At 25.0% G+C, this 57671-nt stretch carries 50 protein-coding genes, 1 tRNA gene and 1 pseudogene (1 of these 52 only partly in view); 27 read left to right on the top strand and 25 right to left on the bottom strand.

What is annotated here, in order from left to right; all coding sequences use genetic code 11:
* From ychF to lolB, 5 genes are all read right to left on the bottom strand, one after another.
* Positions 1-1089, bottom strand: a complete 1089-nt coding sequence (gene ychF, locus Bfest607_RS01745) for a redox-regulated ATPase YchF (RefSeq protein ID WP_500838041.1) — start codon at positions 1087-1089, stop codon at positions 1-3.
* 118 nt (positions 1090-1207) lie between these two features.
* A complete protein-coding gene (gene pth / locus Bfest607_RS01750; RefSeq protein WP_500838042.1) occupies positions 1208-1801 on the bottom strand; it encodes an aminoacyl-tRNA hydrolase in 594 nt (197 codons plus the stop codon).
* A 170-nt stretch (positions 1802-1971) separates the two neighbouring features.
* On the bottom strand, positions 1972-2910 hold the full coding sequence (locus tag Bfest607_RS01755) for a ribose-phosphate pyrophosphokinase (protein ID WP_500838043.1): 939 nt from the start codon (positions 2908-2910) through the stop codon (positions 1972-1974).
* A gap of 79 nt (positions 2911-2989) precedes the next feature.
* The gene (gene ispE, locus Bfest607_RS01760; RefSeq protein WP_500838044.1) at positions 2990-3862 is read right to left on the bottom strand and encodes a 4-(cytidine 5'-diphospho)-2-C-methyl-D-erythritol kinase; all 873 of its coding nucleotides are present in this window, start codon (positions 3860-3862) and stop codon (positions 2990-2992) included.
* 2 nt (positions 3863-3864) lie between these two features.
* Positions 3865-4473: a lipoprotein insertase outer membrane protein LolB gene (gene lolB / locus Bfest607_RS01765; RefSeq protein ID WP_500838045.1), complete on the bottom strand. Its 609-nt coding sequence runs from the start codon at positions 4471-4473 to the stop codon at positions 3865-3867.
* A 499-nt stretch (positions 4474-4972) separates the two neighbouring features.
* Here lolB and prfA point away from each other — a divergent pair, with 499 nt between their 5' ends.
* The 16 genes and pseudogenes from prfA (at position 4973) to Bfest607_RS01845 (ending at position 22024) form a co-directional block, all read left to right on the top strand.
* Complete coding sequence (gene prfA / locus Bfest607_RS01770) at positions 4973-6055, top strand: peptide chain release factor 1 (RefSeq protein WP_500838046.1); 1083 nt, start codon at positions 4973-4975, stop codon at positions 6053-6055.
* The gene (gene prmC / locus Bfest607_RS01775; protein WP_500838047.1) at positions 6055-6900 is read left to right on the top strand and encodes a peptide chain release factor N(5)-glutamine methyltransferase; all 846 of its coding nucleotides are present in this window, start codon (positions 6055-6057) and stop codon (positions 6898-6900) included. Before prfA ends, prmC begins: the two co-directional genes overlap by 1 nt.
* A gap of 221 nt (positions 6901-7121) precedes the next feature.
* Positions 7122-7958: a 3-deoxy-8-phosphooctulonate synthase gene (gene kdsA, locus Bfest607_RS01780; protein WP_500838048.1), complete on the top strand. Its 837-nt coding sequence runs from the start codon at positions 7122-7124 to the stop codon at positions 7956-7958.
* Positions 7959-8653: 695 nt separating this feature from the next.
* A pseudogene (thrS, locus tag Bfest607_RS01785) lies at positions 8654-9874 on the top strand (threonine--tRNA ligase); the annotation flags it as partial.
* Between the two features lie 4 nt (positions 9875-9878).
* On the top strand, positions 9879-10487 hold the full coding sequence (gene infC / locus Bfest607_RS01790; RefSeq protein ID WP_500838584.1) for a translation initiation factor IF-3: 609 nt from the start codon (positions 9879-9881) through the stop codon (positions 10485-10487).
* Positions 10488-10529: 42 nt separating this feature from the next.
* Positions 10530-10727 carry a 50S ribosomal protein L35 gene (gene rpmI, locus Bfest607_RS01795; RefSeq protein ID WP_500838049.1) on the top strand — a complete coding sequence of 66 codons (198 nt, stop codon included), beginning with the start codon at positions 10530-10532 and terminating at the stop codon, positions 10725-10727.
* Positions 10728-10803: 76 nt separating this feature from the next.
* Positions 10804-11187, top strand: coding sequence for a 50S ribosomal protein L20 (gene rplT / locus Bfest607_RS01800; RefSeq protein ID WP_500838050.1), 384 nt, complete (start codon positions 10804-10806; stop codon positions 11185-11187).
* A gap of 76 nt (positions 11188-11263) precedes the next feature.
* Positions 11264-12265, top strand: coding sequence for a phenylalanine--tRNA ligase subunit alpha (gene pheS, locus Bfest607_RS01805; RefSeq protein ID WP_500838051.1), 1002 nt, complete (start codon positions 11264-11266; stop codon positions 12263-12265).
* Positions 12266-12308: 43 nt separating this feature from the next.
* Complete coding sequence (pheT, locus tag Bfest607_RS01810) at positions 12309-14720, top strand: phenylalanine--tRNA ligase subunit beta (protein ID WP_500838052.1); 2412 nt, start codon at positions 12309-12311, stop codon at positions 14718-14720.
* Between the two features lie 228 nt (positions 14721-14948).
* Positions 14949-15968, top strand: a complete 1020-nt coding sequence (lplA, locus tag Bfest607_RS01815; protein ID WP_500838053.1) for a lipoate--protein ligase — start codon at positions 14949-14951, stop codon at positions 15966-15968.
* Positions 15969-16274: 306 nt separating this feature from the next.
* Positions 16275-16655, top strand: coding sequence for an iron-sulfur cluster assembly accessory protein (locus tag Bfest607_RS01820; protein WP_500838054.1), 381 nt, complete (start codon positions 16275-16277; stop codon positions 16653-16655).
* A 15-nt stretch (positions 16656-16670) separates the two neighbouring features.
* Entirely contained in the window at positions 16671-18161 is a 1491-nt protein-coding gene (sufB, locus tag Bfest607_RS01825) for a Fe-S cluster assembly protein SufB (protein WP_500838055.1), read from the top strand.
* A 70-nt stretch (positions 18162-18231) separates the two neighbouring features.
* Complete coding sequence (gene sufC / locus Bfest607_RS01830) at positions 18232-18972, top strand: Fe-S cluster assembly ATPase SufC (RefSeq protein WP_500838056.1); 741 nt, start codon at positions 18232-18234, stop codon at positions 18970-18972.
* Positions 18956-20248 carry a SufD family Fe-S cluster assembly protein gene (locus Bfest607_RS01835; protein WP_500838057.1) on the top strand — a complete coding sequence of 431 codons (1293 nt, stop codon included), beginning with the start codon at positions 18956-18958 and terminating at the stop codon, positions 20246-20248. Before sufC ends, Bfest607_RS01835 begins: the two co-directional genes overlap by 17 nt.
* Position 20249: 1 nt before the next feature.
* Complete coding sequence (locus Bfest607_RS01840; protein ID WP_500838058.1) at positions 20250-21491, top strand: SufS family cysteine desulfurase; 1242 nt, start codon at positions 20250-20252, stop codon at positions 21489-21491.
* 44 nt (positions 21492-21535) lie between these two features.
* Complete coding sequence (locus Bfest607_RS01845; RefSeq protein ID WP_500838059.1) at positions 21536-22024, top strand: SufE family protein; 489 nt, start codon at positions 21536-21538, stop codon at positions 22022-22024.
* A gap of 82 nt (positions 22025-22106) precedes the next feature.
* Here Bfest607_RS01845 and Bfest607_RS01850 read toward each other — a convergent pair whose 3' ends face one another.
* A complete protein-coding gene (locus tag Bfest607_RS01850; protein ID WP_500838060.1) occupies positions 22107-22289 on the bottom strand; it encodes an LPP leucine zipper domain-containing protein in 183 nt (60 codons plus the stop codon).
* Positions 22290-22493: 204 nt separating this feature from the next.
* Positions 22494-22567 (bottom strand) — tRNA-Val (locus tag Bfest607_RS01855).
* A 276-nt stretch (positions 22568-22843) separates the two neighbouring features.
* On the opposite strand from Bfest607_RS01855, the gene Bfest607_RS01860 reads away from it, so the two are divergent.
* Together Bfest607_RS01860 and grxD are read left to right on the top strand one after the other, a co-directional pair.
* Positions 22844-23491 (top strand): riboflavin synthase subunit alpha, encoded by a 648-nt coding sequence (locus Bfest607_RS01860; RefSeq protein ID WP_500838061.1) that lies wholly within the window; start codon positions 22844-22846, stop codon positions 23489-23491.
* 79 nt (positions 23492-23570) lie between these two features.
* Positions 23571-23903: a Grx4 family monothiol glutaredoxin gene (gene grxD, locus Bfest607_RS01865; protein ID WP_500838062.1), complete on the top strand. Its 333-nt coding sequence runs from the start codon at positions 23571-23573 to the stop codon at positions 23901-23903.
* Positions 23904-23942: 39 nt separating this feature from the next.
* Here the strand turns inward: grxD and rnt are convergent, their stop codons facing one another.
* On the bottom strand, positions 23943-24623 hold the full coding sequence (rnt, locus tag Bfest607_RS01870; protein ID WP_500838063.1) for a ribonuclease T: 681 nt from the start codon (positions 24621-24623) through the stop codon (positions 23943-23945).
* Positions 24624-25073: 450 nt separating this feature from the next.
* On the opposite strand from rnt, the gene slyA reads away from it, so the two are divergent.
* The 3 genes from slyA (at position 25074) to tyrS (ending at position 27801) form a co-directional block, all read left to right on the top strand.
* Positions 25074-25508 carry a transcriptional regulator SlyA gene (gene slyA / locus Bfest607_RS01875; protein WP_500838064.1) on the top strand — a complete coding sequence of 145 codons (435 nt, stop codon included), beginning with the start codon at positions 25074-25076 and terminating at the stop codon, positions 25506-25508.
* Between the two features lie 246 nt (positions 25509-25754).
* Entirely contained in the window at positions 25755-26405 is a 651-nt protein-coding gene (gene pdxH, locus Bfest607_RS01880; protein WP_500838065.1) for a pyridoxamine 5'-phosphate oxidase, read from the top strand.
* Positions 26406-26517: 112 nt separating this feature from the next.
* Entirely contained in the window at positions 26518-27801 is a 1284-nt protein-coding gene (gene tyrS / locus Bfest607_RS01885; RefSeq protein WP_500838585.1) for a tyrosine--tRNA ligase, read from the top strand.
* Positions 27802-27879: 78 nt separating this feature from the next.
* Here the strand turns inward: tyrS and nth are convergent, their stop codons facing one another.
* Together nth and fumC are read right to left on the bottom strand one after the other, a co-directional pair.
* Complete coding sequence (gene nth, locus Bfest607_RS01890) at positions 27880-28515, bottom strand: endonuclease III (RefSeq protein ID WP_500838066.1); 636 nt, start codon at positions 28513-28515, stop codon at positions 27880-27882.
* A gap of 62 nt (positions 28516-28577) precedes the next feature.
* Complete coding sequence (gene fumC, locus Bfest607_RS01895) at positions 28578-29972, bottom strand: class II fumarate hydratase (protein WP_500838067.1); 1395 nt, start codon at positions 29970-29972, stop codon at positions 28578-28580.
* A gap of 116 nt (positions 29973-30088) precedes the next feature.
* Between fumC and Bfest607_RS01900 the strand changes: the two genes are divergently transcribed.
* Positions 30089-32221 carry an inverse autotransporter beta domain-containing protein gene (locus tag Bfest607_RS01900; RefSeq protein WP_500838068.1) on the top strand — a complete coding sequence of 711 codons (2133 nt, stop codon included), beginning with the start codon at positions 30089-30091 and terminating at the stop codon, positions 32219-32221.
* Between the two features lie 58 nt (positions 32222-32279).
* Here Bfest607_RS01900 and Bfest607_RS01905 read toward each other — a convergent pair whose 3' ends face one another.
* The 12 genes from Bfest607_RS01905 to Bfest607_RS01960 form a co-directional block, all read right to left on the bottom strand.
* The gene (locus Bfest607_RS01905; protein ID WP_500838069.1) at positions 32280-32888 is read right to left on the bottom strand and encodes a UbiX family flavin prenyltransferase; all 609 of its coding nucleotides are present in this window, start codon (positions 32886-32888) and stop codon (positions 32280-32282) included.
* 111 nt (positions 32889-32999) lie between these two features.
* Complete coding sequence (gene kdsB / locus Bfest607_RS01910) at positions 33000-33791, bottom strand: 3-deoxy-manno-octulosonate cytidylyltransferase (RefSeq protein ID WP_500838070.1); 792 nt, start codon at positions 33789-33791, stop codon at positions 33000-33002.
* Entirely contained in the window at positions 33792-33986 is a 195-nt protein-coding gene (locus tag Bfest607_RS01915; protein WP_500838071.1) for a Trm112 family protein, read from the bottom strand.
* Positions 33987-34047: 61 nt separating this feature from the next.
* Positions 34048-35061, bottom strand: a complete 1014-nt coding sequence (lpxK, locus tag Bfest607_RS01920) for a tetraacyldisaccharide 4'-kinase (RefSeq protein WP_500838072.1) — start codon at positions 35059-35061, stop codon at positions 34048-34050.
* The gene (gene msbA, locus Bfest607_RS01925) at positions 35061-36815 is read right to left on the bottom strand and encodes a lipid A ABC transporter ATP-binding protein/permease MsbA (RefSeq protein ID WP_500838073.1); all 1755 of its coding nucleotides are present in this window, start codon (positions 36813-36815) and stop codon (positions 35061-35063) included. The genes lpxK and msbA overlap by 1 nt, the downstream gene beginning before the upstream one ends.
* Positions 36816-37196: 381 nt before the next feature.
* Positions 37197-38921, bottom strand: a complete 1725-nt coding sequence (gene rpsA, locus Bfest607_RS01930; protein ID WP_500838586.1) for a 30S ribosomal protein S1 — start codon at positions 38919-38921, stop codon at positions 37197-37199.
* A gap of 112 nt (positions 38922-39033) precedes the next feature.
* The gene (gene cmk, locus Bfest607_RS01935) at positions 39034-39735 is read right to left on the bottom strand and encodes a (d)CMP kinase (RefSeq protein WP_500838074.1); all 702 of its coding nucleotides are present in this window, start codon (positions 39733-39735) and stop codon (positions 39034-39036) included.
* 94 nt (positions 39736-39829) lie between these two features.
* On the bottom strand, positions 39830-41146 hold the full coding sequence (aroA, locus tag Bfest607_RS01940) for a 3-phosphoshikimate 1-carboxyvinyltransferase (RefSeq protein WP_500838075.1): 1317 nt from the start codon (positions 41144-41146) through the stop codon (positions 39830-39832).
* Between the two features lie 108 nt (positions 41147-41254).
* Complete coding sequence (gene serC / locus Bfest607_RS01945) at positions 41255-42358, bottom strand: 3-phosphoserine/phosphohydroxythreonine transaminase (RefSeq protein ID WP_500838076.1); 1104 nt, start codon at positions 42356-42358, stop codon at positions 41255-41257.
* Positions 42359-42582: 224 nt separating this feature from the next.
* On the bottom strand, positions 42583-43896 hold the full coding sequence (gene serS / locus Bfest607_RS01950; protein WP_500838077.1) for a serine--tRNA ligase: 1314 nt from the start codon (positions 43894-43896) through the stop codon (positions 42583-42585).
* Positions 43897-44398: 502 nt separating this feature from the next.
* Complete coding sequence (gene lolA, locus Bfest607_RS01955; protein ID WP_500838078.1) at positions 44399-45061, bottom strand: outer membrane lipoprotein periplasmic chaperone LolA; 663 nt, start codon at positions 45059-45061, stop codon at positions 44399-44401.
* A 68-nt stretch (positions 45062-45129) separates the two neighbouring features.
* A complete protein-coding gene (locus Bfest607_RS01960) occupies positions 45130-47544 on the bottom strand; it encodes a DNA translocase FtsK (protein WP_500838079.1) in 2415 nt (804 codons plus the stop codon).
* A 380-nt stretch (positions 47545-47924) separates the two neighbouring features.
* Here Bfest607_RS01960 and trxB point away from each other — a divergent pair, with 380 nt between their 5' ends.
* A complete protein-coding gene (trxB, locus tag Bfest607_RS01965) occupies positions 47925-48899 on the top strand; it encodes a thioredoxin-disulfide reductase (RefSeq protein ID WP_500838080.1) in 975 nt (324 codons plus the stop codon).
* 118 nt (positions 48900-49017) lie between these two features.
* Entirely contained in the window at positions 49018-49236 is a 219-nt protein-coding gene (gene infA, locus Bfest607_RS01970; RefSeq protein WP_500838081.1) for a translation initiation factor IF-1, read from the top strand.
* Between the two features lie 13 nt (positions 49237-49249).
* On the opposite strand, the gene Bfest607_RS01975 is transcribed toward infA, so the two are convergent.
* Entirely contained in the window at positions 49250-51406 is a 2157-nt protein-coding gene (locus tag Bfest607_RS01975; protein WP_500838082.1) for a TonB-dependent receptor domain-containing protein, read from the bottom strand.
* A 420-nt stretch (positions 51407-51826) separates the two neighbouring features.
* On the opposite strand from Bfest607_RS01975, the gene Bfest607_RS01980 reads away from it, so the two are divergent.
* Positions 51827-52471 (top strand): winged helix-turn-helix domain-containing protein, encoded by a 645-nt coding sequence (locus tag Bfest607_RS01980; RefSeq protein WP_500838083.1) that lies wholly within the window; start codon positions 51827-51829, stop codon positions 52469-52471.
* A gap of 227 nt (positions 52472-52698) precedes the next feature.
* Here the strand turns inward: Bfest607_RS01980 and Bfest607_RS01985 are convergent, their stop codons facing one another.
* The gene (locus Bfest607_RS01985) at positions 52699-53256 is read right to left on the bottom strand and encodes a transglycosylase SLT domain-containing protein (RefSeq protein ID WP_500838587.1); all 558 of its coding nucleotides are present in this window, start codon (positions 53254-53256) and stop codon (positions 52699-52701) included.
* Between the two features lie 664 nt (positions 53257-53920).
* Here Bfest607_RS01985 and mnmA point away from each other — a divergent pair.
* Together mnmA and purB are read left to right on the top strand one after the other, a co-directional pair.
* Entirely contained in the window at positions 53921-55033 is a 1113-nt protein-coding gene (gene mnmA / locus Bfest607_RS01990) for a tRNA 2-thiouridine(34) synthase MnmA (protein ID WP_500838084.1), read from the top strand.
* A gap of 73 nt (positions 55034-55106) precedes the next feature.
* Positions 55107-56489, top strand: a complete 1383-nt coding sequence (purB, locus tag Bfest607_RS01995) for an adenylosuccinate lyase (RefSeq protein WP_500838588.1) — start codon at positions 55107-55109, stop codon at positions 56487-56489.
* Positions 56490-56586: 97 nt separating this feature from the next.
* Here purB and Bfest607_RS02000 read toward each other — a convergent pair whose 3' ends face one another.
* Positions 56587-57671, bottom strand: partial view of an FtsX-like permease family protein gene (locus tag Bfest607_RS02000; protein WP_500838085.1) — the 3' portion only. 202 nt of this gene lie beyond the right edge of the window; the window shows 1085 of its 1287 coding nt (coding positions 203-1287); its start codon lies off the right edge, out of view — the gene reads right to left on this strand; its stop codon occupies positions 56587-56589.

Below are 57671 nucleotides of genomic sequence, written 5' to 3' on the forward strand. Positions count from 1 at the left end.
CTATACGAGGAATAAAAATTTAATGATGTCTCCATCTCTTATAAAATAAGTCTTACTTTCATTACGAATTTTACCATTTTTTTTTGATCCAAATTCTCCTTTATTTTTAATGAAGTCATCAAATTTTATTACTTGTGCACGAATAAAACCTTTTTCAAAATCACTGTGTACTTTATGTGCTACATCAAATGCTGTTGCCCCATTTTCATAAATCCATGCTCGAATCATTTTAGCATTCACAGTAAAAAACGTATTTAGCTGCAACAAAGATAACATATAACTAATAACAGTAGTTAATAACGTAGAAGAATTATCGTATTGATTATCATTATTAAAAATATATTTATTACAATCAGCTAAACAATATGAAATAATTGGAGAATAACTTCGATCTGCCATAATAAATTCTTTTAATTTCTGAAAATAAATATTGCTTGTATTTTTACTTTTACTATGAACATTTGCAATGTAAAAAACTGGTTTAAAAGTTAAAAAATTAAATTTTTGAATATTACTTTTTTCTATTTGAGACCATTGAACGTTTCGTAAAAGCATACCTTCATATAAATAATTTAAACATTTCTCTAATATATATAATTGTTGATCACAACTAGTCACTATAGATTCAATTTGATGTCTTCTTTTTTTTATACAATTAATACTTTTTTCACATTTATCTATATCAAATAAAATTAATTCAGTATTTACAATACTAATATCTCTACAAGGATCTATATTATTTTTAATATGAAAAATAATATCATCATCAAAACAACGGACTACATGACATAATACCTTTGTAGATTGCATATCATTTAAAACCTTTATTCCTAATCCTATGCCCTGTGTAGCTCCTTGTATCAAACCAGCAACATCAACAAATTCTACAGTTTCATAAATAACTTCATGAGCATGTATTATACGATTTAACTCGCATAAACGAAAATCAGGAATATTTACTGTAGCAACATTAGGTTTAATAGTACAAAAAGGGAAATTTGCTATCTTAACAGCAAGATTAGTCAAACACTTAAACAAAGTAGATTTACCCACATTAGGTAATCCAATAATACCACAATTAACCTTCATTTGATAAAGAAACTCATAATTATATACAAACTAAATACATTCATAACTAATTAACAAACTAACTTACCATCTTCAATTATACTAACTAAACACTAATTTAGTATTTTTAAAATATTACTTATTTAATAAAGGAAACAGAATGTAATTGATTCATCACTTTAATAAAATTATTTCCTACGATATCTTCAAGACATAATATTGATTTATTTATAATAAAATCAATTTTTCTTTTTTCAAAAATAGACGGAGAACTTAATACAAAATTTATAATTTCATTTTTACTATCAGGACGACCAATTCCTATACGTAAACGATAAAAATCATATTTATTATTAAATTTATTAATAATATCTTGAATTCCGTTATGACTTGCATATGACTTATTCCCTAATTTAATCCTTATTGTACCAGGAGGTAAATCTAAGTCATCATGTACTACTAATATTTCTTGTAAAGATAAGTGATATAACTGCATACATTTATATACTGATACTCCGCTTTTATTAATATAAGCATCAGGAATCAATAAATGTACTGTTGTATAATTAAATATTTTAAATGATCCTATAAACCCAGATAAAAACTTATCTTGTTTTAATATAACTTTATATTTATTTGCTAACATATGGATATAGTAATGACCAAGATTATGTCTAGTATTAATATATTTAAGTCCAATGTTTCCTATACCTACAATAAGTTTGATTGTCATATTGTATATTATATAAAATAATAAAAATTGTATTATAAAAGATTGTTATTTTGATCCTATTATTAATAATTACTACTGTAGAAATATAATATTTAATTATACAAAACAATATTTTTCATTATATATTTTAAATATAATTACATATTAACACAAACAAATAAATATATATCTTAATATTCAAACATAGCAGAAATTGATTCTTCACTATTAATTCGTCGAATTGTTTCTGCAAGCATCCCTGATAAAGTTAAAGTACGTATATTAGGTAATGATTGTATTGTTGGTTTTAATGGAACAGTATCACAAACAACAATTTCATCTATCATAGACTTTTGTATATTCTCATAAGCCTTTCCAGAAAAAATAGGATGAGTTGCGTATGCAAAAATTCGACCAGCTCCTCTCTCTTTTAAAACATCTGCTGCTTTACATAATGTCCCGCCAGTATCAATCATATCATCTACTAAAATACAATCCCGATTACATACATCTCCGATAATATGCATAATTTGGGAAATATTAGCTCTAGATCTTCTTTTATCTATTATTGCCATATCAGTATCATTAAGTAACTTAGCAATTGCTCGAGCTCGTACTACACCTCCAATATCTGGAGATACAACTATAGGATTATTAAAATTTTGCTTAAACATATCTTCCAATAAAATAGGACTACCAAATACATTATCTACTGGAACATCAAAAAATCCTTGTATTTGCTCAGCATGCAAATCTACGGTTAAAATACGATCAACTCCAACACTAGATAAAAAATTTGCCACAACTCTTGAAGTAATTGGTACTCTAGCAGATCGAACTCGTCTGTCTTGACGAGCATATCCAAAATAAGGAATTACAGCGGTAATTCTCGCTGCAGATGCTCGCCTTAATGCATCTACCATTACAATCAATTCCATAAGATTATCATTTGTAGGAGCACAAGTAGATTGAATAACAAAAATATCTCCTCCGCGCACATTTTCATTAATTTGCACACTTACTTCTCCATCACTAAATCTTCCTACATCCGCTTTCCCGAGAGTAGTATACAATCTACTAGCAATACGTTGAGCTAACTTAGGTATAGCATTTCCAGTAAATAATTTCATACATAAAATCTTCTATTAAATAAATATTACTATTTATTTAAAATTATACCAGTCATATAACTTATCATAAAAATATAATTTATTCTTTAATATTATTTCTAAATAAAGCCTGATGAACAGAAGATATATAAATTCCTCGAACCACAATACTTTGAATCCAATTTGGTAAACATCTTTGTGTTTGATAAGCTAAATTTTTATCATGAAATTCAGAAAAAATACAAGATCCTGTTCCTGTTAAACGAACTAATCTTTCATTTGATAAACAATGAAAATATTTTTTTATTTCAGGAAACATTCTTTTTACAATTGGTTCTAAATCATTAGAAAACGGAGTATTCAATAATGTTTTTATTGAACGATATGGAGAATAACAATTACATGAAGATCTGTATGCATTAAAAACCCAAGACGTATTTACGCTAATAGAAGGAATTATGATTAAATACCATCGTTCAGGCAAAAATATTGATATTAATTTATCTCCAATACCTTCCCCGATAGATGAGTATCCATTAATAAACACTGGAATATCAGCTCCTAACTTCAATCCTAAGCCCATAAGTATCTCTTTTTTTAAAAAACATTTCCATTTTTGATTTAAAATTAATAACGTAGTAGCAGCATTTGAAGAACCTCCACCCAATCCAGAACCTATAGGTAATTTTTTATTTAAAATAATGTCCACTCCTAATCTTTTTTTTTGATATAATTTGTAGTAAAAATCGCTCAATAACCTAGCAGCTTGTATAATTAAATTGTTTTTAAATGAAACACCATTGTTTACACTAAATAACCGAATTTGTCCAGTTTTTGTAATAAAAAATTTCATTTTATCTCCATAATCTAACAACTGAAATAACGTTTGTAAATAATGATATCCGTCTAAACGACAACCAGTAATATATAAAAATAAATTAAGTTTACCTGGAGATACTATCCATTGACACATTTCTAAATACTCCAATTATTTATATACAATTTAACAAAATATTCTTTATAATGTATTTCTAAGATTTTAGGTAATTTTGGCATTTTATCGGTATAATAAAATTGATAAAAAATAAATATGTTTTCATTATTATAATTATAATGTACATCAGATAAAATACCCATAATGTTTAAATGATATGTTGTATGATATCCAGGTAAACCTATAATCCATTGTTGTAATTGTTCTGAAAAAAAATTAGTATTTATTAACCATTTTTGTATTTGTTCTGTTAATCTTTCATGTTGGAACATGCAATTTGGGTTAATATGTACTATTCCATTCTTTAAAGAAATAGAAATAACAGTTAAACCAAAAATATTAGATAATTTAATATAGTAATTATTATTATCGATTCGAGTCCATAAAAAATTTAAATACACTTTTTGTTTCGAATTAATTGTACAAATAATATTACCCTGAATTTGATAATGTAATATTTTAGAAACTAATCGTTGATGAATATTCCAAGAATTTATTAATTTTTCTTTATCAAAAACATAATTATACACACATGCAGTACATGTAAAAAATATAATATTTAACAATCGGTAGCATACATTGTAATGCATTAATTAATCACTTAAATGCCATAAATATTTATTATGATCATATAACAGTTCTGTTAATAAAACACTATATAATGACTTTTTTATTATGTAAAAATTTAAATAAAATAAAACATTAATATCTACATTTTTATGCGGATTAATAAATATAATTAGGTTTTATTAACTATTAGTTGATAGATTTAATACAAAGTTAGTGATCACTAAAAATTAAAAAATATAATTAACTAAAAAATAAAAAATCAGAATTATAATTATTTTAATATTAGTTTTGCATTTACATCATATCATAATATGAAATAATTTTTATAAAAAATGATAACTATATTTTATTAAACAATAAATATATCAGAACTAAAATATTTAATCATTGGTTAAATATATATTTGTTACTAATAATAATTAGTACTATATATAAATAATATAGACAATATTAAATATTTTAAATATATTATAAGATTTATATAATATATTTAAAATCTTAAAATGCATATCAACATATATGTTACATACTGTTATAATAAATAAATTAACCATTTTACAGAAACGTTTTTATAAACTAAAACAATCATTTGAATGCTCTAATAATATTCAAAATAAAAAACATTTACGATCTGTATCTCAAGAACATGTTCATCTTTTAAATATAGTCACTCACTTTGAAGAATGGTTAAAATTACAACAAACTGTTCTTCATACACAAGAGATGATTTCTGATGTAGATATACGTGATCTCGTTTTAGATGAATTACAAAAATTAAAAACAATTCAAAATGATCTTGAAAAAAAAATAAAAGTATTATTATTACCAACAGATCCTAATGATAAATACGGTTGCTTTATTGAATTACGAGCTGGCACAGGTGGAAAAGAAGCTGCTATATTTGCAGGAGAATTATTTCGAATGTATACACGTTATGCAGAAACACAACGATGGTCTATAGAAATTATTCATTCTACATATGGAGAACACGGAGGTTATAAAGAAGTTATTGCGCAAATTTCTAACAATAAAGCATATAGTCAATTAAAATTTGAATCTGGAGGACATCGAGTACAAAGAGTCCCATATACCGAGTCGCAGGGCCGTATTCATACCTCTACTTGCACAGTAGCTGTGATTCCAAAAATACCTGATACTAAATTACCTGATATTAATCCAAATGATTTAAGAATTGATACTTTTCGTGCATCTGGAGCTGGAGGTCAACATGTCAATACAACTGATTCAGCGATTCGTATTACCCATATACCCAGCGGATTATCTGTAGAATGTCAAGATGAACGATCTCAGCATAAAAACAAAGCCAAAGCATTGTCAGTATTACGTTCTAAATTATATACAATGAATATTAAACGTAGAAAAATAGAAGAATCAAACATTAGACGTAATTTAATAGGTACCGGAGATCGTTCTGATCGAATACGCACATATAATTTTCAACAAGGTCGAATTACAGATCATCGTATTAATTTTACATCATATAAATTGCATGATATTATGGACGGTGCATTAGATATTTTAATAAAGTCTATTATACAGAAACATCATTCTGAATTAATTGATCAATTGGTGAAATTATAATGATAACCTGGAATAAATGGTTAAATTTAGCACGTTTAAAATTAAGTAATTCGTTTAGTCCAAAAATAGATGCAGAAATCCTTTTAAAAAAAGTAGTTAAAAAATCTAAGGTTCAATTATTCTCATCTGGAGAAACCTATCTTGACCATAATCAAATAAAAAAATTAGAATTTCTAATTAATAGAAGAATACAAGGAGAACCTATTGCTTACATCATTGGATCAAAAGAATTTTGGTCTTTAAATTTTAAAATATTACCAGGAGTTTTTATTCCTAGACCAGATACTGAATGTTTAGTAGAACAAGTACTAAATTTAAATTCTAACACTAGTAAATTAAAAGTCTTAGATTTAGGAACTGGAGTAGGTACTATAGCTTTAGCTCTTGCATCAGAACGGCCAAATTGGGAAATTATAGGATTAGATCAACAAAAACGAGCATTAAATTTAGCCTATCAAAATAAATTATTATTTAATTTTAAACATGTAAGATTTATATATGGAAATTGGTTTAAATATTTAAAAAAATCAAACAAGTTTAACCTTATTGTTAGTAATCCTCCTTATATCAGTAAAAAAGATTTAAGTTGGTTATCTAAAGATATACACTTTGAACCTAAAAATGCACTAGTATCAACACAATCGGGATTAGCAGATTTGAAATTAATTTGTCAATATTCTAAATATTATTTGTTACCCTATGGATGGATATTTTTAGAGCATGCATGGAATCAAGGGGAGCAAGTAAGAAATTTTTTAAAAAAATATCAATTTAATAATATTTATACTAAATGTGATTATCATAACTATGAACGAGTAACTTATGGTCAATGGAAACCTATATAAAAATTCTAATAATAGATATTCTATTAATGGTAGTAAATATCAAAAACAATATATAAAACAATTTTTTAAAAAATTGTTTTATATAAATACTTAATAATCAATACAATCATTTTAGAAAATAAATTAAATTAATTTTAATCTGTGAACGTTACTTTATATGAAAAATAAAAATGATTTATTTGTAAAACAATTAATGTTATATTGTAAAAATTATTTATTATATGAATAATATAATTATTAATATAGGAAATATACAGATTTCAAATAACTTACCATTCGTGTTATTTGGTGGAATGAATGTTTTTGAAGATTACGATACTGTCATGAAAGTTTGTGATCATTATGTCTCTGTCACTAATAAATTAAATATCCCTTACATATTCAAAGCATCTTTTGATAAATCAAACAGAACTTCTATTCATTCTTATCGGGGTCCAGGATTAGAAAAAGGATTACGCTTATTTCAAAAATTAAAAAGAACATTCAATGTAAAACTTATGACAGATGTTCATGAAATTAATCAGGTCAAAGCTATATCAGAAGTAGTTGATATAATACAATTACCAGCTTTTTTAGCACGACAAACAGACTTAATTAAAACAATAGCACAAACTGGATTAACAGTAAATATAAAAAAACCTCAATATATGCATCCAATTCAAACTCAATTTATTGTCAATAAATTTCGATTTTTTAAAAATCATAATATAATATTATGTGAACGAGGTACTTGTTTTGGATATACTGATTTAATAGTAGATATGTTAGGAATAAATTTAATGCGTGATACTTCAGAGGGATGTCCGATTATTGTAGATGTCACACACTCTCTACAAACTCGAGATCCCTCAAGTTTTATTTCAGGAGGGAAAGGAAATCAAATATTTGATTTAGCTAGAGCAAGTATAGCTGTAGGAATAGCTGGGATATTTTTAGAAGCTCATCCTGATCCAAGCATAGCTAAGTGTGATGGATATTCTGCATTACCTTTAATAAAATTAGAATACTTTTTAAAACAAATTAAAGCTATTGATAAATTAATTAAATCTTTTAAATAAAAAATGAAATTTATTTCATTTTTTATTTAAAAGATTTAATACTATTAAATATATTTTCTACCTAAAAATTAAATTTAATTCTATTTAGAACTGAATTCATATTCATTGTATTTAATAATAATTTTTCAAATATTATAATTTATATAATAAAAATAACTGATAATTTATATCCATAAGTTTAATATTTACATTTTTAAATCTTAAATATGTGCATTAATTATATATCTTCTAATTATATATAACATTAATCATTTTAAATTTTGTTTTAAAAAACTATAATAATAAATGTTAAATATGGTATTATTGAAAACGATTATAGAAAATTACCCATTTTACATGAGCAGTATATAATAAATTAAGAACATTAATTTTAATATTAATGAAGCTACATGAAAATTTAATTTGATTTATAGTAAAAATTAAATTTTATATCTACATAAAAAAGAAAAACCATAATATTTAAAAATAAATATTTATATGTAAAAAATGCGTATTTAAATATATAATTAGTAAAATAATTGATTGATACTTTAACATTGATTTTTATTAGTATTTTTGAATTATATAGGATTTATGAATTTGGTGAGTTACAATGAGTATCAACAAAATACTATAATGCACATACGATAATATAATTAATAAAAATAAAAGTTAAGTAAGCATGAATATAAATCGTTATTATGAATAATTTATCTCAACAATATCAAAAGAAAGACCATCGTAATTTTTCAAATCAATTGGATTTGTTTCATACTCAAGATAATGCGCCAGGAATGATCTTTTGGCATAAGAATGGATGGATTATTTTTCAAGAATTAAAAAATTTTATCAGAAAAAAACTTCAACAATATCAATATCAAGAAGTTAAAAGCCCCATCATGATTGATCAAAAATTATGGGAAAAAACAGGACACTGGGATAATTATTGTAAACATATATTTACTACTTCTTCAGAGAATCGTATGTATTGTATTAAGCCTATGAATTGCCCTGGACATATTCAAATTTTTAATCATGGTATAAAATCATACAAAGATTTGCCATTACGTATGGCAGAATTTGGACATTGTCATAGAAATGAACCCTCTGGATCATTACATGGGCTTATGAGAATACGAGAATTCACACAAGATGATGCACATATTTTTTGTTCTGATAAACAAATATCAAGCGAATTAATGCATTGTATAAAAATGATGTATGATGTTTATAATGAATTTGGTTTTAAAAAAATTAGGGTTAAATTATCTACTCGGCCAAAAAAAAGAATTGGAGAAGATTCAATATGGGATATTACAGAACAATATTTATCTAATGTTCTTCAAAAAAATAATATAGAATTTACATATCAACCTCAAGATGGAGCTTTTTATGGACCAAAAATAGAATTTATTTTACTCGATTCTTTTAAAAGAGCTTGGCAGTGCGGTACAATACAATTAGATTTTTCTTTACCTAAGTTACTAAAAGCTAGATATATAGATAATAATAATAAATATCAAGTTCCTGTAATGATTCATAGGGCTATTTTAGGATCTATAGAAAGGTTTATTGGTTTAATTACTGAGGAATACTTAGGTTTTTTACCAACATGGTTAGCTCCTACACAAATCGTTTTAATGAACGTTACTTCTGAACAATCTGTATATGTAACTAATATAGCAAATCAACTAAAACTAGAAAATCTTAGGATAGAAGTAGATTTAAGAAATGAAAAAATAGGATTTAAAATAAGATTACATACCATTCATAGAATACCTTATATGATAATATGTGGTAATTCTGAAATGGATCAAGGTACAATATCTATACGTACTTTCCGAGGTAAAATAATTAAACATTATAACATAGATATGTTTATAAAAAAAATAAAGCAAGAAATCAATACGTATAACTTTAATCAATTGGAGGAATAAAATTATTAAAATTGGTAAAAAGATGCCATCATTTCGACTGCATCGTATTAACAAAGAAATTAATTTAATAAAAACTCGGTTAACTGGAGTAGATGGAAAACAAATTGGAATTGTTGATTTTAACGAGGCAATCAAATTAGCTGAAGAAATTGGTTTAGATTTAGTTGAAATCAGTCCAAATTCTGATCCTCCAGTATGCAAAATTATGGATTACGGAAAATTTTTATATGAAAAAAGTAAATCTACAAAAGAGCAAAAGAAAAAACAAAAAATCATTCATATTAAAGAAATAAAATTTAGACCAACTACTGAAGAAGGAGATTATCAAACAAAATTACGTAACATAATTAAATTTTTAAATGAGGGATGTAAAATTAAAATTACTTTACGTTTTCGAGGCAGCGAATTAATTCATCACCATCTTGGAGTGAAGATATTACACAGAATACGTAATGAATTAAATGAATTAACAATCATTGAGTATTTTCCAAATAAAATTGAAGGACGACAAATGACTATGATTTTAGTTCCTAAAAAAACTACTAATAAATCTAATTATTTAAAAAATATCAACAATGATAACAACCAAAAACAAAAAATATTAAATCCATAATAAAATAAATAACGAATTAATTTTCATTTACTAAAGAAAAATATGCCTAAAATTAAAACTTTGAAAAGTGCTAGTAAGAGATTCAAAAAAACATCTTCAGGAAAATATAAATACAAACACGCCTACTCCAGGCATATTTTAACAAAAAAATCTACAAAGTATAAACGCCATTTACGACATAAATCTATACTATCCTCAATATATATGAATAAAATTACAAAAATATTACCTTATACATAAGAAATCATTATATACTTTAATAACGTATATAAAATCAACACAATAAATATTATATCAAGTAAGGAAGTCACATATGATGACTCGTGTAAAAAATAGCGTTACAGCTCGTAATCGACATAAAAAAATTTTAAAAAAATCTTCTGGATATTACGGTGCCAGATCCCGCGCATATCGTGTAGCTTATCAATCAGTTATAAAATCTGGACAATATGCTTATCGTGATCGTCGTCAAAAAAAACGTTTATTTAGAAGATTATGGATTAATAAAATTAACGCAGCATCTCGACAATATGGTATAACTTATAACATATTAATAAATAATTTACATAAATCCTCTATTAATATCAACAGAAAAATATTAGCTAAACTAGCTCAATCAGATACAATAAGTTTCTCTAATATTATAAATAACTCTAAACTTTACTTAAGTAATATAAACAATTCTACTAAAATTACATAAAATTATAATATTAATAATTAATATCAATAATTATAATTTAAACTCTATAAATATTAGAGTAAACTTTTTTAAAACAATGAAAAATATATTAGAAAATTTAAAAAAACAAGCAAAAAAAGAAATAATGAAATCCAATAATATAAATGATTTAGAATCAATACGTATTTCATTTTTAGGAAAAAATGGACATATAAATCGACAACTTAAATCATTAAATTCTATAGAATACACTATAAAACCAAACTTAGGAGCATTTATAAATCAAACTAAAAAAGATATATATAATTTATTTCTACAACAGAAAAAAAAAATAGAATCAGAAATGATAAAAAGATCTTTAAATGCAAAAACATTAGATATTACTTTACCTGGATTTCAATCAAAAATAGGTACATTGCATCCTATAACTAGCGTTATAGAACGTATACAAACATATTTTAATCATTTAGGATTTACAGAAGTATCTGGACCAGAAATTGAAAATAATTATTTTAATTTTGATGCTTTGAATATCCCTGATAATCATCCATCTAGAAATCAAAGTGATACCTTTTGGTTTAACAAAAAACAATTACTTAGAACCCATACTTCCGGAATTCAAATACGTTCTATGATTCATGTAACCCCTCCAATACGTATTATTTCTATTGGAAAAGTATACAGAAAAGATTATGACAAAAAACATACTCCTATGTTTCATCAAATAGAAGGTTTCATAGTTGACTCTAATTTAAATTTAATGCATTTAAAAAAAATATTATATGATTTTTTGTATAATTTTTTTGAAAAAAATATTACTTTACGTTTTAGACCTTCCTACTTTCCTTTTACTGAACCATCTGCAGAAATAGACATGCTAGAAAACATACAAACAAAACAATCTGAAGCTAAATGGGTAGAATTATTAGGTTGTGGTTTGATACACCCAAAAGTATTAAGTAACGTAGGTATCAATTCAAAAAAAATTTCTGGACTTGCTTTTGGAATAGGAATAGAGCGATTAGCAATGTTATTGTATCATATTACTGATATTCGAATTCTTTTTGAAAATGACTTACAATTTCTTGATCAATTTTAATGTTTCAATATATTTATATGTATTAATAAGGTAATTTTGCATTATGAAATATAGTGAGCTATGGTTACGCGAATGGATAAATCCACCCGTTACTCATAATGAATTGATAAACCAATTAACCATGTCTGGATTTAATGTAAAAGAATCTAAACCTATTGTTTTAAAAAAATTTTATGGAGTAGTTATTGCAGAAATTATAAGTTTTAAAACTCATCCTCAACTTAAAGAAGTATGGATTATTACAGTTAATAATGGAGGTAAAAAATTAATTAATATTATTTCCTATCATAAAATCAACTACAACAAGACAAATAAGATAGTTATAGCAAATATAGGAGCAAAATTACCCAATGGACAAACAGTTACCCCAATTATTATAAAAGATGAAAAATCAGAAGGTATTGTATGTACTTTCTCAATATTAGGATTACATAGTAACAAAAAAAATGTTATTATGTTACCTGATGACGCACCTATAGGATGTAATTTCTATGATTATTTTAATTTAAATGACAAAATAATTGATATTGACATTACACCTAATCGAGGAGATTGTTTAAATATAATAGGTCTTTCTAGAGAAATAGCTGCTATAAACAAATTAAAATTAAAAAAAATTACAACAAATTCCATTACTTCCACCATCAAAGATTCTATTCCTATTATTATTGAAGAACCCAAATATTGTCCAAAATTTTTAGGAAAAATCATAAAAAATATTAATATAAACGCTCCTACTCCTCTGAAAATACAAGAGAAATTACGTCGTTGTGGAATTAATTTAACAAACATAGTGACAGATATTACAAATTATGTTGTACTCGAGTTAGGTCATCCAATACACATTTATGATTATAAAAAAATTAATAAAAACAAAATTTTTGTAAGATTATCTAAACCAGGTGAAAAATTAGTATTATCTAAAGATAATACTAATTTACCATTACTTCCAAATACATTAATTATTTCCGATTACAACAAACCATTAGCTATTGCTGGTCTTGAAATAAAAAACGAGTCAAATATTTCTTTAAAAACACACGATATATTTATACAAATTTCTTTTTTAGATCCACTAATAATTTCAAAACAATCTAAACTATATAATTCCCATCATTTCTATACTACTCAATATGAACGAGGAGTAGATTCAAATATATCTGAATTAGTATTAAACTATTTTACAAAATTATTAATAAAAAATTGTAATGGATATGCAGGACCAACCATAAAAATTATTAATAAAAATTTCTTACCTAAAACCAAAAAAATTCAATTACATCGTTCTAGATTAATATCTCTACTTGGTTTTCATATAAAAACTCAAGAAATTTTAAATATTTTAAAAAATCTTGGATTTACAATAAATATAAAAAATAATTTATGGATTGTATCAATTCCAACTTGGCGTTTCGATATAAATATAGAAGAAAACTTAATATCAGAAATTATACGTATATATGGATATAATAAAATTCCACAGGCTGCAATCAAAACGACATTAATTTCAAAACCTTCAAATATTCAACTTACAAACAAAATGATCTCATTATCTAAATCTAAAATTGTATTAATAGATCGAGGATATCAAGAAATAATTACATATAGCTTTGTAGATCCTAAAATTCAAAAATTAATATATTCTCAATGCACTACTCCATTAACATTAATCAATCCTCTTAATCAAGAAATGTCTGTTATGAGATTATCTTTGTGGCCTGGACTTATTAAAACTGTTTTATACAATCAAAATAGACAACAAAAAAATATTCAATTATTTGAAAGTGGTATGTGTTTTATACCAAATAAAAATAATAATCAAGTTTCTCATCAGTTCAAATTATCTGGAATAAGAGCTGAATATAAGAATAACGAATATTGGGATACTTCTAAAGCATCTTTAGTCGACTTTTATAATATCAAAGGAGATATAGAATCTGTATTAAATATTATTCACAAACATAATGAAATTGTATTTAAAAATTGTATACATTCTGCATTGCATCCTGGACAAAGATCTAAAATATATTGTAATAATATATTTATTGGATATATAGGCATGATACATCCTTCAATACGCATGCAATTAGGTTTACGTCTAAATATATTAATGTTTGAATTATTTTGGGATGCGATTTCTATGCCTAAATTGATTAAAATTACTACCATTTCTAAATTCCCTAAAAATTATCGAGATATTTCTATAATTTTACCCATACATATTACTGCATCAGCTATAATTGATGAATTAAAAAGATTAAATATAAATCAATTAATTTTTATAAAATTAATTGATTTATATACAGGAAAAAATATCCCTCCAGGATTTAAAAGCTTTACTATTCAATTAACCTTACAAAGTAATACACACACATTACAAGAACATGAAATTAAAGAAATATTGAACAAATGCATTATGACTTTAAAAAAACACTTTCATATTACTTTAAGATAAAAATTTATTTTTTGAAATACTTAATTTTTTAATTCATAACATCGCTGACAATACTATATTTTTATTTTTTTTAATAAGTAAAAATTTTAAAAAACTACATGATATTAAATATAATTACTTAAAATTTAATTCATTATGCAATATAATGAATTAAATTTTACTTATATTAAAAGAAATATTTGATATATTATTTTTTAAATAATATATCAAATAAACACAGGAATAATTATGACATCTTTACGATTATTGATTTCTAATTCTTATAATCCATGGTTTAATTTATCTTTAGAAGAATATATATTTCAAAATATGGATCAAAATCAATCTATATTATTTTTTTGGAGAAACCAAAATGCAGTAGTTATTGGTAGAGCTCAAAATGCGTGGAAAGAATGCAATACCCGACGAATGACTCGAGATGGAATAAAATTAGCTCGAAGATATAGCGGTGGAGGAGCTGTATTTCATGATTTAGGCAATACTTGTTTTACTTTTATGTCTACTCAACCTAATTACAATACGAACATATCCTTTAATATCATTTTAGATGGATTAAATAATTTAGGAATTACAACAGCTATGATTTCTGGAAGAAATGATATTATTGTAAATACAAAAAAAGGACAATATAAAATTAGTGGATCTGCATATCGTAAAACTATTGATCGTCAACTACACCATGGCACTTTACTTTTAAATGTAAATCTTAACAAATTAACTTATTATTTAAATCCAGATTCTAAAAAATTAAAAAGTAAAGGTATTTCTTCTATAAAATCAAGAATAATTAACCTCAACGAACTAAAGCCAGGTATTAATCATGAAGAAGTCTGTCAAACCATACAACAAGCCTTTTTCAAATATTATAAAACAACTAAACAACAACCAGAAATAATTTCTATAAATGATTTTAATCATATAACAGATTTTTCTAAACAATTAAATAAGCAACGCAGTTGGGATTGGAATTTTGGTAATACTCCATCATTTACTCATCAATTAGATAATAGATTTTCTTGGGGTGGAGTAGAATTATATTTTGATATTGAAAATGGAATAATTAAACGCACTCATATCTTTACTGATAGTTTAGACCCAGATCCACTAGAAGAATTATCAAAAACATTAATAGGAATACCTTACAATATTGTAAATATAAAAAATTGTTGCACAGAATGGATGAAAAATTGGACTCAATTAAAAGAATTAGAAGAAGTAAAATATTGGTTAATGAATAGTATTATTTAATTAATACACAAATACTAACATTACTGAAGTATCAGATAACAAAAAGCAGATATAACATAATATCTTTGCTATTATTATTGTGTTATTACGCAATAATAATATATTAATTTTTAAAACATATAATTTTATAATTTTGTAAAAATATATATAATATATTTCAAATATAACAAATTATTTATTTTAATAACATTCATAAAATTTTAAAAAATACTATATAATTTAATTACTGAAAATAATCTTTATTGATAAAAATTAACTATGATTTTTATATAAATTAAATTTAATTAAATAAAATAGGTAATTATAATGAAAAACACTGCAGTACATAATAAACTTTATAAATCTAACACATCTACTTGCTGGAAAGGAATTAAATTAACAGATTCTGCAGTACAACAAATTCTGAAATTAACAAATAAAGAATCAAATATTTTAGGGTTAAAAATAAGCATTAAAAAATCAGGATGTGCTGGATTAACTTACCAATTAAACAAAGTATTTTCTCCAGAAAAAGATACTATAATTTATGAACGTAATGGAGCTAAAATATTTATCCCAATAAATATTATGCCTATTATTGATGGAACAGAATTAGATTATATTGAAGATGGATTAAATTATTCATTTAAATTTAATAATCCTAAAGCTCAATTTTATTGCGGATGTGGAGAAAGTTTTAGTATATAAATAGGTATAATAATTATGTCAAATAAATGTTCTTCTAATATACAGAATATCAATCAAAAATTAAAACATGAAAACAATATATATAAAGAAGGGTTTTTTACAAAATTAAAAAGCGAAGAATTTGATACAGGAATCAATGAAAATATAATTCGGGCTATTTCTAAAAAAAGATTAGAACCAGAATGGATGTTAAAATTTAGATTATCAGGATATCACGCATGGAAAAATATGAAAGAACCACACTGGCTAAAAGGACATTACGATAATTTAGATTACAATTCTTACAGTTATTATTCTGCTCCTGTTTGCACAACAAATGATCAATCTAAACAAAAAAATGATTCAATATATAAAAAATCTAAATATTTAAATAAAGAAGTAGAGCAAACATTTAATAAATTAGGAATACCAATTAATGATGAAGGAAAAGTTGCGATTGATGCAATTTTTGATTCTGTTTCTGTATCTACAACATTTCGAGATACTCTTTTAAAAAAAGGAATAATTTTTTGTTCCTTGAATGATGCTATTCATGATTACCCAGATTTAGTACAAAAATATTTAGGATCAGTAGTTTCTTTTAAAGATAATTTTTTTGCTGCATTAAATGCGGCTGTTATGTCTGATGGCACTTTTGTATATATTCCTAAAAATGTACAGTGTCCTATGGAATTATCTACATATTTTCGAATAAATTCTAAAATTACCGGACAATTTGAACGAACAATACTAATTGCAGATACAGGAAGCTATGTCAGTTATATTGAAGGATGTTCAGCTCCAGCTCACAATAATTATCAACTCCATGCTGCTGTTGTAGAAGTAATTGTTTTAAAAAACGCTCAAGTAAAATACTCAACAGTACAAAATTGGTTTTCTGGAAATTCACAAAATACCAAAAACGGTATTTTAAATTTCGTTACCAAACGAGCGCTGTGTGCCGAAGAAAATTCTAGAATGTCTTGGACTCAATCTGAATCAGGATCTGCGATAACATGGAAATATCCAAGTATTATTCTTAAAGGAAATAATTCTATTGGAGAATTCTTTTCAGTCGCTGTAACTAATGGTTTTCAACAAGCTGATACTGGAACAAAAATGATTCACTTAGGAGAGAATACTCGTTCTACCATAATTTCAAAAGGAATTTCTATAGGTAATAGCCAAAATACTTACCGAGGATTAGTTAAAATCTTACCAACAGCTTTTAATTCAAGAAACTTTACTCAATGTGATTCCATGCTAATTGGAAATAAATGTGGATCCCATACTTTTCCAAGTATTGAATCACATAATAACACCGCTCAATTAGAACACGAAGCAACAACTTCAAAAATTAGTGATAATCAATTATTTTATTGCAGACAACGTGGAATTGCTGAAGATGATGCTATTTCCATGATTGTTAATGGATTTTGTAAAGATATACTTTCTGAATTACCTTTAGAATTTTCTGTAGAAGCACGAAAGTTGTTAGAAATAACTTTAGAACATAGTGTAGGATAAAATAGATTTTAAATCAAAATGACACATATCTTTATGAATAAAATTTAATAAATATAAAAGGAATAAAGAAGTGCTATTATCAATACAAAACTTAAATGTTAATATTAAAAAAACATGTATTTTAAATCAACTAAATTTAGACATCAATTTTGGAGAAATACATGTAGTTATGGGACCCAACGGATCAGGAAAAAGTACATTATCATCTGTTATATCTGGTCAACCACATTATATTATTACTAATGGAAAAATTCTATTTAAAGGAAAAAACTTACTTTTATTAAAACCAGAAGAACGAGCTGGAGAAGGGATTTTTGTAGCTTTTCAATACCCAGTAGAAATTCCAGGAATTAGTAATCAATTATTTTTATATAGCGCTGTAAATGCATTACGAAAATATAGAAAACAACCTACTATAGAACGTTTTCAGTTTCTTAATTCTGTTAAAGAAAAAATGAAATTATTAAAAATGCCTGAAGATTTATTATCTAGATCAGTAAATGTTGGATTTTCAGGAGGAGAAAAAAAAAGAAATGATATATTACAAATGATGATGTTAGAACCCACATTATGTATTTTAGATGAAACTGACTCTGGATTAGATATTGATGCTATAAAAATTGTTTATGATGGACTTAATTTATTACGCAATAAAAAGCGAGCATTTATCATTATTACACATTATGAAAGAATTTTAGAATATATTAAACCTGATCATGTACATATTTTATATAAAGGTCATATTGTAAAATCTGGAGACTTTACATTAGTCAAACAACTCGAGGAAAAAGGTTATGGTTGGGTATACTAATAATAGTAAAACACAAGTATTATATCAATGGCATCAATTATTTAAACAACAACGTAATTACTGTCTTTCTGATTTAGATAATAAATACTGGAAGTATGTAGAAAAATATAAAACAATAGATAACCTATATAATCCTACGGATTATAATTTTTTTGATGAACTGCTACAATATGATTTTATATTAAATACAAATCCTCAGATAGATATCTCCATATATAATTCTATTAAATTACCTATAGATTGCTATCAATTAGTATTTATTAATGGTCAATTTTCTTTTAAATTAAGTGACAAAAAAATTGATCCATGGATATTAAGCATTCACCAAAATTCTAATAAATATAATATATCTAATCCTCCTATTTACCCAACGATGTTCTCATATTTAACTGAATGTTTAAGTGATGTTATCATACACATAAAATTACCTAAATCAACAACAACAAAAAAACCACTATACTTATTGTACATTAATTTAGGATCTAAAATTCCTAATCAATTAGTTTTATCAAATTCTTATCATTATTTAGAAATAGAACAAAACACCAATACATCTGTCGTAGAACACTTTATTAATGGAAATGAATACAATTATTTTTGTGGAACTCGAACTTATTTCTCTATAGGAAAACAATCTCAGTTTGATCATACTAAATTAATATTTGAAAATCAATCTAGTTACCATATATCGAATCAAGATATTCATCTCGATAAATCTTCTCATGCAAATAGTAAAACCTTTATTATTATAAGTCCTAAATTTTCATCTCATCAAATAAATTCTAAAATAAATCATATACAATCATCTTTATCCTTAAATAGTTTAACTATTTTATTAAATAAAAAAATTGGTAATATACAAACATATCTAGAACATAACAATTTAGATTGCTCAACAAGTAAACAATTACATAAAATAATATCAGGCAAAAATAGTACTGGAACATTTCATGGTTTAATTAAAGTTAATAAAAATTCTATAAAAACTGATAGCCAAATGACTAATAATAATTTATTATTAGATAAAACTGCATCAATATATAGTACACCAAAGCTTGAAATTTATTCTGATTCTGTTCAATGTGGTCATGGTGCAACTGTAGGTCATGTTGATATAGCTCATATTTTTTATCTAAATACACGTGGTATTCCAAAAAAAGATGCAATTAATATGTTAATTTATTCATTTACTATAGACACTACAAAAGAAATTGAAAATTCATTATTAAGAAATGTAATAATAAATAAGATTAACCATGTTTTATCAGGGATTTAATATGACTATCAATTACCCCATAGAAAAAATAAGATCAAATTTTCCTATATTAAATAGTCTAATTAACCAATATCCATTAACTTATTTAGATAATGCTGCTACTACTCAAAAACCTAATATTGTTATTGATACACAAGCTCATTATTACAAACATGAATGTTCTTCTGCTCATAGAAGTGTACATAATTTAAGTATTGTATCAACTGATAATATGGAGAAAACTCGAGCATATATAGCAAATTTTATTAATGCATCTAAATCAGAAGAAATAGTTTTTGTGAAAGGAACAACTGATGCTATTAATTTAATTGCTAACAGTTGGGGGGATAATTTTGTAAATTATGGAGATAATATTATAATAAGTGAAATGGAACACCACTCCAATATTTTACCTTGGCAAGTTTTAGCAAAAAAAAAGAAAATTACACTAAATTATATACCATTATTATGTGATGGATCTCTAGATTTATCTAAACTATCAAAATTAATAAATCACCGTACTCGATTATTATCGATATCACATATGTCTAACGTTTTAGGAATAATTAATCCATTAACTGAAATAATTAATATTGCTCATGAAAAAAGCGATGCAATAATATTAATAGATGGAGCTCAAGGAATTGCTCATCAAGTAGTAGACGTACAAAAATTAAATTGTGATTTTTATGTATTTTCTGGACATAAAGTGTATGCTCCATCTGGAATTGGAATAATGTATGGAAAAGAAAAATTATTAAAAAAAATGAATCCATGGATCGTAGGAGGAGGAATCGTGACAAATGTTAGTTTAACTCAAAACCCTACGTTTATTGATTCTCCTTGGAAATTTGAATCAGGTTCTTCTAATGTTAGTGGAATTATAGCTTTAGGTAGTGCTATTAAATACGTTAATTCTATAGGTATAGAAAATATTTTTAAACACGAAAATCAATTAATGTCTTATGCAATAAAAACTTTATTAAAAAAAAATTTACATGTGATTTTATATAATAAAAATAATAAGAAATCAAGCATTATGGCTTTTAATATTAAATCAAATAATTCTTACGATGTAGGTACATTATTAAATCAATATGGTATTGCCATTAGAACAGGACATCATTGCGCTATTCCATTAATGAATCATTTTAAAGTATCTGGCATGTGTAGAGCATCCTTTGCTATGTATACTAATAAAGAAGATATAGATCGATTCACAAATGGCTTAGTTCGTATACAAAATCTACTAGTATGTAAATAAAATTGTTATTATAATTTATTATATTCTATTATCAATCATTTAGTATGTTACCTACAACAGATCTGTTATTAAAAAATTTTTGCAGTTGTAATAATTGGGAAGAGAAATACTTGTATCTAATAGATTTAGGACAGATGTTACCCAAATTTCCTAAAAAATTTCGAAAGAAAAAACATCTGATCAAAAATTGTCAAAGTAACACCTGGATCGTTCTAATCCCAATTTTTGACAATACCAATAGTCAGAATATTTTTAATAAAAATAAACCTCCAATTGCAAAATTTTATGGAGATAGTAACTCTGCTATAGTTAAAGGAATCATCGCCATAATATTTATTCTATATCAAAATCTAAGTATTACTTCTATTTTAGATTTTGATATAGAACCAATATTTAATCAACTAAAACTAAATCAACACTTAACCTTGTCCAGATCACAAGGAATAAACTCTATACTAACTTTTATTCGAAATCAATCTAATAGAATATTACTATCATTGCCACAACAAAAATCTACAACATCAATTAGATAACTTAAATCAATAAGTCAACGCCTCCTACTTACTATTTTATAATAATATAAAAATTTTTCTTTTAAAAAGAATTTTTTATTCATTATTTACGATAAATAGATATTTGATTATCTAGGCGTTTATTAGCTTTATAAGCTTCATTCTTAGCTTGTTCTACTTCAGGCTTTAAGACACTAATGTTGGTATCAATTTGATCAATCCTAGCGCTTAATTCCTGTATTTCTGAAGATAATTCTGTTACTTTAGTAGTACTTGCGCAATTCACTAAAAATATACAACTGAAAGTTATCATGGAATACATTAATATTTTACTATTCATCTTTAATTAATCTCCAAAAAAAACAATAAAAAATTAAATTTAATCAACCACATAAAGTTCATTTAATAAATAAATCAAAACCGTAAAGTACTAATTTTTAACTAAATAGTCATTACATAATAACACACAATAATTTTTTATTCTACTATATGCGTTCTAATGGACTTGAACCATCGACCTCTACCATGTCACGGTAGTGCTCTAACCAACTGAGCTAAGAACGCACGCACAACAATACTTTAATCATTTACCTACACATATATATATTATTAATAATAATGAATATTATTAGCTCAGTTCAAAATTGTATCATACAAAATAATATTTTACTATATCAAATATAAAAATAAATACATAATAATAAATTAACTATTTTTATGATTAACAAAATTAATAATTCTATATGATAGCAATAAAAATTAATTTTATTTAATAAAAAAAATCTGTTATACTACAGCATGTATCAATTTTACTAGCTACTGTAAAATAACCTTAAAAATATGTTTTCAGGTATTATACAAACTGTAGTTCCTGTACATAAAATTTATAAAGAATCTCATTTCATAAGATATATAGTTCGATTTCCCATCAATCCTTTTTTCAATGTAACAATTGGTTCTTCTATTTCTAATAATGGATGTTGTTTAACAGTAATCGATATTAATCAAAATTTAATCAGTTTTCACTTAATACATGATACATTGAAACTAACTAATATGAATACATTAGAAATAGGAAATTTAATTAATATAGAAAAATCAATACGATATAATGAAAAGATTGAAGGTCATTTAATGACTGGACATATTGATGGGACAGGAGAAATAAAAAAGGTTATTAACTCTAAAAAAAATAAAATAATATGGATAAAATTAAACAACAATCACCTTCAAAAATATATAATACAACGGGGATCCATTGGTATAGAAGGAGTAAGTTTAACAATTAATAAAGTATTAAACGATTATATACGTATTTGTTTAACTCCATATACTATAAACCATACCACACTCGGAATAAAAAAAATAGGAAACATAGTAAATATTGAAATTGATTTTATGACTAAAACTATCTCTAATATTGCAGAAAAAATGCTTCATAACAATTTCTTTAAACAAAAAATTAACAAAATTATCCAAAAAAAATAATAAATATTATAATACAAATTAATTAATTATAGACATATAATTAGTATATGTTAAACATAACATAATTGGAAATATAACAATGAATGATACAATAATAAAAATAGAACAACAAATTAAAAAACATCCCATTCTTTTATATATGAAAGGAACCCCACACATATTCAAATGTGGATTTTCCTCAAAAGCTTCTCAGATTTTATCTATTTATATAAAATCTTTCACTTATATAGATGTATTAATACATTCAGATATTCGATCAATTTTACCAAACTTTTCTAATTGGCCAACTTTTCCACAATTATGGATAGAAGAAAAATTAATAGGAGGATTTGATATTATCTCTGATATGCATAAAAACGGCAGTTTAAAAAAGATTATTGACCCAGTTAAAATAAAACATAATCTAATTTAACTTAAATTAGAAAAAATAAACAAAAAATATAAATAATTATTATTTAGATATGTCACTACCTTGATCTATATGAACTCTTGGTAGTGGCCATCCTCCTAATCTTTTCCAAATATTTACTAATTCACAGAATAATACAGCAGTTTTTTCAGTATCATATAATGCAGAATGAGCTTTGCTTTGATCAAAAACAATTCCTGCGCATTTACAAGCTTTAGCTAACACTGTTTGCCCAAACACTAAGCCACTTAGAGCAGCAGTATCAAATGTAACAAATGGATGAAATGGATTGACTTTAGTACAAGTATTACCAATACGATCTATTGCCGCCATCACAAAACTATGATCAAAATAAGCATTATGTGCTACTATTATAGCTTTATGACATTTATGAGTTTTAATACCTATATGCACCATTTTAAAGATTTCGCTTAACGCTTTTTGTTCCGTAACTGCAGAACGCATAGGATTGTTCGGGTCGATTTTATTAAGAGCTAATGCTGCTGGTTGTAAATTAGCTCCAGGGAAAGATTGAATATTGAAATGAAGAGAATTATCTATACACAACCAGCCATCTGCATCCATTTTTAAAGTAATTATTGCGATTTCTAATAAAGCATCTGTATTCGCATTTAAACCTGCTGTTTCTACATCAATAACAACAGGATAAAATCCTCTAAACCTTGCTTTTAAACTATTATTTTTATTATCTTTATTAATCATATTCCATATATTAATTATACACAATTTTTTATTTTAATTAAAATTTCCATTTATTTATATTACAACAAAACCATGGGTATTGCTTGATTTATTATAACAACTAATTCTTTATAAAATTTACTATTATCATAGTACTAAACTTATAAAATATATAAAATAATTAAAATTTAAATTTTCCACATATTATTATTAATAATAATAAATATTTTATTTTATTCTAAATAATTAGTTTTTTATATATTAATATTAATACTACCTAAATTTAAAATAATTATTTATAATAATAAATATATGTTATAATTATACTTTATAAGTAAGAACATATATACAATACGTATAATTGAATAATATTTAAAAAATATTTGTTTTAAATATATCTACATTAAAAAATAAAATAATCAAAATTATTTAATAAACAATTAAAATCATTATAAAAAAGGAGAGAATAGATTGGAATCATCATTGGGATCAAATTTAGCTCGTCTTGTTAAAATGTGGCGTACATTAATTGATTATCGTTTAAAACCATTAAAACTTACACAAACACACTGGATTACATTATATAATATATACCAACTACCTCCAGATCAATCCCAAATTCAATTAGCAAAAGCTATAGGAATTGAACAACCATCTTTAGTAAGAACATTGGATCAACTAGAATTAAAAGGATTGATTACAAGAAACATATGTCCTAATGATCGAAGAGCAAAACGTATTACATTAACTTCTGATGCTAAGCCTATTATTGTAAAAGTAAATCAAGTTATTGATGTCACCCGAGTTGAAGTTTTCAATGGATTTAGTCATGAAGAAATACAAAAACTTAACAATATTTTATTTAAGTTAGAAAAAAATATAATAAATTTATATAACAACTCCTAATTATTTTTGTAATTCACTAAAAACGCACTATTTTTATTATTTATTTGCAATACTAAATTATCAATAACACGATGTGCCATATAATTATAATGAATATATAACATGCAACAATATGCTTAATAAAATTAATTACGATTTTATTGTATCAATGATACATATCATATTACCACGTATGTTATAATGTTAATATAATATTATTCTCAATAAAGAGAATATTGTATATACATATACAATATAATATTAACAATGATAATTAATTTATTTAAAATTTCTCATATAAGAAGAGAATATAATTCAGGAAAACTGCATAAGTCAAATTTAACAAAAAATCCTATGCTTTTATTCTCTAAATGGCTATATGAAGCTTATTTAAAAAAAATACCTGATCCAAATGCAATGTGTATCGCGACGGTAGACCATACAGGTCAACCGTTCCAACGATTAGTGTTATTGAAATATTTTGATAATGAGACAATGATGTTTTTTACTAATTTAAAAAGTCGCAAATCTATACATTTAATTAATAATGCTAAAATAAGTTTATGCTTTCCTTGGAATATAATAGACAGACAAGTTATTGTCACAGGTAATGTTAATAAACTTCCTGAAATTAAAGTTTCAGAGTACTTCTATACACGACCTAAAAATAATCAAATTAGTACCTGGGCATCTAAACAATCCTCTGTTGTTTCCTCAAGAAGTATATTTGAAAATAAATTTTTAAAATTAAAAAAAAAATACCTAAATAAATCTATTCCTTTTCCTAAATTCTGGGGAGGATATAAAATCAATATCAATAGTATTGAATTTTGGCAAGGAGGATCATATCGGTTGCATGATCGTTTTATATATATAAAACATAAAAAAAAATGGCATATTAACCGATTATCTCCTTAAAACAATTATATTATAATAAATATAATAAATTTTATCTACAACAATACACTATATTATGCAATTTGTTTTATCAAATTTTACATGGAATATAATAATGGATGCTCATAATTCAATCACCAATGTTAATGTTATAAATTATTTATATAAACGAGGATTTATAGCACAAATTAGCAATAAGCACGTATTAAATTCAATATTACAATCGAAATTAATAACATTGTACTGTGGATTTGATCCTACTTCTGATAGTTTACATATTGGACATTTAATTCCACTATTATGTTTAAGAAAATTTCAAATTTTTGGACATAAACCAATAATCTTATTAGGAGGAGCTACAGGATTAATTGGAGATCCTAGTTTCAAAAATTCAGAACGGCAATTACATTCAATATACATGACTCAAAAGTGGATTGAAAAAATTAAATCTCAAATTGCTTCATTTATTGAATGCGATAATGAAAAAAATTTCAGAACAGCACATATTATCAATAATTACACATGGTTTTCTTCTATCAATATTTTAACTTTCTTAAGAAATATAGGGAAATTTTTTTCAGTAAACAAAATGATACGCAAGGATATTATAAAAAAACGATTACAAAAAGATAATTGTGGAATTTCTTATACAGAATTTTCATATAATTTAATGCAAAGTTATGATTTCTCATATTTATATAAAAATTATGGCGTAATATTACAAATTGGAGGTTCAGACCAATGGGGAAATATCGTATCTGGTATTGATTTAATTAAACGTATGTATAAAAAAACAACTTATGGAATTACAGTTCCTTTATTAACAACCACAAATAATGTAAAGTTTGGAAAAACAGAAAAAAATACAATTTGGATAGATCCTCATAAAACTAGTCCATACAAATTTTATCAATATTGGATAAATACTGACGACAAACAAGTGTCTTATTTTCTAAAAATTTTCACTAATATCGATATAGAGCAAATTAATTCTTTTGAAAGTAATATAAACAACATTAATAATACTATCCCTTCAGCCAAAATTATACTAGCAGAAAAAATTACTAATCTAGTACATGGAAAAAATGGATTAAAATCCGCACAACGTATTACACAAAACCTTTTTTATGATAATTCACTTAATTTAAGTTTAAATGATTTTCATCAATTAGCTAAAGACGGAATTCCTAGTATTATATTAAAAAAAAATATTACATTACAGCAGGCATTAGTAGAATCAAAACTAGCTGCTTCTAAATCTCAAGCTCGATATCTTATCGAATCACATGCTATTACAATTAATAAAATTAAACAATTAAATACCAAATACATTTTTACTAATAATGATAGATTATTTAATTATTATACTTTGTTAAAAAAAGGAAAAAAACACTACTGTTTAATTCAATGGAAATAAATATTCAAAATTATGTGCAATTAATACTAAACTTATAAATAAATTGTTTTGCATTATTAATAATAAATTAAGTATTATTTATATTTTCATATCAAATTCACATAAATTTTTGATAACACAACTATGACAACGAGGAGCTTTAGAACGGCATGTATGTCTACCATGTCGCATTAACCATAAGTGACAATTTTTTTTAAATTTTGGAGGAACAACTGACATTAATTTACGTTCCACAGCAATCACAGTATTTCCAACTGCAAATCTACTTCTATTACATAATCTAAACACATGCGTATCTACTGCAATAGTAGACCATCCAAAAATTATATTTAAAATAATATTAGCAGTTTTTCGACCTACTCCCGGCAATGATTCTAATTCTTTACGGCTTTCTGGTAAAACACTATTATATTTTTCTATTAATAATTGACAAGTTTTTATTATATTCATTGCTTTAGAATTAAATAATCCAATAGATTTAATGTAATATTTAATTCCATAAACCCCAAGAAGTAACATAGATTGAGGAGTTTTAGCAACTTTAAACAAAGTACTAGTTACCTTATTAACTTGTGCATCCCTTGTTTTAGCTGATAAAAGAACCGCAATAAGTAATTCAAATGGGGAATGATATATCAATTCGGTAGTCTGATGAATATCAGAATTATAATCTCGTAATTTACATAAAATCTGATAACGTTTAATACGATTCATTTTGTATTAATAGAAAAACTGTGTTATTACACCATAATAAAAATAATATTTTATTATAAAACCTATAAATCAATAGGATGAGTCATATTTTCAGGACAAACCCATTCATTAAATTGCTCTTCAGTAACATAACCTGATTTTATTGCTGACTTTTTTAAAGTGATTCCTGTTAATTCAGCCTCTTTAGCAATTTGAGCTGATTTTTCGTATCCAATATGTAAACTCAGTGCTGTTACTAGCATTAATGACTTATCTAGTAATTCTTTTATTCTTTTTACATTTGGACGTAAACCTTCAATACAATAATCATGAAAATTTTTTATACCATCAGAAAGTAATCGTATTGATTGCAAAATATTATAAATAATTAATGGTTTATAAACATTTAATTCTAAATTTCCAGATGCTCCTCCAATTCCTATACTCACATCATTACCCATTACTTGACAGCATAACATAGTCATAGATTCACATTGAGTAGGATTAATTTTGCCAGGCATCATCGAACTTCCAGGTTCATTAGAAGGAATGATTAATTCTCCGATTCCACATCTAGGGCCAGAAGCTAATAAACGTATATCATTTGCAATTTTCATCATAGATATTGCTAATCCTTTTAATGCTCCATGACTATGAACTAATGAATCACATGTAGATAAAGATTCAAATTTATTTGGAGCACTTGTAAAAGTATGATTAACTAATTGAGATAATTCATCAGCAATTCGTTCAGCATATTCTGAATGCGCACCAAATCCTGTGCCTACCGCCGTCCCTCCTAATGCTAATTTACTTAAACAAGGGATATGGAGTTCAATATGTTCTAGATTGTTTCTTAACATAAAATCCCATCCAGAAATTTCTTGTCCTAAAGTAAGTGGAATAGCATCTTGAAGATGAGTACGACCAATCTTGACAAGATTATGAAACTGAATTGATTTCTTCAACAAAGTTGTTTGTAATATCTTTATTGCAGGGATTAACTTTTCTTTTAAACTAATAACTGTTGCTATATGCATAGCACTAGGAAATACATCATTAGAACTTTGACTTTTATTAACATGATCATTTGGATGTATTAATAACTCTTGTTTATTTCCTAATTTTTGTTGTAATAGTGCATTCGCTCTATTAGATAAAACCTCATTCATGTTCATATTACTCTGAGTACCAGACCCAGTTTGCCATACTGATAATGGAAATTCGTTCTCATGAATTCCAGATAATACTTCATCTGCCGCTTTAATAATTGCTTCAGATCTGTTAAAATCAAGCAGTTTTAAATCAAAATTTACTTGTGCAGAAGCACGTTTGATTAAAGCTAACGCTTGAATTAATTCTGAAGGAATTTTTTCTGAAGAAATATTAAAATATTTTAATGAAAGTTGTGTTTGAAATCCCCATAAATTATTACGAAATTTGGGAGATATTTGAGAAGAATTAATATATTTTTTCATGATTATATAATATTAAATTATGTTTTGGTAATATGGATTCTTATGATTATTAAATATTATAAAATAAACTAGCATAAAATTAAAATATTATAAATATTTATTAAAAATCATTTTATATGAAAATTTACATATACATTTTTGCTATATCTTCTTTATTTATCATAGAAGTGTGCGATGCGAATAAAATAAACGTACACAATAATCTTATTGATTATACTGTATTAACTGATGCAAATTATCATCTTAATAACTTAAATAAAAAAATGATATTCCTTAAAAAACCCATATGTTCTATTAATCTCAATAAATATCCTAATAATATTCACAACTATAATGATTTTATAATAAATTGTACACACAAAAATAATACTATAAATATATCTCAATGCAATTATAAAATTGCACCTCTTTACTATTACTCTAAAAATAATAGTAAATTTAGAATACAACTTACAAATGATTCAATGAATATATTTCATATAATTCATGAACATTTGTGGGATTTTACATCTGAAAAAACATTATTTTTTATTCAAACAGGATTAAAAAATTTTTTATCAGAAAAAATTTTAATTTTAGGAATTGGGAAAAGACATATTCATAATAATAAACATGTTATCGGATGTAATTCTTTTATTCATTATCCTATATTAAATAAACATAAACAACTTTGTGCCTTAAGTTTCGGAGGAGAATACTGGTACAATAATCTGACCTTTTTATTTAAAAGTTATTATAATATTAACAATGTTAACAATTCTTTTTTCCCTATTTATTATTACACTGATCACATATATCCAAAAGCTGGATACCAAATATGCATAGAAAATAAACTCCCATATATTTTAGAATTAAAAAGTCAAATAAAATTAGAAAAATTTTTTTATGAAAAAAAAAGTGATGAGTTATTAAATAAAATTAACAATAATAATTATATTACATATATAAATTTTATTTACACACCTATTCCTTTGTTTGATATCAGCATTAATAATTTATTTATACACAAAAAATATCATAATACCATTTGTACAATATCATTAAATTATCAATTTAATACACCATTAAAACAACAAATTAATAACAAACAACATTATTATAATACATCATCAATTTCAAATAACTTAAATGCTATTACAGAACCTTTTATGCCTTCTTTTACACATCTTGATCTTGCTATTAATCCAGCTAATAATTACAATATTATTGATTTATCCCAATCTGTTCAGGAAATCTCCGGATATCCTGGAGAAATAAAATTAATTAAATTAACAGGGAATAACAAATCAAATATACAGTGGGATATTAAAAATTTTTATAATCAAGGAGGTCGAATGTTATATATAAAGAATAATATATATGCAATTTCGTTTCCTAAAATTATTTCAGAAGAAGAAATATATATTTCGTTTTCTCAATCAAATATTCACAATAACACAAATAATCCATCGATTTATACTACTAATCAAAAAATACGTATTCTAACTAATGATTATATTCAAAAACAATTACCAAATATTCAAACAAATAATCAATTATTTTCAAATATTATTGGTAATACTCAACAAATTCGTTTATCTGAATCTGATTCTAGGAATAATCTGTCAGAATTACTAGATAATAATTTTCAATTAATTTACACAACAAATGATCAAATAGCTGATAACAATCCAGTCATCGACTATTCCAAAAAAAAATATCAACAACAAATTGAGTCTAAAACTATTACTATTTCAAACAAAACAGATCTTAATCAACAAGAAGAAGAAAAAAAAGAAAATATTAATTTTTTACCTCCTGCTCCTCCTCCAATGTTGCTTAAGCCTTATATTACAACAATAGAACAACATAATTCCTTTTCAAAAGAAAAGGAAGCTCAGTTTAACAAAAATTTAAACAAAAACAAAGATAATCAACCTGAAGGGATTGATATTAGAAACCCATCAACTAGTAGTAACCTATGTTCACAAGATGAATCAAATTACAACAAATCGAATAATATGAATAAAAGTTTATCATATCTTATACCTATACACAAACAATCTAAATTCTCATCAACTAATACGGATGAATATATTAAAAAATTAGAACGTTCTATACGAGAACGTAAAAAAAGTAAATGTGCAAATGAAATAGAAAAAATATTTAATAAACTACATATTTCATCATCACATTCTTCTATTGATGAATCTACTGTGGAAACTGATGATAGTTCTGATAATTTTAGTTCTAAATCTAACAAATACTAATTTATATCTATATTAACTATTAATAATAGTACATAATTTTATGTGTATTTATTATATTTTATTTGTCATGAAAAATATTTTTATTCATTCCTGACCAAGTATGATTACTTTCCAAATCATCACTATCACTATAAATATCAAATAAATTTACAGCTCTTTTCACACTATAGGAAATAATATCGTCTATAGTTTTAGGATGAGTGTAATATGCAGGAATCGGAGGCATAATTATCGCTCCAATTTCAGAAAGTTTAACCATAGTTCGTAAATGTCCTAAGTGCAACGGAGTTTCTCTAATTACTAAAACCAATTTCCTATTTTCTTTTAACACTACATCTGCCGCTCGACTAATTAAAGAAGATGTTATTCCTGACTGAATTTCTGACATAGTTTTAACAGAACAAGGTGCTATTAACATTCCCAAAGTTTTATAAGATCCACTTGATATAGCTGCACCAATATCTTGCGAAAAATATACAAAATCTGCTAATTTCTGTATTTCCTGTCTAGTGATATTCATCTCATAACGTAAAGTAATTAAAGCATTACGAGTTAACACTAGATGAGATTCTATATTACATTGTTTTAACATAAACAATGTTTTTATACCATAAATACCTCCAGAAGCTCCTGATATTCCTACAATCAAACGCAATTTTTGATTCATAATATTATAATCACCAATAATTATTGTAAAATCTAAACAGTAATTAATAACGAAACAAAATTATAAATAATTTTTTAATATTACTTTGTTAAAAACATACTATCTATTTTATTAAGATTTACTTTTAAAAAATAATTTATTTACATATTTTAATGATTCTACAGTATCCACACTAATAATATTTGATGCATAATTATTAATTATAGATACATGTATAGTCTCTCCAGTCCACAAAACTCGTAATTGTTCAAGATTTTCAAATTCCTCTAAAGGACTCTTATTCCATTTTGAATATTGATAAAGAAAATCAACTCGATACGCATAAATTCCAATATGCTTCAACCATAATGAATTAATTATCTTTCTTGATGAATAATCATTAATTTTAATCCAAGGAATCATAGACCTAGAAAAATAAAGAGCATTATTATACATATTAATCACTACTTTAACAATGTTACTATTTTCAGCTTCTTCATAAGATTGTATAGGTACAGCTAAAGTCGATACTCTAATATTATTATTAGATGAAAAATATATAGATTTAACTACCTGATGAATCATAGAAGATACAATCAAAGGTTCATCACCTTGAAGATGGACAATAATTTGATTATTTTTAAATTTATATAAGTCAACTACTTCTAATAAACGTTCTGTACCAGATTGATGTGTAGACTTAGTTAAACACACTTCAACTTTATCTTTCAGCAAAGAGTACTCTGATTTAATTGCTTGTAGAATTAAAATATTATCGGTTGCTACGATTATCTTAGCTGCCTTACTAGTTAAAGCCTTTTCTATAACTCGAATAATCATAGGTTTTCCTTGAATATCAGCTAGTAACTTTCCAGGAAAACGCGATGAAAAAAATCGCGCTGGTATTATAATAATGAAATTCATTTAACACTCACAATTTTCATTTATTTTATTAGCTGATCTCTTTAAAAGTATTGGAATTCCTTCTCTGATTGGAAAATAAACACCATCAGCCCAACAAATTAATTTATTTTTTTTAAAATTTATAGACAATTTTTCTTGACAAATAGGACATGCAATAACTTTCAATAACTCTACTGTATTAAATAATTTATACATACTTAATTTAATTATTAATTGTTAAAATTTCAACAAAATCAAAAACAAAAATACCAGTTTTTTATTTTCTATTAAACTGTTTAATTTTATTTTCTACATTATATAGTAATTTTTTAGTATCTAAAGAATTTATTTCAACATCTATATACACATACCACCAATTTTTTTGAGCAAAATTTAAACATTTTACAGCATCTTTTTCAGTCATTAATAATACTTCATCATATGAAACAAGAGAAGTCAACATTTTTTCAGAATATTTATGATGATCAGAAAATGAAATAGTTTTAATAGGAATAATTCCATTTTTCTTTAATGTATCAAAAAATTGATTAGGATATCCAATTCCTGCCATAGCTACAACATTTTTTACAGATTTAATAGATTTTTTTTCTCCAGTTAAAATATTTATCACTGCAACAAGACATAGTTGCATAAATATCTCTCCAGATTTTATACAACTATTATTTTTCATCTCTCCATTTATAATAACTGCTTGTACTGTATTAAGTCTAGTTGCTTTTTCTCTCATGGGTCCTGCAGGCAACCAATATCCATTTCCAAATCGAAAAGTATTATTAATAATTACCCATTCTATATCTCTAAAAAGTGCGTAATGTTGTAGTCCATCATCACTAATTATAATATTTAATGTAGGTTGTACTTGTAATAAAGCAGATACAGCATCTGCTCTTTTAGGAGAGACAGCAACTAATACCCCAGTACGCCTCCAAATTAGCATTGGTTCATCCCCACATTCATCACTGCTAATAAACTCATTAACTATAATCGGGTATCTATGAGATTTTCCTCCATACCCTCTAGAAACTACTCCAACCTTCCAACCACGAGTCACTAATTGTTTTATTAACCACAACACCATTGGTGTTTTTCCATTTCCTCCTATAGTTAAATTTCCTATTACTACTACTGGTACTTTAAATTTATGTACTTTACGCCAACCATATTGATAGCTGATACGATTTAAAACACTAAACAAACCATATATCCAAGATAATGGTAATAAAAATAAAAAATATAATGATAATGAACTAAACCAAATTTTAAAAAACATTAAGAAAACTGCAATTTATGCAATTGAGCGTAAATCCCTTGTAGACTTAATAAATCTACATGTATTCCTTGTTCTACGATACAACCATTTTCAACAACTAAAATTTTATCTGCTTTTTCAATAGTAGATAATCTATGTGCTATAATAATTAATAAAGTCTCACTTTTTTTAAATATATTAAGGGATTTATGAATAATATGCTCGGATTCAGGATCTAAAGCAGAAGTAGCTTCATCTAAAATTAAAATTGGACAATCTCTTAATAATGCTCGAGCAATAGCAATGCGTTGACGTTGTCCACTGGATAACAATATCCCATTCTCTCCTACGATAGTATCTAATCCGTGTTTCATTTCAGAAATAAAGTCCATAGCGTATGCCATTTGAGCAGCTGTTTCAATAGAGTCTCTTGAATAAAAATTCTCCCGAGCATATGCAATATTATTAGCAATAGTATCATTAAACAAATATACATTTTGAGTAACTACAGCTACTTGATCACGTAAAGAAGAAAGCGTATAATCATTCAAATTAAAACCATCTAGTAATATTCGACCCTGATAAACATTATAAAAACGAGTTAATAAATTAACAATGGTAGATTTTCCAGATCCGGATCTACCAACTAATGCTATGGTTTTTCCTGATTCAATATTTAAATTAATATTTAATAAAGAAGGTGTATTACTTTCAGGATAAAAAAAAGTAACATTATCAAAAACCAAATTACCTTTTACTCTACGAGCATTTAAAGTGCCTACATTTTTTTCCGTTTTTAAATCCAAAATAGAAAATAAAGTTTGACAAGCTGCCATTCCTTTTTGAAACTGGGCGCTAACATTAGTTAAAGATTTAAGAGGTCTCATCAAGGCTATCATAGAAGAAAAAATAACAGTAATTGTCCCTGCACTAAGAATTTCCATAATTCTAGGAATGCTAGCAATATATAATACGCAAGCTAACGCTAAAGATGCAACAAATTGAATTAATGGTTCAAAAATAGATGATATTTGCACCATTTTCATGCTATATTGTCTCATTTGATTGCTTAAATAATTAAATCGTTCTTGCTCAACATTTTGCCCTCCAAATATCAATATTTCCTTATGACCTTTAAGCATTTGTTCAACTCTATTAGCAATTTGACCCATAGAATTTTGAATTTTTTTACTAATCTCCAAAAATTTATTAAATACTAATTTAATACTAAAAGATATAATTGGCATAATTACAATTAAAATTAACGATAATTGCCAACTATAATAAAACATCACAACACATAATCCAATAATAGATGCTCCTTCTCGAATAACAGTAATTAAAGCTCCAGAAGAAGAGGAAGCAACTTGATCTGCATCATAAGTAATACGAGATACCAAAGTAGCAGTAGATTGTTTTACAAAAAATGAAACTGGCATATTCATAACATGCTTAAATAAAAGTCGTCTGATTTTCATTACTACTTTTCCAGATACCCAAGATATACAATAAGTCGATATAAATCCACTCAGCCCACGAATACTCATTAAAACCACTAAAGCTAATGACATCCATACAAATATATCCTTATTGGCTTTGCCAAACCCATCATCTAATAATGGTTTCAATAAAGCTAACATCAAGGCATCACTCATTGCATTTATAACTAAAGTAATTGATGCAGCAATTAATCCTATTTTAAAAGGAAAAATCATAGGCCAAAGACGACGAAAAGTTTTCCAAGTTGATGAATAATTATTATTACAATAATGCATTTATATACCTGAATTAATAATTTTTATACATTAGTATCACACAAACAATATACTCATTAATTAAATAATTATATTATCATGTATAATAATAATTGTAATATATAAAATTAATCCAATCTTAATTACAAAACTTTATTATAACATTTCATAATGATGGTGCTATGTACTATTGCAAATAACTATTTGATACATTATTTATTTAAAAAATACATTTTTAATAAAAACAATAAAATGATATTTTGTATATAAAAATTATAAAATATAAACACAGAAAGAAATAATTTATAAAATAAGTATTTATATTTAAACTATCATGCTATTCAAAATATTTGAAAATAAGCTATATACAATCATCATAATTATAATAAAAAACAAACAAGATTAATCATGTTTAGTAGCTGCTTTAAATGCCTCAATCATAACACTAGAAAAACTATTTTTATCTTTCTCTAATTTTTCACTATTTGTTATATTAATTTCAGATTTTTTTTGAGTTTCATGAATATAATACGCAGTTAAATTAATTATTCTGTTTTTTCTATCTATACTATCTAATTTTGCTTGTATATTATTACCTATCTTTAAAGATGAAAATTTTATTAAAGATAATTGTTTTTTAGTCAATAAATTAGATTCATTATGTAAATGATCTTCAAAATTTAAATGACCAATCACAGATCCAGTATCGTCTAATTCTACAACTACATTTTTTTTAATATTATCTACAGAAATAATCTTTCCAGAAACAACGCTGTCTTTTTTATGGACAGTTAAAAAAACATTTAATGGGTCTTCTGTTAATTGTTTTATACTTAACGAAATACGTTCTCGATCTGTATCTACTTGAAGAACTATAGCTTCAATTTCATCTCCTTTTTTATATTTATTTATAGATTCCTCATAAGACATATTCCAAGAAATATCTGAAAGATGGACCAATCCATCAATTCCTCCTTCTAATCCAATAAAAATACCAAAATCAGTTATCGATTTAATTTTTCCTGAAACTCGATCTCCTCGATTATGCATTTCTGAAAATTTTTTCCAAGGATTAATTTTACATTGCTTTAATCCTAATGATATTCTTCTTCTATCTTTATCTATATCCAATACTATAACTTCAACTAAGTCTCCTATTGATACTACTTTAGAAGGCTGGATATTTTTATTGGTCCAATCCATTTCAGAAATATGTACTAATCCTTCTATACCTCCTTTAATTTCAATAAAACAACCATAATCAGTTAAATTAGTTACTTTTCCTACTAATTTATCTCCTTCTTTATAATTTTGAGCTACAGATATCCATGGATCATCCTGCAATTGTTTTAATCCTAACGATACTCTAATACGCTCTTTATCAAATTTTAATACCTTTACAGTAACAGAATCACCTATATTAATTATATCACTTGGATGTTTCACTCTTTTCCAAGAAATATCAGTAATATGTAATAATCCATCAATTCCTCCTAAATCAATAAAAGCTCCGTAATCTGTTAAATTTTTTACCAATCCTTGCAACACTATTCCTTCATGCAATTTATTTAGTAATTGATCACGCTCCGCACTATTTTCAGATTCAATAGCAGCTCTACGAGAAACTACTACATTATTACGCTTATGATCTAATTTTATCACTTTAAATTCACATGTTTGACCTTCTAAATCTATAATCTCTTTAATCGGTCTAATATCTACTAAAGAACCAGGTAAAAAAGCACGTATTCCATTAAGTTCAACAGTAAATCCTCCTTTTACTTTTCCATTAACAATGCCTGTAACTGTAGTAACATCTTTATATGCTTTTTCTAAATATAACCAAGATTCCCTACGTTTTGCTTTCTCTCTAGATAGTACAGTCTCACCAAACCCATCTTCTATCGCATCTAATACTACATCAACGGGATCTCCGATTTCTATTTCTAACTTTCCCTGAGCATTGTAAAATTGATCAATAGGTATAGCAGATTCAGATTTTAAACCAGCATCCACCAAAACTACATCCTTAAATATAGATACAACAATTCCTTGTATAACAGAACCAGGTTGAGTTTTAGTTTTTTTCAAAGATTCTTTAAATAATTGAGCAAAAGATTCTATCATTATTTCATCTTCATTTTTAATAATACCCATCAAAAATCCGTGTTTGATGCAGCTTAAATAATTTTTTCATGATCAATCCATGATTATGCATGATTTTTAACTTATTTATTAATTAACGGTACTGTAATTTTTTTTTTATATATAATAACGCCTTGTCTTTAACTTCGTTTTCAGATAATCCTGTTGAATCTAATATTAATGAATCAACTGATGGAATCAGTGGAGCAATCTTTCGATTATAATCGCGATTATTGCGTTCTCTTATTTTGGATAAAACACAATTAAAATTAACATTAAAATTTATTTTCTGCAACTGTTCTAGCCGTCTTCGTTCTCGTTCTTGCATAGAAGCATAAAGAAATATTTTTGCTATTGCATTAGGAAAAACTATTGTTCCCATATCTCTACCATCAGCAATCAAACCTGGCAATACACAATACTTACGTTGGTATGCCAACAAAGCAGAACGAACTTTTGGAAATAATGCAATTTTAGAAGCAAAGTTTCCTATAATTTCTTCATAAATATTTGTTTTTATTTCTTTTTTATTAAATAATACAACAAACTGATCCTTTTCCTTTAAAAAATCAACTTGTATGCAAGAAACAAGCATAGTTAATTTTATTTCATCATTTATGTTTATATTTTTGTTTAAAGCTGATAATGCTAAAATTCTATAAATTATTCCAGAATCTAATAAATTCCATCCTAAAGTATTTGCTAATTTCCTAGATAATGTTGATTTTCCTGTTCCATTAGGCCCATCAATAGTAATTACAGGAACTATTCCAATATTTTTAGTACTATTATTCATACAAGCACTTAATATAAATATATTAATGTATTATTTACTAATTATGCCAAAATAAATGCAATAACCTTGTTTGACTACTGTACAATAAAAGATTTTATTTTGTATCACTAATACTAAAAAATTGATTAAAAAAATCCGGAAAAGTCTTACAAACACATTTAGGATTATCAATAGTCACTGACACACCAGACAAAGCAATCAAAGAAAAACACATTGCTATACGATGATCATAATAAGTATTAATATAAGCTGATTGTATTTTCTGTGGAGCAAAAATGTATAAGTAATCATAACCTTCTATTACTTTTGCTCCTACTTTTCTTAATTCAGTAGTCATCGCATATAATCGATCACTTTCTTTAACTCTCCAATTATAAATATTACGTAATATCATAGGAATTTTTTTATTTACAGAGAACAATGCAACTACAGCAAGAGTCATTGCTGAATCAGGTATATGATTAACATCAATATCAATGGAGTTTAAAGTTACTCCTCGAGTGCATTCTATATAATTATTCCCCCAAAAAATAAGAGCTCCCATTTTTTTTAATACATTAGCAAAATAAATATCTCCTTGTTTACTATATTTATCTATTCCTATAACTTTTACAGTACCACCTTTAATAGCTGCTGCTGCCAAAAAATAAGAAGCACTAGATGCATCTCCTTCAATTATATACTCTTTTGGAGATTGATATACTCTATTTCCTTCACAATAAAAAACTCGATAATCTTGATGTTGTATAGTAATACCAAAAGTCTTCATAACTGATAAAGTCATATCGATATACGGTTTAGATACTAATATTCCATCAATTTTAATACATGTATTTTTTGGGGCCAATGGAGTCATCATTAATATAGAAGATAAAAATTGACTTGAAATATTTCCTTGAAGAACAATTTCTCCACCATAATAACCACCATTTAAATGAACCGGAATATAATAATTTTTTTGTATATACTCTATCTTTCCTCCTCCTTGCCGTAGAGCATCTATTAAATGATGGATAGGTCTTTCTTGCATTCGAATATCTCCAGTTAATATAATATTTTGTGGTTTTATAGATAATGCTGCAACAAGAGGTCTAACAACTGTTCCAGCATTGCCTAAAAACAAAGTTAATTGATTAATAATGTGATTTTTATTTTGTAATTGTAATGGACCACCTATTCCGTCAATTTCACAAATTTTACGATCAGTAGATAACCGATATTTTATTCCTAAAATATATAATGCATTTAACATATACCTAATATCATCACTATCAAGTAAGTTAATCAATCGAGTAGTTCCAACAGATTGAGCCGCTAATAATAGTGCTCTATTAGAAATGCTTTTTGATCCAGGAAGAGATATAGTGCCGTTTATTTTTTCTATTGGATTTAATTTAATAAAATTGTTCATTTTTTTTACTAACTTTATATAATAAATCAACTTAAATTATTTTATTGAATAATAAATTTTTATCAACTTTATTAAATGAATTTATTATTACAATACTTCTTTATTATTTTAATTATATTTTTTTTCAAAAAAATTCATAAACTTAATTAAGTTATATACCCCTTCTAATGGCATAGCATTATACAAAGACGCTCTCATCCCTCCACAAATTTTATGTCCCTTTAATCCATATAATCCAAAAGATTCAGATTCTTCTAAAAATAAACGATTTAATTTTTCTTTTTTTAAAAAAAAGGGGATGTTCATTTTAGATCGATACTTATGACTAATATTGTTGTAATAAAAATTGCTACTATCTATAGCCTGATATAATAAAGCTGATTTTATTTTATTAAGTTCATTAACTTTTTCTAGTCCTCCTAATGTTTTTATCCATTCAAAAACTAAATTAGCTATATACCAAGATATAGTTACTGGAGTATTAAACATTGAATTATTCTTTAAAAGAACTTGATAATTTAAAATAGTTGGTATTTTTTGATAACTAAAATTAGTATTTTGAATTAAATCTTTTCGAATAATGACTACTGTTAAACCAGAAATACCAATATTTTTTTGAGCTGATGCATATATTATTCCAAAACGACTAATATCTATAGGACATGATAATAACATTGAAGAACAATCAGCAATTACTATCTTCTTTCCAAAAAAATCTGGAATATCTTTAATAAATATTCCAGAAATTGTCTCATTTGGACAATAATGAATATAAAGATTATTTTTAGAAATATTCCACTCACTAATAGGTTGAACAACACACCGCTTATCAGAATTTTTATCAAGAACATCTATAATGTTAGTATTACAATACTTTTGAGCTTCTACTGCTGCACTATATCCCCAATAACCTGTATTTATATAATCAATACTATCTGTAGATTTTTTTAATAAATTCATAGGAATTGCTGAAAACTGAGCACGAGCTCCTCCCTGACAAAAAAGAATAACATAATTACTAGGTATATTAAGAATTGTTCTTAAATTATTTTGTGCTACTTGGGCTAATTTTATAAATTCAGTACTACGATGACTAATCTCCATGACTGATATTCCAAGATTATTCCAATTAAGTAACTCCTCTTTTATTTGATGTAATACCGGTTCTGGCAACATTGATGGTCCTGCACTAAAATTAAATTTTTTTTTCATATAATTGTTTTAAGAATCTTAATAATCAATAACACTAATATATAATTAAACCAATAAATGTTAATTATTATTTTCAAAAAGAAAATAATAATTATTTATGTTTTTCTAAAAATAAATAAAAATATATGTTTAATCTTTTATTTTTTATCATAAATAACGACATCGCATAACTCCTCTTAATTATTTAAGAGTATAAAAATATATAAAATAAACTACTATTAATATTAATAATAAATATGAGTAATTCCATTCATATACGAATGCAATACTGAAGGTATTTTAATGCATCTATTTTTTAACTGAAAATTTTCTAAAATAGCTACTAACGCTCTACCCACAGCTACTCCAGATGCATTTAACGTATGCAAAAAAGTCGTTTTCTTATGAGTTTTATTTCTAAATCGAGCTTTTATACGACGTGCTTGAAAATCTGTTACATTCGAACAAGAAGCAATTTCACAATAAGTATTATGAACTGGTAACCAAACTTCTAAATCATATGTTTTACATGACGCAAAACTAACATTACCCGCACATAATAACATTTTTCTATAAGGTAATTCAAGCAGTTGTAATACTTGTTCTGAATGATGAGTAATTTCTTCTAATGCTTGAGTAGATTGATTTGGATGTACTACTTGTACTAATTCAATTTTGTCAAACTGATGAGTACGAATCAACCCATGTGTACTATATCCATATGCTCCAGCTTCTGATCGAAAACATGGAGTATTTGCAACCATTTTAATAGGCAGTTTATCCTCATTAATAGTAATATCTCTCATTAAATTGATTAACGGAACTTCTCCTGTCGGTATTAATGTAAATAATTTATTCTTAATTTTATTGCAATTATTGTTAGTAACAGACTTTGACTGCATATGAAATAAATCTTTATCAAATTTAGGTAATTGACCCGAACCATATAAAGATTCTATATTTACTAAATAAGGAACATAATACTCCTCGTATCCATGATTTTTAATATGTATATCCATCATAAATTGAGATAAAGCTCTGTATAAACGTGCTATTTTTCCTTTTAATACAAAAAAACGGCTTCCAGTAATTTTTGATGAGCTAGATAAATCTATCTCTCCAATTAATTTTCCCAATGTTACATGATCAAGTAATTTAAAATCATGATGATTTAAATTACCCCAACGCATAACCTCTAAGTTATCCCGATCTGTTGAACCATCAGGAATACTATCATCAGGAATATTAGGCAAAGATAATTGATATTTTTTTATTTTTTCTTTTAAAACTCTAATTTTTGACTTAATCAATATTAAATCGGCATTTAATAAATCGACTTTCTTACATAAAGATTGAGCATCTTTTTCTTGACTTTTAATTTCTCCAATAATTTTAGAAATAATCTTTTTATCAGTTTGTATTTTTTCTATTTTTTTTTGTAAAACCTTACGTAAATCATTTTGTTGTTTTAATTTCTCTACATCCAACAAAAAATGTCTTCGAGCTAACTTCTCGAAAACCCAATCTGTATTTTTATACAACAATTTCGGATCTAACATATATAAAAATTATTATATACCATATAACACTAATAATACATAGTTGACAAAATTAAAAAACTTCTTTTATATTAAAATTATAATTAATTATTATGCATTAATAAATATTAATCTAAATAAATATATAATTTTACTCTTAATTCAAAATACTCTTCATATATAAATATATATACTTAAGACTAATGCATTTTTTATTACTAAATTAAACTTACTATTTTACATAAAATATTTTTACATAATTTAATAACTTTTCAGATTTTATTCTTGATTACTTAATGTGAAATTTAAATATGTACTCACACCTATGTAGAATACCATAATTAGTATAAAAATAAAAAATATATAATTACAAATTTATTCTTGAATAAATAAACTGCAAATTTAATAAAAAATTAATTTGTAATATTTTCATGCGCTATTGTAAATAGTAGAATATTAATTAATTTAATATAGAATTATTCATATATTTTAATATTATTTCTAATATAATAAAGTATGAACTTTATCTTCTTTGATCATCTAACTGCATATCTTTAGAAATAAAAAATTTAAATTTATCTAAACTAATTGATCTAATGCACTGATTAGACAAATAATAACTAATATGTTGTTCATGTTCTTCTAAAATATCAATTTGATTAATTATTCCATCCTTAGTAATTTTTATTTTATACTTTTTTGAATTAAGAGCATTATTTGCAACTGGGGTTAAATAGAACCAATCTTTTTTTTGAATAATATTATAATTATAATACACAGAAGAATTAATATTTAACAATAATTCTAAAAAAACATTACTAGAAATTTGATCTTCTAAACAATATGCCGTAACTTGATTAAGTTTAGGTGTATAAAACCAAAGTGTCTGACCATCAGAAATTAAAAAACACTCATCAGGATTATTAAAATGCCAATGAAACAAATTAGGTCGTTTTATCCACAATTCACCTTTCGAAATATGTATATTTGATTTGCAATCAATAAAATAAACTTTTTGAACAAAACGAACATACAAATTATTTATTAAACTTAATCTACTCTGTAGAATAGAAGATGGTGATTCAATGTCAGTTTGCGCTAACTGTAATACAAAAATATACAAAAAAGAAATATATGCTAACAATCGAATAAAATAACAACATTCCTTATTCACAAAAACCACCATGTATACTTAAAGACTAGTTAAATTTTAAAAATTCATTGTAATTTTAAATAAATAATATTGAATATAATTCATACAAGGTAATTATTTTTTTTAGTTTTCCAAAACTTAACAACTGCATGTATTTCTTCATCTTGTACATACGCTCCATGCACTCTAATCAACATAGAAGAATTAGCAGGTAAGTATAACATATCTCCCATTCCTAATAAAGATTCAGCTCCAGATTGCCCAAGAATAGTACGAGAATCTATTTTGCTAGATACAGTAAAAGCCATACGAGCTGGGATATTTGCTTTAATTAATCCAGTTATTACATCTACTGAAGGTCTTTGCGTAGACAATATTAAATGAATTCCAGCTGCACGTGCTTTTTGAGTTAATCTAATAATTAATATTTCTATTTTTTTGTCAGTCATTAGCAAATCAGACAATTCATCTATAATAATCACAATATAAGGAAGTTTTTCAGTTGTTTTAAATAAAAATATATCACTTTTAATAGGATGTGATGTAGATATAATTTTTTTTATTTGATAATTATAATTTTCTAAATTTCGAACACCAAGTACAGACATCAATTTATACCGACGTTCCATTTCTTCAATACACCACTGTAATATAGGTCTAACATCTTGCATATCTGTAACTACTTCTTTTAAAAGATGTGGAATATTTGAGTATACTGATAATTCCAAAATTTTAGGATCGATCATAATAAAACGTACTTCTTCCGGAGTAGATTTATATAATATACTGATGATCATTGAATTAATTCCTATAGATTTTCCAGAACCAGTAGTGCCTGCAACCAATAAATGAGGCATATTTCTTAAATCCACAATCATAGGATGACCAAAAATATCCTTTCCTAATGCTAATGCTAATGGAGAATTCATATTTCGAAAACTACTTGAACTAATTATCTCTTTTAAATATACTACATCTCTATTAATATTAGGAATTTCTAATCCAATATATGGTGTACCAGGAATTATTTCTACTACCCGAACAGAATTTACAGATAAAGAACGAGCTAAATCACGCGATAAGCTAGAAATTTTAGATGATTTTATTCCAGAAGATAAATCTAATTCAAAAAAAGTAACTATTGGTCCTGAAGTAATTTTTATCACTTTTGCTTTAATACGATACTCTAACAATTTTTCTTCTATTAATTTAGCATTTTTTTTAAATTTGGAATAATTAATTGGTCTCTTTTTAGGATTAGATATTAAAAAATTTATATCAGGTAAAACTAAATATGTATTACTATTATATTTTTCAGGAACTAGGGTATTGTGAGAATGAATAACGTTAGTTTCAGATAAAACGTGTTCTTTAAAATTTGAATTAATAGACGGATTTTTTTTAAAATTATGATAATTATGTAAATTATTATTTAACTTATGATAATCTAACCCTAAAAAAGTTAGTTCTTTATTTTCATCTCTATTAGATGACACATAAGCATTTTTATAAGCAATTTTTTCTGAAAATTTGTTAATTTTAGTATCCAAATTTTTATGGTTATTACTGACACTATCAATTATATCTGTACATTTAGTATCATGATTAGAATGCTGTTGTTTGTTTTGATGAAAATTTACTAAAGATGAAGGTTGATTCAACTTACGTGCAGCTATATTTTGAGATTTTTTATTTGATATATTCCAATCTAAAAATGAATTATTAATTACAGAAGAAACCGAAACATCATTTTTAGGTATTAATGAATTTATTAATTGAACAAAATTAATATTTGTATGACAATACTTATCATATGACTGATTCATTTTATTTTTTTTACTAAAAAATTTTGAATATACAATATATTTTTTTAATAAAAAAATAAATGAAAATATACGAGAACGAAAAAACGCTTGTTGAATATTACTATCCTGGGTACTTATATACCCTGTAAATTTAATAAAAATAATATGTATAATATATATTATTTTTTTATACATTATTTTTATTAAATCTAAAAAATTTTGACCTAAAAGGCATATAAAAGCAATCATACAAATTAAACATAAACTAGAAATAACACAATATGATGAAAAATATTGAGAAACTGTAAGAACATCAAACAATATACTACCTACAACCCCTCCAGATGGAAAATAAAAAATATCATCAATAATAAATGCAGCCAACGTACAACATATTATCAAAAATATAAATATTGCTATTAATTCTAAAAAAAACGTAAAAATTGTGATTCTATTAGTTCTAAAGAAAACTTTCCATAAATTAAACAAAATAAATAATGGAATAACATAAGCTACTACCCCAAACATAAAAAATAAAAAATCAGAAATTTGAGCTCCTAATATACCTCCTACATTATTACAAATTAATTCATTATAATTGACAGATTGCATCCAACCAGGATCTGATGGATCAAAACTAAATAATATGATTGTTATATATAAAAATATAACACTTAAAATAATGATATATACCAATACCAAGCTAATCATTAAAATTATTTTTAATTAAATCTAACGTAAAATTTTTTAAAAACAAATTAATTTAATATTATATTAAACTAAGAACTACAATACTCAAATATAAATAAATATATTATATTTAAATATTATATTACGTATACTAACTATAATTTAAAAATTAGGTTTTTTATTATTTAATATTAATTAAATTAAATTTTAAAAAATTTATTATATATACCTTTATTAACATTACTCATCAAATATATTATCAATAGATAATACTTATATTTTTAATAAAACAAAAAAATATTTAATCACATAAAATATACTTTATGTATATACTAATGTTATACTAAAATGTAAATAAATAGTTCAATAGATAAAAAGGATTAAAAAGGAATATATCTATTATGCATAATAATAAAATTAAACATTGTAAATTACTTATATTAGGTTCTGGCCCGGCTGGATACACAGCAGCAATTTATTCTGCTCGTGCTAACTTAAATCCTGTATTAATTTCAGGATTAGAAATAGGTGGACAATTAAGTTCTACCTTGAACATAGAAAATTGGCCTGGAACTCCAGAAAATTTAACAGGACCTGACCTTATGAACCGAATGAAAGTTCATGCAATGAAATTCAATACTAAGATCATTAACGATAATATCATCAAAGTCAATTTTAAACAATATCCTTTTATACTATATGGCAATATAAATCAATATACATGTAATGCTCTAATCATAAGCACCGGAGGATATGCTAGAAATTTAGGTATACCTTCTGAAACAAAATATAAAGGAAAAGGTGTATCTTCATGCGCTACTTGTGATGGATTTTTTTTTAATAAAGAAGTTGTCGCAGTGATTGGAGGAGGTAATACCGCAGTAGAAGAGAGTTTATACTTATCAAATATCGCTAGTACAGTACACCTGATACACAGGCGTTCTCAATTTACGGCAGAAAAAATACTAATTAATAGATTAATGGAAAAAGTACAAACACAAAACATTGTATTGCATACTAATTGTATTGTAAAAGAGATATTAGGTAACAATTTAGGAGTAACCGGATTGCTTATAAAAAATACAGTACTTCTACAAAAGTATACTCTTGATCTAAAAGGAGTATTTGTTGCAATTGGATATCAACCAAATACTAATATTTTTAGCCATCAATTATCATTAAACAATAATGGATATATTTGCGTAAACCTTGAAAATAATAGTAATGGAAGCTCTACTGCTACTTCCGTATCTGGCATATTTGCAGCAGGAGACGTCATGGATTATACTTATCGACAAGCAATTACTGCTGCAGGAACAGGGTGCATGGCTGCGATAGATGCAGAAAAATTTTTATCTACTATACAAACTCACTAATTTAATTAAATTAAGTAAATTTTAAAATAAAAAATACATTTTTTATATAAAAATGTATAATCATTAAATTATTTATAGTACAACTAGATAATTTTTACTATTATAAAAAGAGAATTTTATGATAAAAGAAGATAATATCGAAATGAATGGTACTGTATTAGATACTTTACCTAATACCATGTTCAAGGTACGCTTAGAAAATGGTCATATAGTTATGGCTCATATTTCTGGGAAAATTAGAAAAAATTATATTAGAATTCTAACTGGAGACAAAGTTACTGTAGAATTAACTCCATATGATTTAAGTAAAGGACGCATTACTTTTCGTAGCAGATAATAACTAATTCATTTTATAATATAACTTCTGCTTTAATCCACCAAGTTCGGCCTGGCTCATAAACAGGTTTTTCATGATTTCTTTCAAATAAATTGTAATTATTTATTGTATTGATTACATGTTCTCTGTACACTTTATTAAATAAATTATCAACACCAATACTATATGTGTAATAATTAAGCATCTTCCATGATAAATATGCAGACAATACTCCAAAACCAGCGGTATTTACTGTATTAATGTGGTTCTTTGATAAAGAATTATGTGGAAAATAACAAAAAACAGGAAAAAACCTTTCTATATATTGTGATGAAGATACTAATCTCCATGATATTCCTAAATTATAATTTTGTTTTTTAAATTTACATATAAGTTTGCCTTCTAAAGGAGGTATTGTTGGTAATATATGATTATTATCTGAATTAACTCCCCAAGACCATGATACATTACTCTCTCCATACCAATAATCACCAAATTTACAACTTAATCCCATTTCAGCTCCGCATATATTAGCGCTTACGTTATTTATATTACAATGATTAATTATGTTTCTTGAAATTGATGCAATATCATCACTACTACTATTATTATAATTATAACAAATAAAATCTTTTATATGTCCAATATAAGATGTTACCCATCCATTTATTTTTGATTTTTGAAAATGGGCGCCTATATCCATTTGTAAAGTTTTTTCAGGTTTTAATTGAAAAAAAACCAAATTCTTCTTTTCTATATCATTTGAATTAAATTTATTTAATAAAATTTCCCAATAATCAGGTAGACGTTGACATATGCCTGCGCCAAAATAATACGATAAAGAAGGATATACAATACTCTCATATCGTATAAACCCAGCCGGATATGTAATATTATTTTTATAAAAAACATTATTATACTTATCATATACATCCATAATGCTGTGTTCTATTCTAATTCCTCCAATAATTTTTTTATTTGATAACATATACAAAACAAATTCATTAAATATTCCTGCATCTAAAGAATAATTATCTATTTTTGAATCAGAACAAAATTTATTATTTTTTTTATGTTGATTGATTTGAATATCAATACCACTATAAGATTGAAAATTCCTCCATTGACATGTAATAAGACCTCGAGATCCCCATAAAGATCGTTCTACATCATTAATGTCAGTATTAGATTCATCAGTACCACAACAACAATATTTTTTTGAAAGGGATGTCGTTAACATTGATAAATTCTTTATCTCAGAACAAGTAGAATTAACCATAATATGATGTATATGATGGTGCCAAGATTGAATTTCTATCGTATTCAAAACATCACTAATATCTGAAGTTTCTATTTTTAATCCATAACTTTCTCTAGCAAAACATAACCCATCCATATCTTTATTTGAATAATCTGCATTAGCATTTCCTTGCCCTAAATTAATATCTAAAAATGTATTGGATTTTAAATTTAATGATAAAACAGTATCCGCATTCCATTTATACCAAGAAGAATGAACCTGAAAATTATTACCATCATAATAATCTCCAGAATAATTACAATTACCTATTAATCTGACATATCCATATTGATTCCCAAATATACTATCTATATTTCTATATACACTATCATTTGATCCAATTATTACATTACTACGCGTTTTAATTTGCGATGAATTAAAATAAGGATGATAACGTTGAAATCGTAATATCCCTCCTGCAGTCACTGGTCCCCATAATACTGTTTGAGGTCCTTTAATAATATTTAAAATGTCAAAAGTTTCTGGATCAATATAAGCCGTGGAAGGATCCATACGAGAACAACACGCTCCAATCATTTCATTAGTATCTGTTAACACTCGTATTTTAGATCCAATCATACCTCTAAATATAAAATCATTATTAGTGCCTCCATTACGAATTATAGAAAATCCTGGAATAGTTTTTAAATAATCTACAGAATCGCTCATACATGAAGAATATTGTGACAACTTTATAGAATCAGATACAGAAGAAGAAATAAATGAAGTGTTTATATCAGCAGTAACAGTAATTATTTTATCATTACTTCTCTCTAACTCAGAAAAAGAAGACAATTTATTTTCATTAGATACAGAAAACAAATCGTTTTTAGATGAATCATTTGATTTATCATTACCATTAGCATCATTAATTAAATATAAAATAAACACACATATTATAATAAAATGAATTATTTCTTTTCTAAAAAAAATAGATATATACTTGAATAACATTATATATCCTTTTTGTATAATCACAATCACTAAATTATATACAATAATCTATTAAAATTTTAAAAATATTATTATTAACTCTATAATAGTCATTGTATCACAATATTTATCTTATTAAAAGATCATCTTGATGATATATCATTAATATTATATATTTGTAATTTTTTCAAAAATGCGATAATATACACTAGATTTTTAAAATATCTTGTTGTATTCTTTTAGACAATTTTATTTTTACTAAATAATAAATATAATTTTTATGTATCTATGTTATTAAAAATAATAATAATACAAATGAGTCGTTTATGTATATATACATAAATTTGCTTATTTGTGTGTAATATGAGAATTTGTTAAATGAAATATATTATTCATTCAAATGTAACTTTTGATACAGCAGAATATATATTAAAATCAACTCATGATAATACTAATTTAATAAAATTATCTAATTCTGCTGGTCGAATCCTGGAAGAATTAATTAAAAATCGTAATACTGGAACTCCAGTAACTCGAGAACATTTATTTACAGTTGTTTGGAAATCATATGGTTTGGAACCATCACATGGAAATTTAAATCAACAAATTAGTCTAATAAGAAAAAATTTAGTTTCTTTTGGTTTAGATTCATCCTCTATTTTAACAATCCCTAAACGCGGATTAAAATTAAATAGTAAACTAATAATACAAAAAATACAGAATAAACCAGAAAACAATTGTCTTCCTACAAATCAATCAGCTCATTATGATATTTCAAATACTAATAATAATAACAATATAACATCACATAATTCCATTAACACACTACACACTAAAACTTATATTAAATATATTATTACTTTAATAATTACATTATTTTTTATATTTACTATAGGTTTTATATACTTGTATAATCAAACTAATAACATTAAATTATATTGTTTTAAAGAAATAAATCCATGTGATATTTGTACTTTTTCTATTATATCAGAATTTGAATTTAATGATTTCGCTTTATTATAATTGAATAACAAATTTTAAATACATGATTTTATAACGTTAAAAATATTCAGTTACTATACACCAAAAATTAATATATCACACAACACTTGTCATGTTTATTAACATACTTGAAAAGTTTTTGCTAATTCATTTTAAAATCTTAATATATGTATACAATCCACCTCATTAATACACAACATATATGATTATATTATCATATAATATACTAATTTTTAGTGCAACTTTTATTATTTAATAACATAAACAGAATTAACTTTAAGTAAATAACGATAAGCTTGATCAGAAGGATGATGATATTGAATATATTGACAGAACTGTTCTGGATTAAGTTTATTGATGTTTTTTATGGCTTGAATTTTGTCTACTGTAGAAAAAATTTTTAACAATGCTCCTAATCCATTTACATATGCTACTATTATAGCATACTGCCTAGTTTGCAAATTCACTATACCTTCTAATTGAGTTTGTAATATAAATAAATAAGCAGTACCTAATTCAATATTAATAATAGCATTTTTTAATTCTAAAGTACTAGGTTGTCCAGTCCATCCTTTTAAACGATATGCATCTTTACCAGCAGTATCAGCCTTAATTTGCATTAATCCAACAGCATTAGATTTGCTAATAACATTTGGATTATAATTTGATTCTACTTGAATAATAGCTTTTATTAACGATGCATCTACTCCGTAAGATTTAGAATAATGATTTATATATCCATCATACATTCCCGATGAACATATTTGTTTTTTTGAATAAAAATAATTTTCTTTCTGATTTAACATAGATAAAGCACCTTTATTATTGTGAATATAATTTGATTTAATTATACAACCAGTCATTATTATCAAAATAATAAAATATACTAAATATGATTTCATCTTTACATATATATATTTGAAATTCTGATTAATTGAGTATCATCAATACTAATTTTACTATAAAAATAATATAATTAATCAATTAATATAGTGTTACAATCAAAAATCTTAATTAATATTTTATTTTGTCATTTTCTATGCAATAAAAACTAATTTTATCTTTTACATAAGAAATACAATTACAAATAATATGCAATAATGCATATTATTTTAATATTAATAAAAAATAATTTAATAGATATTAAAAAATAAATTCTTAACAATTATGACAATTATATAAAACAATTAAATAAAAAAGAATATTTTTTTAAATACTTATTTATAATTCATTCAACAGTAATATAAAAAATCTAAAAATATTTATTACAATAACTAAATACATTAGTTATTTTATATCATACTTGTCAAACAAGTAATTTTATTATGTTATATAGAATTTTATGCAAATAATATATAATCAATAATAAGTCATTTAAAATATTTACATGTTACAATATATAAATTTGCAAATACCTTAAATTTTATCAATTAGCTATTTTAAAAAATATTATATAATATTGTATATCTTATGAAAAAAGTTATTGTAGCTATATCTGGAGGCGTAGATTCATCAGTATCAGCTTGGTTATTAAAAAAAAAAGGATATACAGTTGAAGGATTATTTATGAAAAACTGGGAACATGATGATTCTCAAGAATATTGCTCATCAAAATTTGATTTGTTAGATGCAAAATCTGTTTGCAATACTCTAAAAATCCCCTTGCATACTGTAAATTTTGCACAAGAATACTGGAATAATGTATTTAAAATATTTCTAAAATCATATAATATTGGACTTACACCGAATCCAGATATTTTATGCAACAAAGAAATTAAATTTAAATATTTTTTGGAATTTGCTCTTGAAGATTTAAAGGCAGATTTTATAGCAACTGGACATTATGTACGCTGTATGCGTTTCAATGAAAAAATTAGATTAATGAAAGGAATTGATCTTAATAAAGATCAAAGTTATTTTTTATACACTCTTACTCAACAACAGCTTAAACAGTGTTTATTTCCTATAGGAAACTTCACAAAATCAACAGTTAGAAATATCGCCAAACAATTAAATTTAATTACAGCTAATAAAAAAGATTCAACGGGGATTTGCTTTATTGGAAAACGTAATTTTAAAAAATTTCTTAGTAATTATATACCAATACAATCAGGACCTATAGTAAATATAGATGGATATAAAATTGGAACTCATCAAGGTGTTCCATTTTATACAATAGGACAAAGAAAAGGATTAAACATAGGAGGAATAAAAAATAATAATGGAAAACCATGGTATGTAGTAGAAAAAAAAATTAAAAGTAATTTATTAATTGTAGCTCAAGGAATCAATCATCCATGCCTTATGTCCAATCAATTTATTGTACAACAAGTATCTTGGATAGAAGAAGATGCATTAACATCACCTTTGCAATGTCTTGTTAAAACTAGATATCGTCAACCAGACGCAAAATGCTGTATATATCCTATATCAAGAAATATTTTAAAGATTATTTTAAAATATCCCATGGCAGCAATTACTCCTGGGCAATCGGCAGTATTTTATTTAAAAAAACGTTGCTTAGGAGGAGGAATAATTACAAAAAGATTTCCTTTAATGCGTACACATATATTCAATGATTAATTAATATTAGTCATTGAATAGTATACAAATTAGAACTAATTTAAATTTTTATAAAATAATAGGTGTATTAATGATAGAATATTCTCCTTTAACTGCAATATCTCCAATTGATGGACGTTATTATGATCTTACTTATCCATTAAAAAAGATTTTTAGTGAATTTGGACTATTAAAATCTCGAGTGAAAGTTGAAATTTTATGGTTACAAAAAATATCGAATACAAAAGAAATTATAGAAGTTCCTGTATTTACTAACATTGAACGTAACTTTTTAAACAATTTAGTTATTAACTTTAGCATTACAGATGCAGAAAATATAAAAAAAATAGAAAAAAGCACACATCATGATTTAAAATCCATAGAATATTTTTTAAAAAAAAAAATTAATGAGTTTCCCAGATTAAAAAAAAAAGTAAATGAATTCATTCATTTTGCTTGTACATCAGAAGATATCAATAATCTTGCATACGGATTAATGTTAATTCGTACTAAAAATACAATTATATTACCAATATGGAAAAAAATTATTAATTCAATAAAACAATTAAGTATTTATTATAAAGATATTCCAATACTCTCTAGAACACATGGACAACCAGCTAGCCCATCTACTATGGGAAAGGAAATGGCTAACATAGCATATCGATTAATTCGACAATATCATCAATTACAATCAATTAAAATTTTAGGAAAAATAAATGGAGCAGTAGGAAATTATAATGCTCATGTTATGGCATATCCACATGTAAATTGGAGACGATTTGATGAAGAATTTGTTACATCTTTAGGAATATCATGGAATCCATATACAACACAAATAGAACCACATGACTATATTGCTGAAATATCTGATTGTATTGCTCGTTTTAATACTATTTTAATAAACTTTAACCAAAATGTATGGGGATATATTTCTTTAAATTATTTTACTCAAAAATATAAAAATACTGAAATAGGATCATCCACTATGCCTCATAAAATTAATCCCATAAATTTCGAAAACTCTGAAGGAAATTTGGGTTTATCTAATGCTATATTAAAACATTTCTCTGCAAAATTACCTATATCTCGTTGGCAACGAGATTTAAGCGACTCTACTGTTTTAAGAAATTTAGGAGTAGCTGTAGGATATGCGTTAATTGCTTACCAAAATGCATTAAAAGGAATAGAAAAATTAGAAATTAATAATACATATCTATCTCAAGACTTAAACAAAAATTGGGTGATATTAAGTGAAGCACTACAAACAATAATGAGAAAATATAATATTAATAATGCATATGAACGTACAAAAGACTTTATTTTTAATACAAATATAAATGCTAATTCAATAAAAGTATTTATTGAATCACTACCGTTGCCAATATCAGAAAAAATAAAACTTCAAAAAATTACTCCATCCGAGTATATCGGGTTAGCTTCTAATTTAGCATCAGATATAGAAAAAATAGAATAATAAAATCAAAACAATACTATTGCAGTTATAAATAACACGATAATAATAATTGTTAAAATAACTTTTTTGTAAAAAACTTATATAATTGTTTATTTGACTATTTTAATACTTGAGATAAATTGATCTTTTTCGCTTTTAATGATCCATACCAACTAATCAATAATCCTGATAACAAAGCTACACCTAATACTAAACATATATCTAATATATGAAGTCTCATTGGTAAAAAATCAATAAAATAAACCGATTTATAATCAATGTTAATATTAAATAAATTAACGCATTTATCGCTAATATTATTCAAATTTACAGAAATTAATATTCCTAAAATCACTCCAAAAACACTAGAAATGCAATAAATAATAAATCCATACCATAAAAATATATATTGAATTAAAACAATTCGAGCTCCTAATGCTCTTAACACAGCAATATCATAATTTTTATGTTTTATTAATAAAATAAATATGGTAATTACACTAAAACAAGAAATTCCTATAATTAACATTATAGATAAATATATAATTACACGAATTATTTGAATATCATGATAAATATAACCATACATATCCATCCAATTATATATTTTCACATTTTTATTTATTAAGGATTTCATATTTTTTACTATTTCTTTCACCCGAAATACATTATTTACTGAAAATTCTATTCCATCTACATCTAATCTATTATTACAATAATTTTGGGCATCTAACAAAGATATAAGGGCCAAATTATTATCTAATTGGCTATGTAGTTTTAATATTCCAGATACTTGTAAATTTATTTTCTTAGGTGGCAATACTAATTTCTTATTACTTAGATTAAAGTTATCAGCTAATAAAACAGTAACCCAATCACCTGCTTTAATATCTAGTTCATTTGATACTCCCTGTCCTATAATAATTTGATTCTTATTTTCACAAAAATATTTCCAAGAATTTTTTTCTATAAAATAGGTAAATTTATGATTATACATATTCACATTATCTACCAAATTTATACTCTTTATATAAACTAAGTGCCATTTATTATGAAACTCAATAATTCCAGAGAGTCGAATATAAGGGTTTACATTAATAACATTAGGTATTTTTATTATACGCGCTAATATTTCCTTCCACTCTATAAACGAATTATCGTTTGCTGAAACAATTTCTCCATGGGGAATAATTGATAAAATAC

The sequence above is a fragment of the Candidatus Blochmannia festinatus (nom. nud.) genome (assembly GCF_059936355.1).

Excerpts from the sequence above, each read along its gene's own strand:
- pheS (WP_500838051.1), top strand. The coding sequence starts at position 11,264 with ATGAAAAATATATTAGAAAATTTAAAAAAACAAGCAAAAAAAGAAATA.
- cmk (WP_500838074.1), bottom strand. The coding sequence starts at position 39,735 with ATGAATAATAGTACTAAAAATATTGGAATAGTTCCTGTAATTACTATT.
- Bfest607_RS01820 (WP_500838054.1), top strand. The coding sequence starts at position 16,275 with ATGAAAAACACTGCAGTACATAATAAACTTTATAAATCTAACACATCT.
- trxB (WP_500838080.1), top strand. The coding sequence starts at position 47,925 with ATGCATAATAATAAAATTAAACATTGTAAATTACTTATATTAGGTTCT.
- fumC (WP_500838067.1), bottom strand. The coding sequence starts at position 29,972 with ATGAAAAAATATATTAATTCTTCTCAAATATCTCCCAAATTTCGTAAT.
- Bfest607_RS01845 (WP_500838059.1), top strand. The coding sequence starts at position 21,536 with ATGTTACCTACAACAGATCTGTTATTAAAAAATTTTTGCAGTTGTAAT.
- rnt (WP_500838063.1), bottom strand. The coding sequence starts at position 24,623 with ATGATTAATAAAGATAATAAAAATAATAGTTTAAAAGCAAGGTTTAGA.
- prmC (WP_500838047.1), top strand. The coding sequence starts at position 6,055 with ATGATAACCTGGAATAAATGGTTAAATTTAGCACGTTTAAAATTAAGT.
- Bfest607_RS01985 (WP_500838587.1), bottom strand. The coding sequence starts at position 53,256 with ATGTTAAATCAGAAAGAAAATTATTTTTATTCAAAAAAACAAATATGT.
- rpsA (WP_500838586.1), bottom strand. The coding sequence starts at position 38,921 with ATGATAGAATCTTTTGCTCAATTATTTAAAGAATCTTTGAAAAAAACT.
- Bfest607_RS01960 (WP_500838079.1), bottom strand. The coding sequence starts at position 47,544 with ATGATTAGCTTGGTATTGGTATATATCATTATTTTAAGTGTTATATTT.
- msbA (WP_500838073.1), bottom strand. The coding sequence starts at position 36,815 with ATGCATTATTGTAATAATAATTATTCATCAACTTGGAAAACTTTTCGT.
- serS (WP_500838077.1), bottom strand. The coding sequence starts at position 43,896 with ATGTTAGATCCGAAATTGTTGTATAAAAATACAGATTGGGTTTTCGAG.
- infA (WP_500838081.1), top strand. The coding sequence starts at position 49,018 with ATGATAAAAGAAGATAATATCGAAATGAATGGTACTGTATTAGATACT.
- aroA (WP_500838075.1), bottom strand. The coding sequence starts at position 41,146 with ATGAACAATTTTATTAAATTAAATCCAATAGAAAAAATAAACGGCACT.
- Bfest607_RS01835 (WP_500838057.1), top strand. The coding sequence starts at position 18,956 with ATGGTTGGGTATACTAATAATAGTAAAACACAAGTATTATATCAATGG.
- rpmI (WP_500838049.1), top strand. The coding sequence starts at position 10,530 with ATGCCTAAAATTAAAACTTTGAAAAGTGCTAGTAAGAGATTCAAAAAA.
- lolA (WP_500838078.1), bottom strand. The coding sequence starts at position 45,061 with ATGGTGGTTTTTGTGAATAAGGAATGTTGTTATTTTATTCGATTGTTA.
- Bfest607_RS01755 (WP_500838043.1), bottom strand. The coding sequence starts at position 2,910 with ATGAAATTATTTACTGGAAATGCTATACCTAAGTTAGCTCAACGTATT.
- sufB (WP_500838055.1), top strand. The coding sequence starts at position 16,671 with ATGTCAAATAAATGTTCTTCTAATATACAGAATATCAATCAAAAATTA.
- lpxK (WP_500838072.1), bottom strand. The coding sequence starts at position 35,061 with ATGTTTTTTAAAATTTGGTTTAGTTCATTATCATTATATTTTTTATTT.
- pth (WP_500838042.1), bottom strand. The coding sequence starts at position 1,801 with ATGACAATCAAACTTATTGTAGGTATAGGAAACATTGGACTTAAATAT.
- kdsA (WP_500838048.1), top strand. The coding sequence starts at position 7,122 with ATGAATAATATAATTATTAATATAGGAAATATACAGATTTCAAATAAC.
- mnmA (WP_500838084.1), top strand. The coding sequence starts at position 53,921 with ATGAAAAAAGTTATTGTAGCTATATCTGGAGGCGTAGATTCATCAGTA.
- lolB (WP_500838045.1), bottom strand. The coding sequence starts at position 4,473 with ATGCATTACAATGTATGCTACCGATTGTTAAATATTATATTTTTTACA.
- Bfest607_RS01900 (WP_500838068.1), top strand. The coding sequence starts at position 30,089 with ATGAAAATTTACATATACATTTTTGCTATATCTTCTTTATTTATCATA.
- nth (WP_500838066.1), bottom strand. The coding sequence starts at position 28,515 with ATGAATCGTATTAAACGTTATCAGATTTTATGTAAATTACGAGATTAT.
- kdsB (WP_500838070.1), bottom strand. The coding sequence starts at position 33,791 with ATGAATTTCATTATTATAATACCAGCGCGATTTTTTTCATCGCGTTTT.
- ispE (WP_500838044.1), bottom strand. The coding sequence starts at position 3,862 with ATGTGTCAATGGATAGTATCTCCAGGTAAACTTAATTTATTTTTATAT.
- rplT (WP_500838050.1), top strand. The coding sequence starts at position 10,804 with ATGACTCGTGTAAAAAATAGCGTTACAGCTCGTAATCGACATAAAAAA.
- ychF (WP_500838041.1), bottom strand. The coding sequence starts at position 1,089 with ATGAAGGTTAATTGTGGTATTATTGGATTACCTAATGTGGGTAAATCT.
- Bfest607_RS01905 (WP_500838069.1), bottom strand. The coding sequence starts at position 32,888 with ATGAATCAAAAATTGCGTTTGATTGTAGGAATATCAGGAGCTTCTGGA.
- Bfest607_RS01915 (WP_500838071.1), bottom strand. The coding sequence starts at position 33,986 with ATGTATAAATTATTTAATACAGTAGAGTTATTGAAAGTTATTGCATGT.
- Bfest607_RS01840 (WP_500838058.1), top strand. The coding sequence starts at position 20,250 with ATGACTATCAATTACCCCATAGAAAAAATAAGATCAAATTTTCCTATA.
- prfA (WP_500838046.1), top strand. The coding sequence starts at position 4,973 with ATGTTACATACTGTTATAATAAATAAATTAACCATTTTACAGAAACGT.
- Bfest607_RS01860 (WP_500838061.1), top strand. The coding sequence starts at position 22,844 with ATGTTTTCAGGTATTATACAAACTGTAGTTCCTGTACATAAAATTTAT.
- pdxH (WP_500838065.1), top strand. The coding sequence starts at position 25,755 with ATGATAATTAATTTATTTAAAATTTCTCATATAAGAAGAGAATATAAT.
- serC (WP_500838076.1), bottom strand. The coding sequence starts at position 42,358 with ATGAAAAAAAAATTTAATTTTAGTGCAGGACCATCAATGTTGCCAGAA.
- Bfest607_RS01980 (WP_500838083.1), top strand. The coding sequence starts at position 51,827 with ATGAAATATATTATTCATTCAAATGTAACTTTTGATACAGCAGAATAT.
- lplA (WP_500838053.1), top strand. The coding sequence starts at position 14,949 with ATGACATCTTTACGATTATTGATTTCTAATTCTTATAATCCATGGTTT.
- pheT (WP_500838052.1), top strand. The coding sequence starts at position 12,309 with ATGAAATATAGTGAGCTATGGTTACGCGAATGGATAAATCCACCCGTT.
- grxD (WP_500838062.1), top strand. The coding sequence starts at position 23,571 with ATGAATGATACAATAATAAAAATAGAACAACAAATTAAAAAACATCCC.